At 34.0% G+C, this 57,671-nt stretch carries 53 protein-coding genes (2 of these 53 cut by a window edge); 31 read left to right on the forward strand and 22 right to left on the reverse strand.

Going from position 1 to position 57,671, the window contains the following annotated elements; genetic code table 11:
- A protein-coding gene (locus tag AACZ49_RS00520) for a Dabb family protein (protein ID WP_339650509.1) crosses the window boundary here: on the forward strand, positions 1-281 show its 3' portion. Its footprint begins 43 nt before the window's first position; 281 of the gene's 324 nt are visible here — the last part of the coding sequence; the start codon falls outside the window, past its left edge; it ends in the stop codon at positions 279-281.
- Positions 282-383: 102 nt separating this feature from the next.
- Positions 384-2,009: a SulP family inorganic anion transporter gene (locus AACZ49_RS00525; protein ID WP_339650511.1), complete on the forward strand. Its 1,626-nt coding sequence runs from the start codon at positions 384-386 to the stop codon at positions 2,007-2,009.
- Positions 2,010-2,029: 20 nt separating this feature from the next.
- On the opposite strand, the gene AACZ49_RS00530 is transcribed toward AACZ49_RS00525, so the two are convergent.
- A complete protein-coding gene (locus AACZ49_RS00530; RefSeq protein ID WP_339650512.1) occupies positions 2,030-2,278 on the reverse strand; it encodes a hypothetical protein in 249 nt (82 codons plus the stop codon).
- A gap of 247 nt (positions 2,279-2,525) precedes the next feature.
- Between AACZ49_RS00530 and AACZ49_RS00535 the strand changes: the two genes are divergently transcribed.
- Positions 2,526-3,566, forward strand: coding sequence for a lactonase family protein (locus AACZ49_RS00535; RefSeq protein WP_339650514.1), 1,041 nt, complete (start codon positions 2,526-2,528; stop codon positions 3,564-3,566).
- Here the strand turns inward: AACZ49_RS00535 and trxA are convergent.
- The 4 genes from trxA to AACZ49_RS00555 all read right to left on the reverse strand — a co-directional run bounded on the left by trxA (position 3,563) and on the right by AACZ49_RS00555 (position 6,850).
- Positions 3,563-3,859: a thioredoxin gene (gene trxA / locus AACZ49_RS00540; RefSeq protein ID WP_339650515.1), complete on the reverse strand. Its 297-nt coding sequence runs from the start codon at positions 3,857-3,859 to the stop codon at positions 3,563-3,565. The genes AACZ49_RS00535 and trxA overlap by 4 nt on opposite strands.
- A gap of 328 nt (positions 3,860-4,187) precedes the next feature.
- Positions 4,188-4,667 (reverse strand): cytochrome c, encoded by a 480-nt coding sequence (locus AACZ49_RS00545; protein ID WP_339650516.1) that lies wholly within the window; start codon positions 4,665-4,667, stop codon positions 4,188-4,190.
- 155 nt (positions 4,668-4,822) lie between these two features.
- Positions 4,823-5,731 (reverse strand): alpha/beta fold hydrolase, encoded by a 909-nt coding sequence (locus tag AACZ49_RS00550; RefSeq protein ID WP_339650517.1) that lies wholly within the window; start codon positions 5,729-5,731, stop codon positions 4,823-4,825.
- 144 nt (positions 5,732-5,875) lie between these two features.
- Entirely contained in the window at positions 5,876-6,850 is a 975-nt protein-coding gene (locus tag AACZ49_RS00555) for a nitronate monooxygenase (RefSeq protein WP_339650518.1), read from the reverse strand.
- A gap of 162 nt (positions 6,851-7,012) precedes the next feature.
- On the opposite strand from AACZ49_RS00555, the gene AACZ49_RS00560 reads away from it, so the two are divergent.
- Together AACZ49_RS00560 and AACZ49_RS00565 are read left to right on the forward strand one after the other, a co-directional pair.
- Complete coding sequence (locus AACZ49_RS00560) at positions 7,013-7,153, forward strand: hypothetical protein (RefSeq protein WP_339650520.1); 141 nt, start codon at positions 7,013-7,015, stop codon at positions 7,151-7,153.
- 93 nt (positions 7,154-7,246) lie between these two features.
- Complete coding sequence (locus AACZ49_RS00565) at positions 7,247-7,864, forward strand: GntR family transcriptional regulator (protein WP_339650521.1); 618 nt, start codon at positions 7,247-7,249, stop codon at positions 7,862-7,864.
- A gap of 29 nt (positions 7,865-7,893) precedes the next feature.
- On the opposite strand, the gene AACZ49_RS00570 is transcribed toward AACZ49_RS00565, so the two are convergent.
- Together AACZ49_RS00570 and AACZ49_RS00575 are read right to left on the reverse strand one after the other, a co-directional pair.
- The gene (locus AACZ49_RS00570) at positions 7,894-8,799 is read right to left on the reverse strand and encodes a DMT family transporter (RefSeq protein WP_339650522.1); all 906 of its coding nucleotides are present in this window, start codon (positions 8,797-8,799) and stop codon (positions 7,894-7,896) included.
- Positions 8,796-9,149 (reverse strand): ArsC/Spx/MgsR family protein, encoded by a 354-nt coding sequence (locus AACZ49_RS00575; protein WP_339650524.1) that lies wholly within the window; start codon positions 9,147-9,149, stop codon positions 8,796-8,798. The genes AACZ49_RS00570 and AACZ49_RS00575 overlap by 4 nt, the downstream gene beginning before the upstream one ends.
- A gap of 138 nt (positions 9,150-9,287) precedes the next feature.
- Here AACZ49_RS00575 and AACZ49_RS00580 point away from each other — a divergent pair, with 138 nt between their 5' ends.
- A complete protein-coding gene (locus AACZ49_RS00580; protein ID WP_339650526.1) occupies positions 9,288-9,749 on the forward strand; it encodes a DinB family protein in 462 nt (153 codons plus the stop codon).
- On the opposite strand, the gene AACZ49_RS00585 is transcribed toward AACZ49_RS00580, so the two are convergent.
- Positions 9,746-10,489 carry a DUF3298 and DUF4163 domain-containing protein gene (locus tag AACZ49_RS00585; RefSeq protein WP_339650528.1) on the reverse strand — a complete coding sequence of 248 codons (744 nt, stop codon included), beginning with the start codon at positions 10,487-10,489 and terminating at the stop codon, positions 9,746-9,748. The genes AACZ49_RS00580 and AACZ49_RS00585 overlap by 4 nt on opposite strands.
- 85 nt (positions 10,490-10,574) lie before the next feature.
- Here AACZ49_RS00585 and AACZ49_RS00590 point away from each other — a divergent pair, with 85 nt between their 5' ends.
- The 4 genes from AACZ49_RS00590 (at position 10,575) to AACZ49_RS00605 (ending at position 16,500) form a co-directional block, all read left to right on the forward strand.
- Entirely contained in the window at positions 10,575-11,729 is a 1,155-nt protein-coding gene (locus tag AACZ49_RS00590; protein ID WP_339650529.1) for a cystathionine gamma-synthase, read from the forward strand.
- A gap of 161 nt (positions 11,730-11,890) precedes the next feature.
- Positions 11,891-13,234: an NADP-specific glutamate dehydrogenase gene (gene gdhA, locus AACZ49_RS00595; protein WP_339650530.1), complete on the forward strand. Its 1,344-nt coding sequence runs from the start codon at positions 11,891-11,893 to the stop codon at positions 13,232-13,234.
- Positions 13,235-13,367: 133 nt separating this feature from the next.
- Positions 13,368-14,096, forward strand: a complete 729-nt coding sequence (gene recO / locus AACZ49_RS00600) for a DNA repair protein RecO (RefSeq protein ID WP_339650532.1) — start codon at positions 13,368-13,370, stop codon at positions 14,094-14,096.
- Positions 14,089-16,500, forward strand: a complete 2,412-nt coding sequence (locus tag AACZ49_RS00605) for a TonB-dependent receptor (protein ID WP_339650533.1) — start codon at positions 14,089-14,091, stop codon at positions 16,498-16,500. The genes recO and AACZ49_RS00605 overlap by 8 nt, the downstream gene beginning before the upstream one ends.
- Before the next feature lie 128 nt (positions 16,501-16,628).
- On the opposite strand, the gene AACZ49_RS00610 is transcribed toward AACZ49_RS00605, so the two are convergent.
- Positions 16,629-16,784 carry a hypothetical protein gene (locus AACZ49_RS00610; protein ID WP_339650534.1) on the reverse strand — a complete coding sequence of 52 codons (156 nt, stop codon included), beginning with the start codon at positions 16,782-16,784 and terminating at the stop codon, positions 16,629-16,631.
- Positions 16,785-17,015: 231 nt separating this feature from the next.
- Here AACZ49_RS00610 and ileS point away from each other — a divergent pair, with 231 nt between their 5' ends.
- The 4 genes from ileS to AACZ49_RS00630 are packed head-to-tail and all read left to right on the forward strand — an operon-like array spanning position 17,016 to position 22,150.
- On the forward strand, positions 17,016-20,414 hold the full coding sequence (ileS, locus tag AACZ49_RS00615) for an isoleucine--tRNA ligase (RefSeq protein ID WP_339650535.1): 3,399 nt from the start codon (positions 17,016-17,018) through the stop codon (positions 20,412-20,414).
- A gap of 3 nt (positions 20,415-20,417) precedes the next feature.
- The gene (locus AACZ49_RS00620) at positions 20,418-20,801 is read left to right on the forward strand and encodes a TraR/DksA C4-type zinc finger protein (protein WP_339650536.1); all 384 of its coding nucleotides are present in this window, start codon (positions 20,418-20,420) and stop codon (positions 20,799-20,801) included.
- A 38-nt stretch (positions 20,802-20,839) separates the two neighbouring features.
- Positions 20,840-21,460: a DUF4097 family beta strand repeat-containing protein gene (locus AACZ49_RS00625; RefSeq protein WP_339650537.1), complete on the forward strand. Its 621-nt coding sequence runs from the start codon at positions 20,840-20,842 to the stop codon at positions 21,458-21,460.
- A gap of 33 nt (positions 21,461-21,493) precedes the next feature.
- Positions 21,494-22,150 carry a lipoprotein signal peptidase gene (locus AACZ49_RS00630; RefSeq protein WP_339650539.1) on the forward strand — a complete coding sequence of 219 codons (657 nt, stop codon included), beginning with the start codon at positions 21,494-21,496 and terminating at the stop codon, positions 22,148-22,150.
- Between the two features lie 5 nt (positions 22,151-22,155).
- On the opposite strand, the gene AACZ49_RS00635 is transcribed toward AACZ49_RS00630, so the two are convergent.
- Positions 22,156-22,716: a 5-formyltetrahydrofolate cyclo-ligase gene (locus AACZ49_RS00635; RefSeq protein WP_339650541.1), complete on the reverse strand. Its 561-nt coding sequence runs from the start codon at positions 22,714-22,716 to the stop codon at positions 22,156-22,158.
- 503 nt (positions 22,717-23,219) lie between these two features.
- Here AACZ49_RS00635 and uvrC point away from each other — a divergent pair.
- The 9 genes from uvrC (at position 23,220) to AACZ49_RS00680 (ending at position 36,338) form a co-directional block, all read left to right on the forward strand.
- Positions 23,220-25,013, forward strand: a complete 1,794-nt coding sequence (gene uvrC, locus AACZ49_RS00640) for an excinuclease ABC subunit UvrC (RefSeq protein WP_339650543.1) — start codon at positions 23,220-23,222, stop codon at positions 25,011-25,013.
- Complete coding sequence (locus AACZ49_RS00645; RefSeq protein ID WP_339650545.1) at positions 24,991-27,291, forward strand: patatin-like phospholipase family protein; 2,301 nt, start codon at positions 24,991-24,993, stop codon at positions 27,289-27,291. The genes uvrC and AACZ49_RS00645 overlap by 23 nt, the downstream gene beginning before the upstream one ends.
- A 353-nt stretch (positions 27,292-27,644) precedes the next feature.
- Entirely contained in the window at positions 27,645-28,424 is a 780-nt protein-coding gene (locus tag AACZ49_RS00650) for a DUF3108 domain-containing protein (RefSeq protein WP_339650546.1), read from the forward strand.
- A gap of 7 nt (positions 28,425-28,431) precedes the next feature.
- The gene (locus tag AACZ49_RS00655; RefSeq protein WP_339650547.1) at positions 28,432-29,403 is read left to right on the forward strand and encodes a tryptophan 2,3-dioxygenase family protein; all 972 of its coding nucleotides are present in this window, start codon (positions 28,432-28,434) and stop codon (positions 29,401-29,403) included.
- The gene (locus AACZ49_RS00660; RefSeq protein ID WP_339650548.1) at positions 29,403-30,704 is read left to right on the forward strand and encodes a peptidoglycan DD-metalloendopeptidase family protein; all 1,302 of its coding nucleotides are present in this window, start codon (positions 29,403-29,405) and stop codon (positions 30,702-30,704) included. Before AACZ49_RS00655 ends, AACZ49_RS00660 begins: the two co-directional genes overlap by 1 nt.
- Entirely contained in the window at positions 30,685-32,322 is a 1,638-nt protein-coding gene (pgi, locus tag AACZ49_RS00665) for a glucose-6-phosphate isomerase (protein ID WP_339650549.1), read from the forward strand. Before AACZ49_RS00660 ends, pgi begins: the two co-directional genes overlap by 20 nt.
- 171 nt (positions 32,323-32,493) lie before the next feature.
- Positions 32,494-35,175 carry a TonB-dependent receptor gene (locus AACZ49_RS00670; RefSeq protein WP_339650550.1) on the forward strand — a complete coding sequence of 894 codons (2,682 nt, stop codon included), beginning with the start codon at positions 32,494-32,496 and terminating at the stop codon, positions 35,173-35,175.
- A 90-nt stretch (positions 35,176-35,265) separates the two neighbouring features.
- Entirely contained in the window at positions 35,266-35,724 is a 459-nt protein-coding gene (locus AACZ49_RS00675; RefSeq protein WP_339650552.1) for a hypothetical protein, read from the forward strand.
- Between the two features lie 17 nt (positions 35,725-35,741).
- Positions 35,742-36,338, forward strand: a complete 597-nt coding sequence (locus AACZ49_RS00680; protein WP_339650554.1) for a DUF1080 domain-containing protein — start codon at positions 35,742-35,744, stop codon at positions 36,336-36,338.
- Here the strand turns inward: AACZ49_RS00680 and AACZ49_RS00685 are convergent.
- Positions 36,335-37,375 carry an endonuclease/exonuclease/phosphatase family protein gene (locus tag AACZ49_RS00685; RefSeq protein WP_339650555.1) on the reverse strand — a complete coding sequence of 347 codons (1,041 nt, stop codon included), beginning with the start codon at positions 37,373-37,375 and terminating at the stop codon, positions 36,335-36,337. The genes AACZ49_RS00680 and AACZ49_RS00685 overlap by 4 nt on opposite strands.
- Positions 37,376-37,480: 105 nt before the next feature.
- Here AACZ49_RS00685 and AACZ49_RS00690 point away from each other — a divergent pair, with 105 nt between their 5' ends.
- Both AACZ49_RS00690 and AACZ49_RS00695 read left to right on the forward strand, forming a co-directional pair.
- Positions 37,481-40,222, forward strand: a complete 2,742-nt coding sequence (locus AACZ49_RS00690) for a TonB-dependent receptor (protein WP_339650556.1) — start codon at positions 37,481-37,483, stop codon at positions 40,220-40,222.
- 16 nt (positions 40,223-40,238) lie between these two features.
- On the forward strand, positions 40,239-41,609 hold the full coding sequence (locus AACZ49_RS00695) for a DUF5689 domain-containing protein (protein WP_339650558.1): 1,371 nt from the start codon (positions 40,239-40,241) through the stop codon (positions 41,607-41,609).
- 2 nt (positions 41,610-41,611) lie between these two features.
- On the opposite strand, the gene AACZ49_RS00700 is transcribed toward AACZ49_RS00695, so the two are convergent.
- From AACZ49_RS00700 to AACZ49_RS00710, 3 genes are all read right to left on the reverse strand, one after another.
- The gene (locus tag AACZ49_RS00700; protein ID WP_339650561.1) at positions 41,612-42,019 is read right to left on the reverse strand and encodes a response regulator; all 408 of its coding nucleotides are present in this window, start codon (positions 42,017-42,019) and stop codon (positions 41,612-41,614) included.
- A gap of 212 nt (positions 42,020-42,231) precedes the next feature.
- Positions 42,232-42,567 carry a response regulator gene (locus AACZ49_RS00705; protein WP_339650564.1) on the reverse strand — a complete coding sequence of 112 codons (336 nt, stop codon included), beginning with the start codon at positions 42,565-42,567 and terminating at the stop codon, positions 42,232-42,234.
- 81 nt (positions 42,568-42,648) lie between these two features.
- Complete coding sequence (locus tag AACZ49_RS00710) at positions 42,649-44,844, reverse strand: PAS domain-containing protein (RefSeq protein ID WP_339650566.1); 2,196 nt, start codon at positions 44,842-44,844, stop codon at positions 42,649-42,651.
- A 135-nt stretch (positions 44,845-44,979) separates the two neighbouring features.
- On the opposite strand from AACZ49_RS00710, the gene AACZ49_RS00715 reads away from it, so the two are divergent.
- Both AACZ49_RS00715 and AACZ49_RS00720 read left to right on the forward strand, forming a co-directional pair.
- The gene (locus tag AACZ49_RS00715; protein WP_339650568.1) at positions 44,980-45,444 is read left to right on the forward strand and encodes an ankyrin repeat domain-containing protein; all 465 of its coding nucleotides are present in this window, start codon (positions 44,980-44,982) and stop codon (positions 45,442-45,444) included.
- Positions 45,445-45,452: 8 nt separating this feature from the next.
- Positions 45,453-46,238 (forward strand): nitrilase family protein, encoded by a 786-nt coding sequence (locus AACZ49_RS00720; protein ID WP_339650570.1) that lies wholly within the window; start codon positions 45,453-45,455, stop codon positions 46,236-46,238.
- On the opposite strand, the gene AACZ49_RS00725 is transcribed toward AACZ49_RS00720, so the two are convergent.
- On the reverse strand, positions 46,222-47,838 hold the full coding sequence (locus AACZ49_RS00725; protein WP_339650572.1) for an Ig-like domain-containing protein: 1,617 nt from the start codon (positions 47,836-47,838) through the stop codon (positions 46,222-46,224). The genes AACZ49_RS00720 and AACZ49_RS00725 overlap by 17 nt on opposite strands.
- Positions 47,839-47,883: 45 nt before the next feature.
- Positions 47,884-48,594, reverse strand: coding sequence for a phosphoribosyltransferase family protein (locus AACZ49_RS00730; RefSeq protein WP_339650574.1), 711 nt, complete (start codon positions 48,592-48,594; stop codon positions 47,884-47,886).
- A gap of 38 nt (positions 48,595-48,632) precedes the next feature.
- Between AACZ49_RS00730 and AACZ49_RS00735 the strand changes: the two genes are divergently transcribed.
- Together AACZ49_RS00735 and AACZ49_RS00740 are read left to right on the forward strand one after the other, a co-directional pair.
- Positions 48,633-49,532, forward strand: a complete 900-nt coding sequence (locus tag AACZ49_RS00735) for a hypothetical protein (protein WP_339650577.1) — start codon at positions 48,633-48,635, stop codon at positions 49,530-49,532.
- A gap of 37 nt (positions 49,533-49,569) precedes the next feature.
- Positions 49,570-51,114, forward strand: coding sequence for a glycine--tRNA ligase (locus tag AACZ49_RS00740; protein ID WP_339650579.1), 1,545 nt, complete (start codon positions 49,570-49,572; stop codon positions 51,112-51,114).
- A 1-nt stretch (position 51,115) separates the two neighbouring features.
- On the opposite strand, the gene AACZ49_RS00745 is transcribed toward AACZ49_RS00740, so the two are convergent.
- The 3 genes from AACZ49_RS00745 to AACZ49_RS00755 all read right to left on the reverse strand — a co-directional run bounded on the left by AACZ49_RS00745 (position 51,116) and on the right by AACZ49_RS00755 (position 53,752).
- A complete protein-coding gene (locus AACZ49_RS00745) occupies positions 51,116-53,203 on the reverse strand; it encodes a TonB-dependent receptor (protein ID WP_339650581.1) in 2,088 nt (695 codons plus the stop codon).
- Between the two features lie 27 nt (positions 53,204-53,230).
- On the reverse strand, positions 53,231-53,416 hold the full coding sequence (locus AACZ49_RS00750; protein ID WP_339650583.1) for a hypothetical protein: 186 nt from the start codon (positions 53,414-53,416) through the stop codon (positions 53,231-53,233).
- A 189-nt stretch (positions 53,417-53,605) separates the two neighbouring features.
- Positions 53,606-53,752, reverse strand: coding sequence for a hypothetical protein (locus AACZ49_RS00755; RefSeq protein WP_339650585.1), 147 nt, complete (start codon positions 53,750-53,752; stop codon positions 53,606-53,608).
- 124 nt (positions 53,753-53,876) lie between these two features.
- Between AACZ49_RS00755 and AACZ49_RS00760 the strand changes: the two genes are divergently transcribed.
- Positions 53,877-54,641, forward strand: a complete 765-nt coding sequence (locus tag AACZ49_RS00760) for an exodeoxyribonuclease III (RefSeq protein WP_339650587.1) — start codon at positions 53,877-53,879, stop codon at positions 54,639-54,641.
- Positions 54,642-54,715: 74 nt separating this feature from the next.
- Positions 54,716-55,756 (forward strand): aldo/keto reductase, encoded by a 1,041-nt coding sequence (locus tag AACZ49_RS00765; protein ID WP_339650589.1) that lies wholly within the window; start codon positions 54,716-54,718, stop codon positions 55,754-55,756.
- 109 nt (positions 55,757-55,865) lie between these two features.
- On the opposite strand, the gene radA is transcribed toward AACZ49_RS00765, so the two are convergent.
- The 3 genes from radA to AACZ49_RS00780 all read right to left on the reverse strand — a co-directional run.
- Positions 55,866-57,230 (reverse strand): DNA repair protein RadA, encoded by a 1,365-nt coding sequence (radA, locus tag AACZ49_RS00770; RefSeq protein ID WP_339650591.1) that lies wholly within the window; start codon positions 57,228-57,230, stop codon positions 55,866-55,868.
- A 73-nt stretch (positions 57,231-57,303) separates the two neighbouring features.
- On the reverse strand, positions 57,304-57,474 hold the full coding sequence (locus tag AACZ49_RS00775) for a hypothetical protein (RefSeq protein WP_339650593.1): 171 nt from the start codon (positions 57,472-57,474) through the stop codon (positions 57,304-57,306).
- A gap of 44 nt (positions 57,475-57,518) precedes the next feature.
- A protein-coding gene (locus AACZ49_RS00780) for an alpha/beta hydrolase-fold protein (protein WP_339650594.1) crosses the window boundary here: on the reverse strand, positions 57,519-57,671 show its 3' end. The gene runs 990 nt beyond the window's last position; 153 of the gene's 1,143 nt are visible here — the last part of the coding sequence; the start codon falls outside the window, past its right edge; the stop codon is at positions 57,519-57,521.

Here is a 57,671-nt window from a genome sequence, read left to right on the forward strand (position 1 = left end):
TTAAATTCAACGATGACGCTAGTGAAGCAGATGTACAAAAGTTAAATGACAATTTTAATGAACTACCAGATCATATTTCAGTAATTAAAGATTTTGAATGGGGCTTAAATGATAGTCCTGAAAATTTTCATCAAGATTTTACCCATTGTTATATGATTACGTTTAATTCAAAAAAAGATAGGGATACCATATATACTCCACATCTAAAACATCAAGAGTTTGTAGCTAGTCTAAAGCCCCATTTAGAAAAGGTATTTGTAGTGGACTATTGGGCAAATTGAGTTTTTGACTAATTGAGATTGTATTTAATGGGGTTTTTCTAGTAATTGATTCTTTTGCAGAACAATAAGCATTAAATTTGCGCCCTTTAAAAGCAAAGGTACATGGCGAAGATTTTTAATTTATTCGATTTCAAACAAAAAGTAGATTATAAGACAGAAATACTTTCTGGACTTACAGTAGCATTGGCTTTAGTGCCCGAAGCTATTGCATTTGCCCTTATACCTGGTTTTTCGCCATTAACAGGACTATATGCTGCCTTTGTACTTGCCTTGATCACTTCAATTTTTGGAGGTAGACCAGGAATGATTTCTGGGGCAACAGGTGCTGTTGCCGTAATTTTTATAGGGTTGATATTAGAATTGAAACGCAATTTTCCAGGTATTGAACCTGAAACTATATTGAATTATGTTTTTGCTACAGTTATAATAGCCGGTGTATTGCAAATATTAGCGGGAGTTTTAAAGCTTGGAAAATTTATACGTTTAGTACCGCATCCGGTAATGTTCGGTTTTGTAAATGGTTTGGCGATTATCATATTTATGGCACAATTTCCTAACTTCTATCAGAAAGGCACCGACAGTTTATTGACGGGTATGAATATGGCCATGATGTTAGGTCTTACCCTACTTACAATGCTTATTATTTGGGGGTTACCTAAATTAACTAAAGCTATACCATCCTCATTGGTAGCTATCATTGTAGTTTCGGCGATTGTAATTGGGTTTGGAATTGATACCTTAACCGTTGCTGATACAATGAGAGAAGGTGAATCGATAAAAGGTGGGTTTCCACCATTATCCATTCCACAGGTACCATTAGCATTTGAAACTTTTAAAATCATATTTCCGTTTGCAGCCATAGTTGCCGGTGTTGGTTTAATTGAAAGTTTGCTGACATTGAACATAATAGACGAGATTACCGAAACAAGAGGTAATAGTAATAGGGAATGTATAGCACAGGGTTCGGCGAATATACTTTCCGGATTTTTATCAGGAATGGGCGGTTGCGCAATGATCGGTCAAAGTTTAATTAATACATCTTCAGGGGCTAGAGCAAGATTGTCTGGTATAACTGCAGCAGTAATGTTGTTGGTGTTTATTATGTTTGGTTCTAGTGTAATTGAACGTTTGCCTATGGCTGCATTGGTCGGATTAATGTTTATGGTTGCCATTGGTACGTTTGAGTGGGCTAGTTTTAAAACTTTTCGAAAAATGCCAAATTCAGATGTTGTTGTAATGATTTTGGTAACCTTAATTACTGCAGTAACACACAATTTAGCCGTTGCAGTACTTTTAGGTGTTGTTATATCTGCACTAGCCTATTCTTGGGAAAATGCGAAGAGGATACGGGCAAGAAAACATATCGACGAAAATGGAGTAAAACATTACGAGATCTACGGGCCTTTATTTTTTGGATCTACAACACTTTTTAGTGAAAAGTTCGACGTTGTAAATGATCCAAATGAAATTATAATAGATTTTCAAGAGAGTAGGGTTGCCGATATGAGTGGTATTGAGGCCTTAAATAAGATTACGGAAAGGTATGCCAAGGTTGGCAAGAAAGTTCATTTGCGCCATTTAAGTAAAGATTGTATTCGTTTACTGGAGAACGCAGAAGAAATAATTGATGTAAACGTCATGGAAGATCCTACCTACAAGGTAATGGTTGATAAACCTAAATCTGGAAATAAGGATACCAAAAATCCGTTTAAGCTATGGGGGCTTTAGGGTTATAGCTCTTTATTGTTTTAGAATAAATAATAATAAAGAAAATAAAAAATACCAAAAACTAAAGAAATTAAGTAAAGACCAATTTCTTCAATCCTATCTTTTTTTGCTTGTGCAATTATTTTAGCTCGTACTTTTTTACGCTCAACTTCCGTAAGTTTTTTAAACTGTAACTTGGTTGTTTGTGAATAGTTGATATAATCTTTTCGTAAGTCTTTAAAACTTTTGCTTTTTTTGAGCAAAGCTCTATTCGCTTTAATCACTTTCATTGGTTGTCCTCCGTATCCCATCTTCTTTCTTATAGTATAGGTAGTGATTAAGACACTTTTGTTACATAAATTGAATTCAACCTAATATACCAGCAATTCTTTCATATTTTTATTGAACAAAAAACTATAGGTTTTTTGTAACTCCTATAAATAGGTTTTACATACTAGTGTAATGAATTAAAATATGAAAAATAGAACTTGTTTATTAATTGTGATTTTTGGTTTAGTTTTCTTAAACAGCTGTAAGATGAAAGAGGTGAAAAATGAAGAGGTTCTATTTGTTGGCACCTATACCAATAATGGGAGTGAAGGTATTTATCGTTTTAATTTAAATCTTGAAACCGGAAAATTAGAGAACAGAACATTAGCTGCAACTATAAAAAACCCTTCGTATTTATGTTTGTCTCCTGATAAGAATACCATGTATGCAGTTAGCGAGATTGATGATTATATAGAAAATGATGGCTCAATTACCACGTTTAGGGTTAAAGATACAGTTCTTATAGAAGTAGATGTAAAGTCTACTTACGGAGCTAACCCTTGTTATGTTGGCGTTAATGAAAGCGGTGATTTGGTATCAGTGGCGAATTATACAGGAGGAAATGTTGCAGTGTATAGTACTTCGGAGAATGGCAACCTTAATTCTTCGCCTCAAATTATAGACCATAAGATATTAGATACAACCAAGACTGCTCATGCTCATATGGCTGAATTTATAAATGGTGAATTATTTGTGTCTGATTTAGGATTAGATAGAATTGAAAAGTACAGTAAAACAGATGGGCAATACTTTTCAAGCGAGCAGAAAGAATTAGTTGTTGCAGAGGGTGCAGGTCCTAGACATTTTGTCTCCACTCAAAATGGTGAATTTCTTTATATTATTAATGAATTGAATTCAACCATTACCGTTTTTGGATTGGATAATGAAAAGTACCATGCTATTGAAACTCAAAAGACCACAGACTACGATTTTAAGGGTGAGAGTTTTTGTGCCGATATGCATTTATCTCTAGATGGGAAGTTTCTTTATGGTACAAATAGGGGGGAAAACACCATAGTTATCTTTGAGGTTGATCAAGAAACTGGTAAACTTAATCTAATAGGTAGAGAATTTGTTAAAGGAGACTGGCCTAGAAATTTTACCATTGACCCAACAGGTAAATACGTACTGGTAGCAAATCAACGAAGCAACAATATTGTTGTTTTTAATAGGAATCCAGAGAATGGAACCCTAAGTTTTGTGAGCCAGGTTGATTTGCCTAGTCCTGTTTGTTTGAAATTTTATTAAGAGGTTTTAATAATCTGTAAAAGATCATGTTTTGGCACTACCCCCGATTGTCGCCAAACTTGTTTGCCATTTTTAAACAAAATCATTGTGGGCACACCTCTAACCTGATATTTCGCAGCTAATGCTTGATTCTTATCAACGTCTATTTTAATGACTTTTATCGAATTGCCTAAATCACTTTTTACGTCTTTAAGAATAGGTGCCAATGATTTACATGGCCCACACCAATCAGCAAAAAAATCAACTATTATAGGTGTTTCTCCTTTTATTATTTCAGAAAATGATGCTTTCATAAGTACTATATTATTTTAAATGAAGTTGCATTGTTTTAACAACAAAATACTGTAAGCAAGACAACGTAAGAAATAATCTGAGTTTTTATCTATTCTCAATAAAACGTTGCCCATAATTGGTCGTAAAAAATACCAAAACCTACATTGTACTTTTAAGGTAGATTCTGCTATATAATGGCTAATTGGAATTCAATGATTTGTAAATTCTATAATTGTAGATTTCTATGAATCAATGAATTGAAAGATATAAAGTTTTAAATACTTTCTAAAAAAATAAAAAACCCTTTCAAGTAATTGAAAGGGTTTTTTTATAAAAAAAATAATTAGCTTATAGCGTTCGTAAGTATTCTGCTAAATTACGCGCATCTTCTTCTTTTAAATTCTGATTTAGCATAAATGCATTATTATATTCTTTCAACAATGCTTTTGCAATTGGATCTTCCTTCAACATTTTATCTGGATTGATAATCATGTTCATTACCCATTCTGGGCTTCTACGCTCGAACACACCTTTTAAGGCTGGTCCGATCATACGTTGCTCGGCCATATGACAAGCAGTACATATTGCCTGAAATTTTTCTTTACCAGCAGCAGCCATTTCTTCGTTAATAGTGTCTGAAAATGTGACATCTGTTATTGGACCAACACCTTTATTATCAAGGTCAACAGGTACACCTTCACTAGCTGTCTCAGCTTTAACTTCTTTTTTGGCTCTGTTCATTTCAAAACCTTCTTTTTTCTCTTCTTTTTTCTCGCCACAGCTGATAATCATTGTGCTAAGAGCTAATAAAGTAAATAATTTACGCATACGTTTATTATAATTTAAATGTTGTGAGTCAATCGAAGGACTAAGATAGGAATTTTTACGTGTAGCACTATCTTTAAATAAAGTACAATTTAACTTTAAAGAGATTTTTAACAATAGTATTGCAATAAACTATTTTTATAAACGATGAACTGAGATTAATTAAAATTCGATATAAACTCAATAGTACGACGCTCGGTATAGGTAAAGTTGTCGGGGCCATAAAAACCTACATGCCCTCCATATTTTGGAACTTCTAAAAACAGGGTTTTGTGTAGTTTGGCTATATCATTAGGGTAGCATGCTTCTCCTAAAAACGAATCGTTTTCAGCGTTAATTAATAAGGTGGGTATTTCAATAGTGTTCAAAAATTGAAGACTACTACATTGGGCATAATAATCCATCGCGTCTTTAAAACCATGTGCTTTGCTTGTATAGATATCATCAAAATCTTTTAGTGTTTTAATTTTTTCAATATCTACATCTGATATCAGGTTTGGAAAGGATTGTTGTTTTAGTTTGAGTTTTTCGATTAGGTTTCCCTTAAATCTTTTAGCGTAAAGTATGTTTTTGAATCGTAATAATTGATGAAGTGAATCTGCTAATTGACAGGGTACAGAAATAGCTAGCGCACCTTTAATTTCTTTAGCCAGTATTCGTTTTTCCCCTAAATACTTTAATAAAAGATTGCCGCCGAGACTAAAGCCTTGTAAAAAAATTGAGGAGTATTTGTCTAATTGAAGAACATGATTTACTACAGATTGTAAATCTTCAGTAGCGCCAGAATGGTATGATCGATATAAATTATTCATTGTACCACTGCAACCTCTAAGATTAATAGCGCAAACATCGAAACCAGAATCGGTTAAAGTTTTGGCGCTACCTTGTATGTAAGCGCGTCTAGAGCTTCCTTCTAGACCATGTATTATAAGTACTATTTTTTTAGAAGGAGTTTTTGAATAACTCCAATCCAGATCTAAAAAATCAGTATCGGGTAACGTTAGCCGTATTCTTATTTGTTCTAGATGCTCAACTTTTCGAAGTAATCCAGAATATATCGTCGACAAATGTCCGTTTTTAAAAAAAAGTGGTGGATTGTATGTCGATTTAAGTATGGGCATTGGAAATACTAAGTGATTTTTTTGAATTAGTGAATAATGAATCTACATTTTAAAGTAAACCAAAATACACTAAAACAGGATTACAAAATTTTATTTTGGATAGTTTTCAAGAACCTTAATTTGTTCTTTTACGGCCTGTATAAATTCTGACTTCAAATTGGAGACCAAATCGGCTACAGGTAAACTATCTTTTATAAGGGCAGAACCTTGGCCTGCAGACCAGATAGTTTTCCATGCTTTTGCCTCGGTGTCCAATTCTTTGCCAAAGTCAATTTTCCGGTCTTGTTTAAGGTCTTCTTCGGTTATGCCGGCAGCTTTTAAACTTGCTCCTAGAAAATTTGCATGAACTCCAGAAATGGCTGCAGTATAAACAACATCACTAGCGCCAGCATCAATAATCATTTGGCGATATTCTGGTGTAGCCTTGCTTTCATTAGTATTAATGAAACGAGTGCCCATGTAGGCTAAATCGGCACCCATTTGTAAAGCTGATGCAATATCTCTACCAGTACTGATACATCCAGATAGTAAAATAGTTTTATGAAAGAATTTCTTTATTTCAGCAACTAAAGGCATTGGGTTTATTGTTCCCGCATGACCACCAGCTCCCGCAGCTACTAGAATTAATCCATCTACACCGGCCTCAGCAGCTTTTTCTGCATGTCGTTTTATAATAATATCGTGAAAAACTAGTCCGCCATAACTATGAATGGCATCGACAACTTCAGATACTGCACCTAATGAGGTAATTATTAAAGGAACTTTATGTTTTACGCACAATTTAATATCTGACTCTAGCCTCGGGTTTGTAGAATGAACAATTAAATTAACACCAAATGGTGCCGCTTTTTTACCGGTCTGCTCTTCAAATACCTTTAATGCAGATTTTATTTCAATCAGCCATTCTTCAAAACCCTCACTTGTACGTTGGTTTAAAGCGGGAAAAGTGCCAACAATACCATTTTTACAACATTCTATTACTAATTGCGGTCCCGATATTAAGAACATGGGTGCGGCAACAACGGGTAATGATAATTGTTTAATGAAGGTAGGTTTATTTGACATACTGAAATAAATTTTTTCAACTCGAATTAAAAATAAGTATAAAAAAGCATGTTCTTAATTACTTATGATTCAAAACTATATTATTTTCATTAAGAATTATGCATGCATAACAAAAAAACAGAAGATGTACTTGAAAGAATTTGAAATTAGATGGGTGCCTGGATGGATTTAAAAGTCCGAAAGCTAACTGGCTTAACAAATGAGTTATTGGTTGCGTTTAGTGGTGTAGAAAAAGCGGAAGGTTTTAGGGTTCTTACCAAAGAAGATTCACGCAAATTTGCTAGACTTCCTAAAAATCTATAAGTCTACTATGGTGATTTTCTTACAGAATTGTAATCCATTCCTTAATAGTGTTTTAATTATTTTTTGATAACGCTATTTTAGTATATTTACGATATGCTCAGCTTACCAGAAGAACTATTTCAAGAGACATACGGGAAAGTGAAGAAATTGATTGTTACCAAGAAATTGGCGCCAGGTCAATTAATTACTCAGCATAGGTTATCACATACACTTAATATTAAAGATGATACCATACCTGTGGTATTGCTTCAATTGCAGGAAGAATCTTTATTGGTTGGTACGTTAACTAATGGTCTAATGGTTCGTGAACTTGGTGAACAAGATATTTCTGAAATGTTCGATTGTAGAATCGCTATAGAGACAATGACCGTAAAATTATTTACACGAAATGCTCCGCAGTCGAAAATTGACGATTTGCGAAATCTTTTGGTTCCGTTCGAGAATGGACCACAGAGCGCATATGTTTTTCATAAAATAGATAGATATTTTCATGAGTATATTGCCAAAAATTGTGGAAATAGAATGTTGTATGAATTGTTTAAGAATGCCAAAATATTACCGTTCATGGATCTTGTAGGTCTAGCGAGGCCATTGAAAATAATAATGCAAGAGCATTTAGATTTGATCTCAGCCATGCATCATAGAGATGAAGAAATGGCTGTTAAGGCCATACAAACACATCTTGAGAACGCTAGAAAATCACATTTTTAAATTATTAGGATATAACCTTTAAGGTGGTACTATTTTGATTTTGTATAAAATCTTTTTGGTTGTCTGCTAGCGAGATATACGCCTACTAGCACGAAGCATGCAGCAACGATTTTCACTAAAGTAAGGCTATCTTGACCGCTAAATATGGCATACCCAATACCAACCAAAGGTTGAACATAAACAAAAGCACTTAAAGTCGAAGCCTTTAATTGGGTTAATGCAAAAATGTTAAAAAGATAGGTGCAGAATGTGGTTCCTAAAATCACAAAAGCGATTCCCCAATATGCTTCATAAGGAAATGTAGTCCATTCAATCTGCATAAATTCTTCTAACCCGAAAGGTAAACAGATAAGGACACCTAATGAGAATAACCACTTCATAAATGTAAATGGGTGATATTTGGTAATTAGAGCTTTTACGACTACTAAGTATGAGCCATAAAACATAGAATTAAGAAAAATAAGGAAATTCCCCATCGGTATATTAGGCGCATCTTGGCGCACTTCGGATCCATACAGAATTAGGCCTAAAGCACCTAAAAGACCTATTCCGATGCCCAATATTTTTCTGCTTGAAATTTTTTCTTTTAAAATTACTGCAGATAAAATAAGAACGATAATTGGTGTAGTGGTAATTAAAACAGCACTATTTATAGGTGTAGATAATGACAGTCCTTTAAAGAAAACGAGCATATTTAAACCCATGCCTAAAAAGGCGCAAACAATCATTCTTAAATAATCTTTGCGATCAATTTTTTCTTTTGGGCCAAAAGGAGATATAAGCCAAAATAAAATGGCAGCACCTAGAACCCTTAAAATAATAAAACCAAAAGGTTGCACGTAATGTGGCATTATACCTTTTGCAATGGTATGGTTTATACCATAAATAGTGGTAGCCCCAATTGCAGCGATAATTGCTAGTAGACGCTTGTTCACGAATGAATGGCCTTTTGTGCGGCCTCAACAACTTTTTTACTGTTGCCAATAAATATTTGGTCACCGACCGTTATAACCGGACGTTTTAAAAAGGTATACTGTTCTAATATTAAATTCTTAAAATCATCTTCGGTGAGATTTTGCTCTTTTAAATTTCGTTCACGATATAAAATAGCTCTTTTGCTAAACAATGCCTCGTAGCTATTAGATAAAGCATGCATTTGTTTTAGCTGAGATTCCGTAATGGGCTCAGATTTTATATCTTGTAATTTAAAATCATTAAGTGGTTGTAATTCCTTAATAATTCGTTGGCATGTAGAACAAGTACTTAAGTGATATATTTTATTCATGTTTTACGATGTTGCTTAAATTGTGTTTTTGAACCTAAAAATGGTGTAAATCACAAATTTCATATAGGCCTTATAACTTACAAAGAAACTTATTTCCCATTAATTGTACTATTTTTATGCTCCTTTAAATATGAAATAATGCCTAAGAATTTATTTGAAATCACCTTGCAGAATCGAAGAAACTTACACTCGATACTAACAAAAACTCCAAAAGAAAAACTTCTTAAGATACCAGAAGGCTTCAATAATAATATATTTTGGAATATTGCGCATACTGTTGTTACCCAGCAAATTTTACAATATAAATTCAGCGGACTTCAAATGCGTGTGCCAGATGATTTGGTGGCCAAGTTTATGAAAGGTACAACCCCTGATGGTACAGCGACCGATGAGGAGATTATGATGGTGGCAGATTTTTTAATCTCTACAGTAGAATGGTTGAAAGAAGATTATGATACAAAACTATTTCAAAATTATAAAGAGTATACCACAAGTGCTCGGGTAACGCTTAAAAATATTGATGATGCGATTGCATTTAATTTATTTCATGAAGGGTTGCATTTAGGGGCAATCATTCTTTTGTTAAGAAAGGTCAGTTAAGGCTTTGTCGAAATTTTCAAAAAGTTATTAGCGTCATTATAAGGTATGGTCAATATAATGGGGCCATCGGCAAAGGAGGCGATTTCATAAGGTTCGTAAAATAGTAATAGGCCCTTATGGGTATAACCAATATTTTCGGGTAAATAGAAACTTTCCGTTTCAAACATAAAGCCGGTACTATTTATGGATGCATCTGCAGGTACATTTTCTTGTTTTCGAAATATTGTTTCAGCAAATGCTTTGAATTTTTCTTCATTTTTAAATAATTCTACGCGGTCTAATTCTACTTCCTTGATTTTGTCAAAGTTTAAAAATCTATTGGTGTCATAACCATGCGCACCGCCTGTGTACATATATGATTCGAGTAAAATGGTTAATACTTCCTTATTTTCAAAAATTATGGTGCCATTTATTTTAGCTTTCCAAGGCATAGATTCCTCCGGAAATTTACCATTCAGTTCTTCATAATCTTTCACAAATGCAGCAGTTGCTCCTTCAATAGTCTGTGCATCACTTTCTTCGTCAAAATTCAGCAATGCAATTATCTCTTCTTGTAAGGCGATGTTAATGGTCTTACTTAATTTTATACGACCTAAAGCTTTTGGAATTTCAATAGATACTGAAGTGCAATTCTCACAAGTATCATTAGATATAATTGATGTCTCAAAAGTGAGTATTTCCTCAGTATTACAGGCAATAAGAGAAAAACACATCATTAGGTAAAGTAGCTTCGATTTCATTAAATGATTAGATTTAATGTAAAAATACACCTTCATTGTATTCTCCAAAAGATAACGATACATTTGTGGGCTAAATACTTTTAAAATGGCTGCTAAAAATTATAAGTTTAACACAAAAACCATTCATGGTGGTCAACAACCAGATGAGGCATATGGGGCCGTAATGCCACCTATTTATCAAACATCGACTTATGCGCAAACAACTCCTGGTGGCCATAAAGGATATGAATATTCGAGAAGTGCGAACCCAACACGTACTGCTTTAGAAAATGCTTTGGCAAGTATCGAAGATGGTGAATTTGGTTTAGCGTTTGGTAGTGGTCTTGCAGCGATAGATGCGGTCATAAAGTTATTAGAACCAGGCGATGAGGTAATTTCTACAAATGACCTTTATGGAGGTTCATATAGAATATTTAAAAAGATATTTGAGAAATTTGGTATTGTTTTTCATTTTGTAGGTATGCAAGGTACCGATGCTATACGCGACAAAATGAATTCAAACACCAAATTGGTTTGGGTTGAAACGCCAACAAATCCTATGATGAACATCATAGATATAAAAGCAGTTGCAGAGTTAATAAAGAATAAGAAGATTCTTTTAGCGGTCGATAATACATTTGCAACGCCATATTTACAAATGCCTTTGCAATTAGGGGCGGATATTGTAATGCATTCAGCGACCAAATACCTTGGTGGTCATAGTGATACTGTAGTGGGAGCTTTAGTGGTGAGAGATAAGGTCTTAGCAGACAAGCTTTATTTTATACAGAATGCAAGTGGTGCAGTTTGTGGACCTATGGATAGCTTTTTGGTTTTAAGAGGAATAAAAACGCTGCATGTAAGAATGCAACGACATTGTGAAAATGGAAGAGCAGTAGCTGAATATCTTAAGAATAATTCTAAAGTTGAAAAAGTATTTTGGCCTGGTTTCAATGATCATCCTAATCATTCAATAGCAAAAGAACAGATGAAAGATTTTGGCGGAATGATCTCATTCGTACCAAAAGGGAGTAACTACGAAGATGCTATTAAGATTGTTGAGCGTTTAAAAGTTTTTACGCTAGCGGAGTCATTAGGTGGTGTTGAAAGTTTAGCTGGTCATCCAGCGAGTATGACTCATGCGAGTATACCAAAAATAGAACGTGAAAAAAGTGGAGTAGTCGATGCACTGATAAGACTTAGTGTAGGTATAGAAGATTCGGAAGATTTAATTGCAGATTTAGAACAAGCAATAGGATAATCCGTATTTCGTTAAATTTTAAACACTAAGGTTGGGTAATTTGTTGCTAAAACAACAAATTTTATCGATTTTAAAAAAAAATAGGCAATCAGATTACATAAATAGCATAATTTTGACGTTATATTTTGAAATCAATAATTTAACTAAGTGTAAATAGCTTTATGGACGATAAAATAAAGGCATTTATGGATGAGGTTACCGCCAGAAATGGTCACGAACCAGAATTCATACAAGCAGTACAGGAAGTAGCAGAAACGGTAATACCATATATTGCAAAACAAGAAATATATAATGGTAAGAATATTCTTTTAAGAATGGTTGAACCAGAACGTTTACTTTCTTTTAGGGTGGCATGGGTAGACGATGATGGGGAAATTCACGTAAACCGTGGGTATAGAATACAAATGAACTCTGCTATAGGACCTTATAAAGGTGGTTTGCGTTTTCACCCAACAGTAAATGCGAGTATTCTTAAATTTTTAGCTTTCGAACAAGTTTTTAAAAATAGCCTTACGACACTGCCAATGGGTGGTGGTAAAGGGGGTTCTGATTTTGACCCTAAAGGTAAATCAGATGATGAGGTAATGCGTTTTTGCCATGCCTTTATGTTAGAGCTGAATAGGCATATTGGTCCGAATACAGATGTGCCTGCAGGAGATATAGGTGTTGGTGCTCGTGAAATAGGCTTCCTTTTTGGCATGTACAAAAAGATTCGTAACGAGTTTACCGGTGTTCTCACAGGTAAAGGTTTGTCATGGGGTGGTTCTAAAATTAGGCCAGAAGCAACGGGTTATGGTACTGTATACTTTGCTGAAAGTATGTTAAAAACTAAGAATGAAATTTTCGATGGTAAAACGGTTGTAATTTCTGGTTCTGGAAACGTTGCACAATATGCAGCAGAAAAAGCGATTTTATTAGGAGCTAAAGTTGTGACACTCTCAGATTCTAGCGGATATATTTATGACAAAGATGGCTTAGATAATGATAAGTTGGCTTTTGTTATGAATCTTAAGAACAATAAAAGAGGTCGTATATCGGAATATGTAGATAAATATACATCTGCAGAGTTTCACGAAGGAAAAACTCCGTGGAACGTTAAATGTGATATTGCATTGCCTTGTGCAACCCAAAATGAGTTGAATAAAGAAGATGCTAAAAATCTATTGAAAAACGGATGTATTTGTGTTGCAGAAGGTGCGAATATGCCTTGTAATGCAGATGCTGTTCATGAATTCAATAACGCAAAAATATTGTTTGCACCAGGTAAAGCATCTAATGCTGGTGGTGTTGCAACATCAGGTTTAGAAATGTCACAGAATTCATTACGAATTAGCTGGACACGTGAAGAGGTTGATGAGAGACTTAAAGATATTATGGAAGACATACATGCCTCATGTATCGAATACGGTAAAGAAGAGGATGGTTTCTGTAACTATGTTAAAGGAGCAAATATTGCTGGTTTCGTAAAAGTTGCCGATGCAATGCTTGCACAAGGGGTTATTTAATTCCTAGACACCAATTTAACTTAGTAGTTTATAAATTGTATTGCGAGGTTCTATTTTAGGGCCTCGCATTTTTTATACACAATATCGTCACCATTATGCAAACTATTATATTTGTTGAAATAGATGGTTCATTATGCAGGTAACAACAAAAGCGATAGTATTTTCTGCAATAAAATATGGCGACACTAGTCTTATCGTTAAAGCATTTACAGCCTCAGATGGTATAAAATCATATTTATTACGAGGTGTTTTATCATCTAAAAAGGGGAAATTAAAGACGGCTTATTTTCAACCTTTGACACAATTGGAAATTGTCGCCAACCATAGAAATAAAGGAACATTAGAAACACTTTCCGAAGCAAAGGTGTATTATCATTATCAATCACTTTATGCAGATATGGCTAAAAATGCTATAACCTTATTTCTTGCGGAGCTATTGGTTAATAGTATTCGGGAAGAAGAACGAAACGAAGAATTATTCGAATTTTTAGAAGCTTCATTACAGTGGTTGGATATCCATAAAGACATAGCGAATTTTCATCTATTTTTTATGTTATCAATAACAAAATTTTTAGGGTTTTATCCTGATGTGTATCAGATAGATAAGCCATATTTTGATCTGTTAGAAGGTGAGTTTGTTTCGGTTGAATCATTAAATCCGATGCTTAGGGGTGAGAATATTTATTATTTCAAGACCTTCTTGGGCATAAATTTTGATGCTATACACAACGTAAAGATGAAAAAAACCAACCGCCAAGAATTATTGAAATCCTTGATACTTTATTTTGAATTGCACTTACAGGGATTCAGGAAACCAAAATCACTTGTCGTGTTAAATGAAGTTTTCAACACATATGTATAAGTTTCTGCTTATTGTATTTTTTTTGATGGCCATGTTTGGTCATGCCCAAGAAATAACTGTCTTAGATGCGGATAGTGGAGAGGTGATCCCAAATGTCGCCGTTTTTAATAAAGAGAAGTCGAAAATAGCATTGTCAAATTTTGACGGTGTAATCGAAGGTTCAATATTTACTGATAAAGAGCGACTTATTCTTAGGCACTTAGGCTATGAGGAGTATAAATCAACCAAACAGCAAATTCGAAGACAAGGTCAAAAGGTGTATTTGATTATGAAGGCGCAGCAATTAGATGAAGTTGTAATGTCAGTTTCTAAATGGGAGCAACAAAAAAGAGATATTCCTAATAGAATTATTTCTTTAGATGCTAGGTCAATTGCCTTTTCATCGCCACAAACCTCTGCTGATTTACTTCAAAATAGCGGTAAAGTTTTTGTGCAAAAAAGTCAATTAGGAGGTGGAAGTCCAATGATTAGGGGTTTTGCAACCAATAGGCTATTACTTTCTGTTGATGGTGTTCGAATGAATAATGCAATTTTTAGAGGGGGAAATATTCAAAATGTAATATCTATAGATCCTTTTACTATAAAAAATACTGAGGTGATATTTGGCCCTGGTTCGGTTATTTATGGTAGTGATGCCATTGGTGGAGTAATGAATTTTTATACCAAGAAGCCTATTTTAAATCAGAACGATAGTCTTTTGGTACACGGTAATGGAAATTATAGATTTGCGTCGGCAAACCTGGAAAACACAATACACGCCGATATAAATATTGGAAAAAAGTATTGGTCTTCTTTGACAAGTATAACCTACAATAATTTTCAAGATTTAAGAATGGGTTCACATGGCCCTTATTCATATTTGCGAAATACATATGTTCGAACAGTGAACGGCTTAGACGAGTTGATGAATAATGACACGCCTAAAAAACAATTTCCTACCGGCTACGACCAAATTAACCTAATGCAAAAGATTTTATATAAACCCAATTCGAAATGGGATTTAAACCTTGGCGCATACTATGCAGAAACTTCAGATTATTCTAGATATGATAGATTAATTAGGCCCACAAGTGACGGTTTGGGTTTGCGCTCTGCAGAATGGTATTACGGACCTCAAAAATGGTTTATGGGCAATGCTCAACTTCAAAAAAAAGGGAATGGAAAGTTTTATGATGGATTAAAATTAGGACTTGCCTACCAACATTTTGAAGAAAGTAGAAGTAATCGTGATTTTCAAGATGCGGTCTTAAATACGACCAAGGAAAAAGTAGATGCTTTGAATATGAATATTGATCTTGAAAATAAGAAGAAGGGTGATTTTAGATTTTATTATGGTACAGAGTATATTTATAACAACGTAAGGTCTAATGGATTCGAGTTAAATATCAATACTGATGAAAAAACTAATGCTGCATCCAGATATCCAGATGGTTCTACTTGGAAAAGCTTGGCAGGTTATGTAAATGGCGAATATAAAGCAAAACCAAATTTCACGATTATGTCCGGTTTGCGTTACAGCCACGTCTGGATCGATGCTGTTTTTGAGGATACCTTTTATGACTTTCCTTTTGTAACTGCAGATTTAAGCACTGGAGCATTAACCGGTAGTCTTGGTTTCAGTTGGTTCCCAAGAGCAAATCTTCAAATTACTTTAAATGGGTCTACAGGTTTTAGAGCCCCAAATATTGATGATGTCGGTAAGGTTTTTGATTCGGAGCCAGGGTCGGTAGTAGTTCCTAATCCAGATTTAGAGCCTGAATATGCGTATAATGTCGAAATTGGTATCCAACGAAATATTAACGATAAGTTTATTTTGAAAGGAACGGCTTACTACACGTATTTGGTAGATGCTTTAGTGCGTCGAGATTTTAGTTACAATGGTGTTTCTGAAATTGAATATGGAGGCGAGCTTAGTAAAGTGCAAGCAATGCAGAATGCAGCTAAGGCTTATGTGTATGGCTTTGAATTTGGTTTAGAGGCGTACATTTCTGAACAATGGTCTTTAACGTCTAACCTTACAATGACCGAAGGAGTGGAAGAGGAAGATAATGGCATTGAAACACCTGCTCGTCATGCTGCACCGACTTTTGGAGATTTTCATATTATATGGAAAAACCAAAGACTACGAACAGATTTATTTTTGAATTATAATGGTAAAATTGGGTATCAGGATCTCGCAATGTCAGAACAATCTAAAGAATATATATATGCTTTAGATGAAAAGGGTGACCCCTATGCTCCTTCTTGGTACACCTTAAATTTTCGGTCGCAATATGATATTACCAATCGCTTAAAAGCTACTGCTAGTTTAGAGAATATAACAGACCAACGGTATAGAACATACTCCTCTGGAATTGTAGCACCAGGACAAAATTTAATATTAGGAATAGGGTATCGTTTTTAAACAAAAAAAAGTCCCGTTTTCTGCGGGTCTTTTAAAATTACAGTTTAGTTAAATCTAGTTTTTAATTGCTTCTTCTATTTCGTTAGCTTTTTTAGCGACTTTATCAGCGGCATCGCTAGCTTCCTTTTTTACATCGTTACCAGCTTTTTAGTTGCGTCCACTGTATTTTTATCAGCTTCTTTTACTGATTCTACAGCGCCTTCAGCAGCATCCATTGCACTTTCACCAGCTTCTTCAGTTTTAGATTTAGCTTTGTCAATAGTATCTCTACAAGAAAATGACATACTTAATGCTAAAATTGTTAATAATCCTAAAATTACTTTTTTTATCTTGTTATGTTAAAATGGTTTTTGTTTAAAGTTATGTACGGTTCATTTAGCATTTTACACCTTAAACCTGCCATTATTTATTCTAATCAGTTAGTTAGGTGCATATCAGTAGGGTGAATTCACTCAATTTAAATCTAAATTTTATAATTTTGCAGCCTTAAAAATCCGGTATCATAAGCATTTCGTATGAAGTTCGCAGAATATAAAGGTTTGAATTTACCAAAGGTCGCAGAAGAGATACTTGACTACTGGTCAACGCATGCCATTTTTGAAAAAAGTATTTCTACCCGTGAGGGTAAGGATAGTTATGTATTTTATGAGGGTCCACCATCAGCAAACGGTATGCCTGGTATACATCACGTAATGGCGCGTACCATAAAGGATATTTTTCCTAGGTACAAAACAATGAAAGGCTTTCAAGTAAAACGAAAAGCCGGTTGGGATACACACGGACTACCAATTGAGTTAGGGGTTGAAAAAGAGTTGGGTATTACAAAAGAAGATATTGGAGTTAAGATATCGGTTGAGGAGTATAATGCTGCCTGTAAGAAAGCGGTAATGAGATACACCGATGTTTGGAATTCCATGACTGAAAAAGTGGGTTATTGGGTAGATATGGAAGATCCTTACATCACCTACAAATCCAAATACATGGAAACCGTTTGGTGGTTGCTAAAACAAATTTATTCAAAAGGATTAATTTATAAGGGTTATACCATACAACCATACTCACCAAAAGCGGGTACAGGACTTAGTTCGCATGAGTTAAACCAGCCAGGTACCTATCAAGATGTAACGGATACAACGGTAACGGCACAATTTAAAGCGATAGAAGAAACATTGCCAGAATTTTTACAGAATGAAGGCACCATTTATTTTTTAGCATGGACGACTACACCTTGGACTTTGCCATCGAATACGGCATTAACTGTTGGTCCTAAAATAGACTATGTATTGGTTGAATCATATAACCAATATACCTTTGAGCCAATGAACGTCATCCTTGCCAAAAATTTGGTAGGAAAGCAATTCGAAGGAAAGTTTAGGCAAGTTTCTGTAAAGTCAGAATTATTAGATTATAACGATGGTGATAAGAAAATTCCTTTTTATGTCGTAAAAGAATTTAAGGGGAAAGATTTATTGGGAATTAGATACGAGCAGTTGTTAGATTATGTGCTTCCGTATGAAAATGCGGAAAATGCGTTTAGAATAATTGCTGGTGATTTTGTTACTACTGAAGATGGTACGGGTATTGTGCATACGGCGCCGACCTTTGGTGCTGATGATGCTTTTGTGGCCAAACAAGCCGTGCCAGAAATTCCACCAATGTTAGTATTGGATGAAAATGGAAACTTGGTACCTCTTGTTGATTTACAAGGTAAATTCAGACCTGAATTAAAAGAGTTGGGGGGCAAATACGTAAAGAGTGAATATTATGAGGATGGTGAAGCACCAGAACGTTCTGTAGATGTAGAGATAGCGATACGTTTAAAAGAAGAGAATAAAGCCTTTAAGGTTGAAAAGTATGTGCATAGTTATCCTAATTGCTGGCGAACTGATAAACCAATTTTATATTATCCATTAGATTCTTGGTTCATAAAAGTAACCGATGTAAAAGATCGTATGTTTGAGTTAAACCAAACGATCAACTGGAAACCTAAAGCCACCGGCGAAGGTAGATTTGGTAATTGGTTGGCAAACGCAAATGATTGGAATTTATCTCGATCTAGATATTGGGGTATTCCATTGCCAATTTGGCGAACAGAAGATGGTAAGGAAGAAATAATCATAGGTTCTGTAGCAGAGCTGAAATCTGAAATGACAAAAGCTGTAGCAGCGGGAGTTTTGGAAAAGGATATCTATGCAGATTTTATAGTTGACGATATGTCAGAAGACAACTATAATAAAATAGACTTACATAAAAATATAGTAGATCAGATTACGTTAGTTTCTGCTTCAGGTAAGCCAATGAAGCGAGAAAGCGATTTAATAGATGTTTGGTTCGATAGTGGTTCTATGCCCTATGCGCAATGGCATTATCCATTTGAAAACAAAGAGTTAATAGACGAAGGAAAGACATTTCCGGCAGATTTTATAGCTGAAGGTGTTGATCAAACTCGCGGTTGGTTCTATACTTTACATGCTATTGCAACCATGGTATTTGACTCTGTTGCTTATAAAAATGTAGTTTCTAATGGGCTAGTTTTAGACAAAGAAGGCAAAAAGATGTCTAAAAGATTAGGCAATGCTGTAGATCCTTTTGAGACTATGGACGAGCATGGCGCAGACGCTACAAGGTGGTATATGATAAGCAATGCCAACCCTTGGGATAATTTGAAGTTTGATACTGAAGGTATAGCAGAAGTTAAGCGTAAATTTTTTGGCACATTATATAATACGTATTCCTTTTTTGGCTTATATGCTAATTTAGATAATTTCACATATTCAGAAGACGATATACCTATGACTGATCGTACTGAGATAGATCGTTGGATATTATCTGAATTGAATTCGTTAATAAAAGTGGTGGACACTGCATATGATGAGTATGAGCCAACACGTGCAGCGAGAGCAATATCAGATTTTGTTCAAGAGAACTTAAGTAACTGGTATGTTCGTTTATGCAGAAGACGCTTTTGGAAAGGCGAATATGCTCAAGATAAAATTGCTGCATATCAAACCTTGTATACATGTTTAGATGTTGTGGCCAAATTATCGGCTCCAATCGCGCCTTTTTTCATGGATCGTTTATATTTGGATTTAAATAAAGCTACCGTAAAGAAAGGTTTTGAAAGTGTACATTTGGCAGATTTTCCAGTTGCTGACGAAGCACTTATCGATAAAAGCTTAGAGGTGAAAATGCAGAAAGCGCAGATTATATCTTCTTTGGTGTTATCTATCCGTCAGAAAGAGAAAATAAAAGTGCGTCAACCTTTACAGAAAATAATGATTCCTGTATTGGACAAGAAGGATAGAGAAGAAATAGAAGCAGTTTCAGAATTAATTAAATCTGAAGTAAATGTAAAGGAGATTCAATTACTTGATGATGCTTCTGGTATTCTTGTGAAACGTATAAAGCCGAATTTCAAGGCCTTAGGCCCTAAATTTGGTAAAGAAATGAAAGAGATCGCTCAGAAAGTAGGTATTTTTACTCAGAATGATATCCAAAAAATTGAACAGGATGGCGAATTAACAATACAATTAGGAAATAAAAGTATTAATTTACAGTTACAGGATGTAGAAATCTCTTCTCAAGATATTGAAGGGTGGATGGTGGCAACTTCTGGTAAATTGACAGTTGCGTTGGATGTGACTATTAATGAAGAATTAAGAAACGAAGGTGTCGCTAGAGAGTTGGTCAACAGAATTCAAAATTTGAGAAAAGACTCAGGTTTTGAAGTAACTGATAAAATTGCGATTAAAATATTAAAAGACGGTTTTGTTGAAGTAGCTGTTAAGGATAATCTAGATTATATTAAAACAGAGACTTTAACCGCTGAATTAATTTTTGAAGAAGAATTGAACAAAGGTGCCGAAATTGCTTTTGACGAGGTGAACACTAAATTATATATTGAAAAATATTAAAAGATGGCAGAAGATTTAAAAGTAAGGTATTCTGACAAAGATTTGGCAGAATTTAAAGAATTGATCGAGGATAAAATAGTAAAGGCTAAAAGTCATTTAGAACTTTTAAAAAGTGCCTATATGAATGATGGTAATAATGGTACGGATGATACTTCACCTACTTTTAAAGCCTTCGAAGAAGGGTCGGAAACGATGAGTAAGGAAGCGAATACGCAATTGGCTATTAGACAAGAGAAATTTATTCGTGATTTAAAAAATGCATTGTTGCGTATAGAAAACAAAACGTACGGTATATGCCGTGTAACTGGGAAACTTATAAATAAAGAGCGGTTAAAGCTGGTGCCGCACGCTACACTAAGCATTGAAGCTAAAAACATGCAATCATAATTAAAACGCCTTTAGGGGCGTTTTTTAATAGTTATACTTTGAAGACTTTTTTTGTTTGTTGTTTACTCTTGCTTTCCTTTAGTTTAAAGGGACAGAAGAACTTATATAGAACGATAATAGCAAATGATATAAGTTTTGTTCAGGTAAATGCGGCTAATTTTTTTAAGGTTGAATTTCATACAGTTGAAGGCAATGAAATTACTATCGAAGCTGAAATGGAAGGTGAGTATAGTCAAGATTTAGATATAGAAGTTAACACGAACGGTAACACCCTTTTAATTGCGGCTGGGTTTGCACCAAGTTTTGAAAACCCTAACGATAAATTAAGCGCTCATAAAGTTGTTTCAATTCTTTTGAAGCTAACTATTCCCAACTTCAAGAAGGTAGAAGTGTACGGTACTAATTCAAGAGTTGTATTAGAAGGAAAATATAAGGAATTGGATGTATCCTTATCCGATGGGGAATGTGAGTTACATAATATTGTGGGTAATGCCAATGTAAAGACGCAAAGTGGATCTATTAGTGTATTCGCAAAATCAGTACAAATAAATGCGAATAGCAAATATGGGAAAGTCTCATTTAATCCAATTCCTGAAGGATTGTTTATTTATAAACTACAAACGATGACTGGAAATATAGAATTGAGTAAAACCGAATAATATTTATATTTTTGCCCCCATTGATTTATGCCCATGAATATTAAAAAATCTGTACTATTTATTTTATTGATACTTATAATTGATCAATGGAGTAAAATATATATAAAGACCCATTTTGTTTTGGGCGAATCGGTAGATGTATTTAACTGGTTCAAAATCCTTTTCATTGAGAATGAAGGAGCTGCTTGGGGAGCTAAGTTGAGTGACATTTTACCAATTTCCGATAATATCGGAAAATTGGTGCTTACAATTTTTAGATTGTTTGCAATTTTTGGAATAGGGTATTGGCTTTTTGATGTAATTAAGAAAAAAGCTTCTTCCACATTAATTTGGGCCGTGTCTATGATTTTTGCTGGTGCATTAGGTAATATTTTAGATTCTTTATTTTATGGTATTATTTTTAATGATAGCTACAACCAGGTCGCCACTCTTTTTTCTCAAGAACCTTATGGTGAATTATTTTATGGTAAGGTGGTAGATATGTTATATTTTCCTATGGTAGATACCACATGGCCTAGTTGGGTGCCAGGAGTTGGAGGACAAAATTTTAGATTTTTCGAGCCAGTATTCAATATAGCGGATACTGCAATAAGTACTGGGGTTGGTATGCTACTAGTTTTTAATAAAAAGGCCTTTCACAAAGAAGAGGAAGCTTCAATTGAAGTTGAAGATGATTCATTAAGGAATTAAGAATATTAAAAGGTGTAGGTTTTTTTCGGGGTAACGCAGTAATCTAGTGGAATATCAGTAGGTGCCATATCTTCGATAAAATCTTCTGGCTCAAAAAGAGATAAGCCTATCTTTATTACATTAGCCTTACACTGACTAAGAAAACGGTCATAGTATCCTTTGCCATATCCAATTCTATTGCCCAGTTTATCGAATGCCAATAGCGGTATAAAAACAACGTCAATTTTATTGGGAGGTACTGTAATACCATCAACAGGTTCCGGTATATTTAAGGAATTAGTTTTAAACTTTGTATTATCGGTAAGTAAGTAATGTTCTAATTCAGTATTCGAAATAACTTTTGGTACAATGATATTTTTATCAAAACCAAGAAGGATAGAAATAATACCTTCTGTATCAATTTCTATGTTTTTTTCAATCGGTAGAAATATGTGAAAATATTGATTTTCCCATATGGGTAATTGCAAAACAGAGTTTGCAATAGCTATACTTTGCTGGCCTAAATGGGTGGGGGTAATTAAATTACGTAATCTTGAATATTTTAAGCGTAAATCTTTCTTCAGCATAGTGAAGTAATTCTAGCACTAGTATTTTGTAATTTAATCTTTACCTGCAACAGCAAAAAATACTTTAAAGAATAACATTAATATAAGATATGTTCCTAAAGTGATGATATAGCTTTCCATGTTATTCTCGAGTTTAATTGAACTAATCTGCGTTGTTATTGAGTTAAAAATAAGTAAAATAATTAATATCAATCTATGAAAAGTACTTTTTTATCGTTTAAGTGCATATATTTTGGTAAAAATTAACATACTAGTAAATGTTAGAATAATAATATTTATAATAAATCATTGATAATCAGGTGATTATAATTTTTAATGCATATGTGAATGCGTAATAAAATGAATTAAGGCTTGATAATTTTAAGATATAGCAGTATTTATTTAAAATAAAGTCATGTTCATAATTTTCATGACAAGTGTGGTTTAAAGAATTTTGTTGTTGATTATAGTACTGTAGTGTAATTTAAACTGATTTTTATAGACTAAATTAGTAGTATAGAATTATGTCTGGAATCCCCTTAAATATACAATTGAGCTCATTGCCCTCTAGCCCAGGGGTATATCAATTCTACGATAGTAATGAGGGTATTTTATATGTTGGAAAGGCAAAGAATTTAAAGAAAAGGGTTTCCTCTTATTTTAATAAAAACCATGAGTATGGTAAAACTCGGGTATTGGTTAAAAAAATAAGGTCTATAAAGCATATTGTTGTTCCAACAGAGTCAGATGCCCTATTGCTAGAGAATAATTTAATAAAAGAATTAAGGCCTCGTTATAATGTCTTGCTAAAGGATGACAAATCTTATCCGTGGCTTTGTTTAAAGAATGAACGTTTCCCAAGATTTTTTCCTACTAGACGCGTTATAAAAGATGGGTCAGAATATTACGGTCCGTATACTAGCATGAAAACGGTTAGAATTCTTTTAGACTTAATAAAGAGTGTTTACCCTTTGCGAACGTGTAATTATGATTTGTCTGCGGAAAAAATAAATATAGGTAAGTATAAAGTTTGCTTAGAATATCATTTAGGTAATTGTAAAGGCCCATGTGAGGGACATCAAACTATTGCGGAATATGACAGACAAATAGAAGACATACGCCAAATTGTAAAAGGAAATTTTAAGTCTTCAATTACCTATTTTAAAGCACAGATGAAAATGTTAGCCGCTGAAATGAAATTTGAGGAGGCTCAAAAAATCAAGGAGAAAATAGATGTATTAGAAAACTATCAGGTAAAGTCAACTATAGTTAATCCTAAGATTAGTAATGTTGATGTATTCAGTATAATTTCAGACAACTCTTTCGCTTATGTAAATTTTTTACAATTGGCTCATGGCTCTATTATTCGTTCGCACACTATGGAAATCAAAAAGAAGCTTGAAGAGCAGGATGAAGATTTGTTAGAACTTGCTATAGTAGAAATACGAGAACGTTTTAAGTCGGATTCTAAAGAATTATATGTTCCTTTTAAAATAGCGGTGTCCCCAGGGTTGAAAGTTACTGTGCCGAAATTGGGCGATAAAAAGCGTATTTTAGACTTGTCTGAACGTAATGCTAAATTCTTTAGGCAAGATCGTTTTAATCAGATTAAGATAATTGATCCTGATCGTCATACAAATAGGATTATGGCTCAAATGATGAAGGATTTAAGGTTATCTGCAGAACCAAGGCATATAGAATGTTTCGACAACAGTAATATTCAAGGGAGCAATCCGGTAGCGGCATGTGTTGTTTTTAAAGATGGTAAGCCTTCTAAAAAAGAGTACAGACATTATAATATAAAAACGGTAACTGGGCCAGACGATTTTGCTTCAATGGAAGAGGTTGTTTACCGTAGGTATAAGAGGTTGCAAGAAGAAATGCAGCCATTTCCTCAGCTTATCGTCATTGATGGCGGAAAAGGGCAATTGTCTTCTGCGTTAAAAAGTCTTGATATTTTAGGGTTAAGAGGAAAAATTGCTATAATAGGAATTGCGAAACGTTTAGAGGAAATCTATTTTCCAGAAGATTCGATTCCGCTTTATTTAGATAAAAAGTCAGAAAGTTTAAAAATTATACAATTTTTAAGAAATGAAGCGCATAGGTTTGGTATAACCTTTCATAGAAATAAAAGAAGTAAGGGTGCAATTAATTCTGAGTTAGAGGGTATAGGTGGGATAGGTGAAAAAACAGTGCAACAATTATTGAAAAAATTTAAATCTGTTAAACGCATAAAAGAAGCTACAATTGAAAGCTTAAGCCAAGAAGTTGGAGTGTCAAAAGCAAAGAAGATATATGAGTCTTTTCGTAAAGAATAGTTTCAATTTGATTAGAATAGTAATGTTAGGGACAGTATTGTTGCTTAACTTTTTATGCTTATTTGCGCAGACAGATTTTGATACAAAAAGACCAAAGATAGGTTTGGTGCTAAGCGGAGGTGGAGCAAAAGGAATGGCGCACATTGGAGCGTTGAAAGTAATTGAGGAGGCGGGTATAGAATTAGATTATATTGGAGGGTCAAGTATGGGGGCAATAGTTGGTGCTTTATATGCTTCGGGGTATACGGCTGCCGAGTTAGACTCCATGTTTAATGCAACAAATTTCGGAACCCTTATTCAAGATAACCTTCCAAGAAGTGCTAAAACATTTTATGAAAAAGAGGACTCTGAGCGGTATTCCTTAACCTTGCCTTTCAATAATTTTAAGGTTTCCGTTCCACCTGCATACTCAGGTGGGCAAAATATCTATAATGAATTGGTTAGACTTTTGTATCACGTGAAAGATATTGAAGACTTTGATAAATTACCCACTCCGTTTGTTTGCGTGGCTACCGATATAGAAACGGGTAAACAGGTTGTTTTAGATTCTGGTTATTTGCCAGAGGCAATTTTGGCCAGTGGTACATTGCCGTCACTATTTGAGCCTTCAGTAATAAACGATAAGGTTTTAATAGATGGTGGCGTGGTAAATAATTATCCAATTGATGAGGTTCTGGCTATGGGTGCAGATATTATAATTGGTGTAGATGTACAGCATGATTTATCTGAAAGGGAGGCGCTTTTGTCTGCTACAGAAATCTTATTGCAGATTAATAACTATAGAACGGTGGCAGATATGAAGATAAAATCTGCAAAAACCGACGTCTATATAAAGCCACAAATAGAAAAATATTCTGTTATTGAATTCAATAAATTAAATGCAATTATACAAACAGGGGAAGATGCTGCAAATTTAAAAATAGATGAGCTTAGAGAATTGATGACAAAATCTAAGAAGTATAAAACCTCAATACCTGCCGTCGATTCTGATCAGCAGCTAACGGTAAACAGATTGTTGATTGATGGCAACACAAGTTATACTAGAGGATATGTAAAAGGGAAACTAAGGTTTAATTTAGATGAACCTATAAGTTTTAAGAGATTACAGCAAGGCATTGGTAATTTGGCCGCTACCGGTAACTTTAAAACTATTAGATATAAATTATTAAATAATACCAATGGTGGTGAGGATTTAATTTTACCCTTAGATGAAACTCCTAACACTTCTTTTTTAAGATTAGGAGCTCATTTTGATGATTTGTATAAAAGTGCAGTCATAATTAATCTTACCAAACGTAGAATATTATCTAAGGATGATGTAGCGTCTTTTGATTTAATTTTAGGTGATAATATTAGGTACAATTTTGAATATTATGTAGATAAAGGTTCGTATTGGAGTTTTGGAGTTAATTCTAGGTTCAATGATTTTGAACAGGAGATTGATTTTGACCTTATAGGAGACAATTTCGATGTTACTCCAAGTTCAAGAATTAATACGATTAACCTTGCTGTATCCGATTTTACTAATCAGTTATATATTCAAACTGTTATAAAAGAGGAGTTTGCTTTTGCTTTAGGTGCTGAGTTTAAATATTTGCAATACAGTACTAGAACTTTTAGTGATATCCCCGATGCTAACCTGACCATAAATACTACCACAGATAATGGACGAACATATTTTGAAAAAAGTAATTATGTAAGTGCATATGGGGCTTTAAAGTTAGATACGTATGATGATAAGTATTTTCCATCAAGAGGCTTGTATTTTAACGGTGATATGCATTATTATGTTTTATCCTCCGATTTCAATAATAACTTTAAAGATTTTTCTATTTCCAAAGCTAGAATTGGTTTGGCCTTTCCTTTAGTTAAAAGTCTATCCTTAAATCTAGAAACTGAAGGGGGTTTTAAATTGGGTACCTCTAATGTTACAACATATGATTTCGTTCTAGGCGGTTATGGCACTGATTTTATAAATAATTTCAAACCCTTCGTTGGCTATGATTTTCTAAGCCTACCAGGTAATAGTTTTGTTAAGGCATATGCAAGATTGGATTTTGAGTTCGTTAAAAAAAATCATGTAATGTTCACCGCTAATTTTGCCAATGTAGATGATGACCTTTTTAGAACAGGAGATTGGTTCAAAGCACCAACATATTCGGGTTATGGAGTTGGCTATGGTTGGGAATCATTTTTAGGTCCGGTTAATCTTTTGTACTCTTGGTCACCAGAAACTGAAAGATCACAGTTTTTCGTAAGTGTAGGTTATTGGTTCTAGGGTCTAAATTAGATTTGAGACTCATTATAAGTCGTCTTAACTTCCTTTATTCTTAATAATTTCCTAAATATTAGAGTGAAGTGTGAATAACTGTTAAGGTTATCATTAAAGTAAGTTAAACCGTAGGTTAGGTATAATATTGTGTCTTAAATTTACATCAGCTAAGGGGTGGTTCCCTTACAACTTTAAGTAGTGGTTTTTCATAATTTAAAGTTTGGTTGGTTATTTAGGAAAAGCCCAGTTTTTACACTGGGCTTTTTTTATGCAATACTTTGGAATAAATTTTGTTTAAGATATAGTAAAAGTAGTAATAGAAAACTATCAATTATTACTTTTACTATAATTTGAAGACTATGCGAAAATCTATAATACTAGTATTTCTTTTTTCTTTTTTCGTTGCTCAAAGTCAAAATGAAAATTCTGCTTTTAATGTGGGGGAGTGGTTAAAATATAGAATGCATTATGGTTTTTTGAATGCTAGCTACGCCACGTTGCAAGTTAATTCAGCTACCATGAATGAAAAGCCAGTTTATCATGTTGTTGGGCATGGTGAAACTACTGGTATCGCCAGTTGGTTTTTTAAGGTAGATGACACTTACGAAAGCTACTTTGATAAAAATGACGGAAAACCATATCGATTTGTTCGAAAAATTGATGAAGGCGGCTATACAAAAGACATTGAAATAAACTTTGACTATAAGCAGTCGAAAGCTGAACTTAATGATAAAAAAAACAAGAAAAAGCTTAATTTTACATTACAGGACAATATACAAGATTTAATATCTGCTTTTTACTTCTTGAGGAATAACTATAAAACGGAAGACCTTGAAGTGGGGAAAGCAATTACCCTGAAAATGCTTTATGACGATGATGGTGTTTTTAACTTTAAACTTAAGTATCTAGGTAAGGAAGTTATCAATACAAAATATGGAAAGGTAGAATGTTTGAAATTTAGGCCTTTAGTTCAATCTGGGCGTGTATTCAAAGAGCAGGAAAGTTTGTCGTTATGGGTTTCTAATGACGAAAATAGAATACCGATAAGGATTAAGGCAGATTTAGCAGTAGGGGCAATAAAAGCTGATATAGATGGGTATAATGGACTAAAGCATCAGTTTAAAATTATAATGGATTAGCCGATAAATGGAAGATAAGGAGAAGATTCAATCCCAAATATCTAAACTTGAAGAAAAATATAAGGATTCTGGGCAAGATCTTAGCTCTTATTTAGACGGCTTATTACATCAGCGTTATTTAACATATTGGGATTATATTCATTTAGATACCCTTTTAAGCTTACAAGTACCCCGAACACATTTTCCCGATGAAGAGATCTTTATCATGTATCACCAAATTACCGAACTCTATTTTAAATTGATTCTACATGAGCAAAAGCAATTGGTAGATGATAAAAGTGGTAATCTTGATTTTTTTATTGAGAAAGTAAGAAGAATTAATAGTTATTATACCGTGCTAATATCCTCCTTTGGTGTTATGATTAAGGGAATGGAGCGTGAGCAGTTTTTGCAATATCGTATGGCTTTGCTTCCTTCAAGCGGTTTTCAATCTGCACAGTTTAGAATGATTGAAATTTACGCTACACCTTTAGAAAATTTGGTTCATGTGTCTGAACGAAATCAATACTCTTCAGAAAGTACAGTTGAAGAGTTGTATGAGCATATATATTGGAAAAAAGGAGCTACCGATATTAGTACTGGCGAAAAGACACTCACCTTAAAGCAGTTTGAGTATAGGTATACACCTAGATTGATTAGAATAGCAAAGCAAGTAAAAAATACAACTATCTATCACAAATATTTAAGTTTACCTAGTAACTTAAAACAAAATGAGTCATTGGTTGAAGGATTAAAAACCTTAGATATAAATGCAAATATCAATTGGCAATTAATGCACATGGGTTCTGCTCATAGATACTTAAGAAGAGAGTCTGGTGATATAGAAGCAACTGGAGGCACAAACTGGAAAGAATATTTGCCACCTAGTTTTCAGAAAATTGTATTCTTTCCAGTATTGCATACAGAAAAAGAATTAAATAATTGGGGTAAGCAGTGGGTTGACCATATGTTAAATCCAGATAAATCAAAAATGAAGTAATGCAGAAATATTGGGGCATAATATTGGCATTAACTGTTTTGGCATCTTGTAAAGATGATGTAAAGCAGAAAAATGACATTGCACAAGAAATTAGTGTGTCAGAAGTTGAGGTAATTAATGAACAATTTGGCTTTAATCTTAATGAATTTAATGTTCAATTAGATACTATAAAATATGGAGATAGTTTTGGGGAATTAATGATGCAAAACAAAGTTGCTTACCCAAAAATAGCAGCTATATCAGAGAATTATAGAGACACGTTCGACGTTCGTAAAATTCGAGTGGGTAAGCCATATGCCATTTTAAAATCTAAGGATACAATTGCGCAAGCTCAAATATTCATCTATGAAAACGACCCTATTAATTATACGGTCATTGATATGAGAGATAGCGTAAAAGTTTATACGGATAAACGAAAGGTGAAATACGTACGCCGAGAAGTGTCTGGTGTTATTGAAACCAGTTTATCGGAAGCGATTTTAGATCAGGGAATAGATTATAACGTAACCCATAATTTAGCGAATGTATATGCCTGGACGATAGATTTTTCAAGGTTACAAAAGAAAGATAAATTCAAGGTAATCTATAATGAAAAGTATATTAACGATACAATTTATGCCGGAGCAGAACCAATAGAAGCGGCTTTTTTTGAGCATAATGGAAAGCCGATTTATGCATTTGCATATGAGAATGATTCGTTAAAAAGTATTGTAGATTATTTTGATGAAGATGCGAATAATTTAAGAAGAACATTTTTAAGAATGCCGGTAGAATATGGTAGATTATCTTCTAGATATAATCTTAAAAGAAGAATAAAGCATTACGGTTTCAAAATAAGGCCACATAAAGGAACAGATTATGCAGCACCCATTGGTACACCTATAATGGCTACCGCAGACGGAACGGTTATAGAATCAACTCGACGAGGGGGTAATGGTAAGTACGTTAAGATTAGGCATAATGGTACATATGCGACACAATACTTGCACATGAAAGCTCAAAAGGTTAAAAAAGGTGAGTTTGTTCGCCAAGGTGATGTTATTGGTTGGATTGGAATGACTGGCAGTACGGCAGGCCCTCATGTTTGTTATCGTTTTTGGAAAAATGGAAAACAAGTTGATCCTTTAAGAGAAGAACTACCACAAGCAGAACCTTTGCATGAAACATTAAGAGAAGAATATTTTGCTTATATATCCCCTTTAAAAGAACAGTTAGATTGTATTATATACCCTAAGGTTTTGTTAGAAGAGGAAGAAGATTTACTAACACTTAATCAAGAAGATGGCATTAAACAAAACTAATCCAACGCAAACTGAGGTTTGGAAAAAACTGACTACTCATTATAAAGAAACAAAAGAAATACATTTAAGAGATCTTTTTTCTTCGGATGCAAAAAGAGCGGAAAAGTTTACCTTGCAATGGAACGATTTTCTTTTTGATTATTCCAAGAATAGAATTTCCACAGAAACTATGCAGTTGTTGTTTCAATTGGCAGAAGAGGTTAATTTAAAAGGCGCTATTGATGCTTATTATGATGGTGACATCATAAATGAAACCGAAGGTAGGGCTGTTTTACATACGGCATTACGGGCTAAAATATCTGACAAAGTTTTGGTAGATGGAGTCAATGTTATGCCAGAGGTATATGAGGTTAAGAAACATATTGAAGAATTCACCGATAAGGTTATTCATGGCGAACTGAAAGGATACACGGGTAAAACATTTACCGATGTCGTAAATATCGGTATTGGCGGTTCGGATCTTGGGCCGGCTATGGTGACAGAAGCTTTAAAGTTTTATAAAAATCATTTATCAATTCATTTTGTAAGTAATGTAGATGGTGATCATGTTCATGAAGTTTTAAAAACCTTAGATCCAGAAACAACGTTATTTATTGTAGTGTCTAAAACGTTCACTACGCAAGAAACTTTAAGTAATGCTACCACTATTAAAAAGTGGTTTTTAAAGTACGCGACGCAAGATGATATTGCCAAACATTTTGCGGCGGTATCAACGAATAGTGAAAAAATAGCTGAATTTGGAATAGATGCAGCAAACGTTTTTCCTATGTGGGATTGGGTTGGAGGTAGATTTTCATTATGGAGTGCTGTGGGTCTGACAATTGCTTTGTCGATTGGTTATGATAATTTTGATGATTTATTGAGGGGTGCGAATGAGGCTGATGTACATTTCAAAGAAGAGATATTTTCAGAAAATATTCCTGTTGTTATGGCATTGTTAAGTGTATGGTATAATAATTTTTATGGCGCAGAGACCGAAGCAATAATTCCTTACGCACAATACTTAAGTAGATTTTCTGCTTATTTACAACAAGGTATTATGGAAAGTAATGGTAAAAGTGTTGACCGCGCGGGTAATGTTGTCGGTTATGAAACTGGTACCATAATATGGGGTGAGCCAGGTACAAATTCGCAACATGCATTTTTTCAACTAATACACCAAGGCACTAAATTAATACCTACCGACTTTATTGGGTTTAAACACTCACTGCATGGAGATAAGGACCATCATAATAAATTGATGGCAAATTATTTTGCGCAATCGGAAGCTCTTATGAATGGGAAAACTATGGCAGAAGTAATTTCCGAACTAGAAGCTAAAAATGTGGAGCAAAAAGAAATTGATAACCTTGCACCATTTAAGGCTTTTGCTGGGAATAAGCCCACCAATACAATGCTAATAAATAAATTGACACCACGAAGTTTAGGTTCATTAATTGCCTTTTATGAACATAAAATATTTGTGCAAGGCGTAATTTGGAACATTTTTAGTTATGATCAATGGGGGGTAGAGTTAGGTAAACAACTAGCGGGCACTATTCTCAATGATATTGAAAATTCAGAAATCTCAGCACATGACAACTCAACGTTAAGACTTCTGCAATATTTTAAGAAATAATTTAGACAATTCATAAGTTCTTTGAAAAATTTATAACTGATTCATTTACAGTTCTTTTTGATCATTTTTTCAAGTATTTTTGCAGTGCTGATTTAACGTTGTCTTAACGTTAAAGGTTAAAATTTAAATGACTTTTGCGGCAAGTTAAAAAACTAACAAATACTTAAAAAAATGAAAAAAATGTACTTTGCAATTGCGGTATTTTTTATGACCGTAACTGCTTTTTCGCAAGGGACTATTACTGGGACTGTGTTGGATGGTGATACTAACTCACCTTTACCTGGTGCAACGGTAATGGTAAAAGGTACCACAAATGGTACTTCATCTGATTTTGATGGAAATTTCACAATAAATGTAAGTTCAGCAAATGGAACTTTGGTAGTGTCTTACATTGGCTTTGATTCTAAACAAATTTCTTTTACTGCTTCAGGTAATATTGGTTCAATTGTTTTAGAGCCTAACGCTGAAGAGTTAGAGGGTGTTGTTGTTGTTGGTAGGGGTATTATTGACCTTGCTAGTGATAGACAAACACCTATAGCTGTTTCATCAATTCCTGTTGAAATTATTCAAGAGAAAATCGGTACACAAGATATTACGATGACTATGGTGAACACACCATCGGTTTATGTATCTGGCCAAGCTGGTGGTTATGGTGATTCAGACATTAGAGTGCGCGGTTTTGAACAAGATAACACCGCTTTCCTTTTAAATGGTCAGCCGATTAACGGTATGGAAGACGGTAAAATGTACTGGTCTAACTGGTCTGGTTTAAATGATATTGCTAGTGGAGTTCAGATTCAACGTGGTCTTGGTTCTTCTAAATTAGCCATTTCATCTGTTGGTGGTACAGTTAACTTCGTTACCAAAGCAACTGAAATGAATGAAGGTGGTTTTGGTTATGCGACAATTGCTAATAACAATTACATAAAAACTACTGCTGGTTATAACACTGGTGTTTCTGAAAAAGGGTTTGGATTAAGTGTGATGCTTTCACACTGGCAAGGAGATGGTTATAATGAAGGTAACTACGGTGAAGGTCAAACATACTTTATTTCTGCAGGTTACCGACCTAATGATAATCACGGTTTTAACTTTTTGCTGACTGGAGCGCCACAGTTTCACGATCAAAACTTTACTAAATCTATTGCCGATTATCAGCAATATGGTTTACGTTACAACAATAACTGGGGTACTTACAATGGTCAGTACAAAACAGAGAGAAGAAACTTTTACCACAAACCGGTTGCAAACTTGAACTGGGATTGGACTATTAGCGAAAAATCTAACCTTTCTACAGTATTATATGCATCTTGGGGTAACGGGGGTGGTACTGGTGATCGTGGTAACAGAATCAGAACTGCTGAGGGTCGTATAGATTACGATGCTATTTATGCGGCGAATGGTGCAATTGAAAATGGAGCAGGTGGTTATTTTACAGCAGGTGGCGGTTATGTTACTCGTTCTTCAATGAATTTACACAACTGGTACGGTTTAATTTCAAACTTCGAAACAAAACTTACGGATGATCTTTCTTGGAATGTTGGTTTCGATTTAAGAACGTATTACGGTAAACACTTCAGAGTGGTTTCAGATTTTCATGGTCTTGATTCTTGGGCAGAAACGGTTCGTTTAAGAGATCAAAATAATAATCACGAGAGATACGGTACTTTTGGTACGTACAAGAATGTATTGGCAACAGAAAGCTTTAGACCTTCTGGTTGGGCTGCAGCTTTTAATACATATCCTGAAGATCAAAAAATAGCCTATAGTAATGATGAGCGTATTTCTTATGGTGGCTTATTTACTCAATTAGAATATGCAAAAGATAACTTTTCTGCATTCTTTCAAGGATCGGTTTCTAATCAATACCACCAGAGGTTTGATTTCTTTCAATATGCTGACCAAGCATTAATTGATGGTACATCTAGTCAAGGTACCGATGAACCTATTCCTGCAGGTATTACTCCTGGTACTGATTCAGAAAAAGTAAATAATATAGGATATAATGTAAAAACTGGTTTAAGCTATAAGGCATCAGATGCCCATAGATTTTATGCCAATGCAGGTTACTATAGCCGTCAACCATATCATGATAATATTTACTTGAACTTTACAAACCAAGTAAATCCTTTAACTGAAAATGAAAAAATTTTAGGTTTAGAAGCGGGTTATGGATTTACAAGCTCAGTTTTCTCTGCTAACATTAACTTATACAGAACTTCTTGGAAAGATAGAGTTGTGTCTAGTTCTAATGTTGTTGATGATGTATTAACATTTACTACAAATTTTGGTACTGAGCAATTGCATTCAGGGGTAGAATTAGACTTTAAACTTAGACCAACTAATGAGTTGTCATTTAATGGATTTCTTTCTGTAGGAGATTGGGTATACCAAGGCGAAGCGGTAACTCAGATATCTGATGATGACCGTAATGTATCTAGCTTAGAAACTGTTGATTACGACGGTGGAAAAGTTGGTGGTGCCGCACAATTATCTGGTGGTTTAGGTTTTGCATATAAAATAAGTAAAAACTTTTCATTGGATTCTGATTGGAGATACTATGACAATCTGTATTCTGATGTTGGTGCAATTAAAGAAAATTTAAAATTACCTTCATACAATTTATTAGATGCTGGTCTTACTTTTAAAGTTCCTTTAGGAGTTGATAAATTAAAACAATTGAAAATAAGAGGTAACATTAACAATCTTTTTGATACTGAATATTTATCAAGTTTAACTACTTCAAATTTTGCAGAAGCTGGTGATACGTTATATGATGGAATCGCAGTTTCTAACCAAGGTTACTTTGGTTGGGGTAGAACTTGGAACGTTACTTTACGTTACGAATTTTAAAAAAAAAGTGTAGCATAAAAAAGCCCTGCCAATTGGCAGGGCTTTTTTATGCTCAAAATTCACTATTTTTAAATCTAAATAAATGAAATTATGGAAGAAACAGGATTAGCATATACTTGGGTACACTCTTTACACTCTTATTTGGCCTATATCGTATTAGCGGTATTGATTTTAGCTGTTGCAAATGCAATAACTGGTTTAATGAGTAAACGAATTTTTAATATGGGTAAAGATTTAAGATTAAGTCTTTTTGCTTTGATTTTGTGCCATATTCAATTATTAGTTGGTTTGTTGCTTTATTTTGTTTCGCCTAGTGGTTTAAGCGCTATCCAAGAATTCGGAATGGGAGGTTTAACATCGGTAGCTCGCTTACTTGCCGTAGAGCATCCATTCATTAATATTTTAGCAATCGTTTCAATAACTATAGGTTGGTCTAGACACAAGAAGTTTGTGGAAGGAGATAAAAAATTTAAAAGTATCGCTATTTTCTACGGAATTGGCTTGGTGCTTATATTAAGTAGAATACCTTGGGGACAATGGTTTAATTAATCAATTAAAATTTATCAATGAATAAAATTACATCTACATTATTGGTGCTATTATTTAGTTCCTCATTATTAGCTCAAAAACAAGAATTGTTTAATGGTGAAAATTTGGAAGGTTGGACGGTTTATGGCACTGAAAAGTGGTATGTAGAAGATGGGCTTTTAATTTGTGAAAGCGGTCCTGACGCAGAATATGGATATTTGGGTACAGACAAGCAGTATAAAAACTTCATTCTTGACCTAGATTTTAAACAAGAAGCAGATGGTAATAGCGGTGTTTTTATTAGGTCAACAGTAGATGGCACGACAGTTAGTGGTTGGCAGGTAGAGGTTGCTCCTCCTGGCGCGTTTACCGGCGGTATTTACGAATCTTATGGGAGACAATGGTTGATTAAACCTACACTAGATAAAGACAAGGCATTAAAGTTTGGTGAATGGAACCATATGAAAATTAAAGTGGAAGGCAAAGTAGTCACCTCTTGGGTAAATGGTGTCGAAATGGTTTCTTTAAAGGATAGGCTTATTGGGAAAGGAGAAGGAGCTATTTTATTACAAATACATTCTGGTGGTGGTATAAAAGTAAAGTGGAAAAATATCCAAATAGAAGAATTAGATTAATCTACTTTTTTAATTAAATGAAGAAAGACGGGAAAATGGTCGCTATATCCACCAATATAGCTACCTCCTGCATAGGTGCGTAATGGGTAGCCTTTATATTTTCCTTTTGGGTCCATTAAATAACTAGGTGTAAATATGCCTGCTTTCCAATAATTATATCTTTGTTTTTCTTTATCTAAAAGGCTAGATGTCAAATACAATTGGTCAAAAAGATTCCACTTATCGCGATATGCCAAAGAACCTTTTCCTTTTCTAAAAAGCTTTTCCATCGGCCCGTAAAGACTTAGAGAATCTAGATTTTTATAGTTTTTCTGTACGTTTAATATTTTTTTAAAACTTGGGTCTACAGGGTCATCATTAAAATCACCCATGCTAATGATCTTAGCATAGATATCTTGCCTTCTTACGGAGTCTATAATACGTTTGTTAAGTTTAGCGGCTTCTAACCTATAAGGTCTGCTTCTGGCCTCTCCGCCACTTCTAGAAGGCCAGTGGTTGACTAGAAAATAAATTTTTTCGTTATCTAATAATCCTTCAACGATAAGTTGGTCTCTAGTGTAATTGCGTTTTCCATCTAAATCGAAAAGCAAAAGCCGATGACTATTAAAATTTATCGGAATAAAAGCATCCTTTTTATACAATAACGCCACATCAATGCCTCGTTCATCGGGCGAATCGAAATGAATAATTCCATAATTGGTTTGTGCTAGATTACTATGGTGGACCAAGTCTTGTAGGACACTTAAGTTTTCAACTTCACAAACACCAATAATATCAGGAGCTGTATTGTTTTCTATAGAACCAATTTCAGAAATAACTTTGGACATCTGTTCAATTTTTTCTGTATAGCGTTCTTCCGTCCAGTGATCTTTACCTGTTGGTGTACGGTCATCGTCAAAAATTAATGTGTCATTTTTCGTGTCAAAAAGATTTTCCAAATTGTAAAAAGCAACGGTTCTGATTTGATAACTGGCTGCCTCTTGTGCAATTAAACCGATTTGAGAAAAAAGTAGAAAATAGAACAGATATAGCTTCATCGAGGACATTATGTCTTAATTATTAGCTAGTATACGGAATTTTCACGTTAATTATTTCTTAAAAATGTATCTTAATGGCTTAGTAACAATACGTTGAGTTTTTAAATGATAAAACATTTACTGTTTTTATTAGTAGTGTTTAAAATTTGCACCCTACAATCTCAGGCCACTTCTACTATTATAGGAGTTGTTGAAGAGATGACCAATGGGGAAAAAATTACGAATGCCGAAGTAATGGTTGAGGGGAGTGACTTTTCAATTGACACCAATGATATGGGAGAATTTAGTATTACTACTTCGAAGAAAGGGCAATTTATTTTAAATATTACTGCACAAGATTATGTTACTAAACGAATACCTATTTTTCTTGATGGTGTCGATTTGGACTTAGGAACAATACATTTAGAGCGTGATATAACTTTTGAGAAAACTATTAATCTGGTAAACATTACTGATGATGAGTTGCTTGATGATGAAGTTAACTCTAATGCATTGGCATTGCTTCAATCTACTAAGGATATTTTTCTTAATAGGGCAGCTTTTGATTTCGGGCAAGCATTTTTTAGGGTAAGAGGATATGATTCACAATATGGAGAGGTACATCTAAACGGTATATCCATGAACAAAATGTATGACGGCAGACCTCAATGGAATAATTGGGGCGGATTAAATGATGTAATTAGAAATCAACAATACGCTAATGGTTTAAGTGCTTCAGATTTCACTTTTGGTGGTATTCTAGGAAATACAAATATAGATTTACGGCCATCAGGGTTACGATCTGGCACTAGGCTATCATCATCTGTATCGAACAGAACATATGGTGGTAGGCTTATGGCAACTTATAATTCTGGAGTTAAAAAGGAAAAATATGCTTATATACTTTCGGCTTCTAGAAGATGGGCTAAGGAAGGTTATATAGCTGGAACTCTATATGATTCATATTCTGTATACGGCTCTTTTGAATATCTACTAAATGAACAAAACACGTTATCTGCAACTGCTATTGTAGCTTCGAATAGAAGAGGTCGTTCTTCAGCAATCACGGAAGAAGTGTATCAAATTCAAGGAAATAAGTACAATCCGTATTGGGGTTTTCAGAACAACAAAATTCGAAATTCTAGAGAGCGAAATATAAATGAGCCACTATTTTTATTGAATTATAATCATGAATCTAATAGATTGGTAATAAATGTAGGTTTAGCTTACCAAACCGGTATTTACAAAAGAAGTAGGTTGGGTTATTTTAATGCTCCAAATCCTGATCCTACCTACTATAGATATTTGCCAAGTTTTTATTTAAATAGTCCAATTGGGGCAAATTTTGAAAGTGCAGTTTTAGCTGAAGAAGGTTTTATTCAAAATCCGCAAATGAATTGGAATAATATATTTAAGGCTAATACCAGTTTAGGCCAAGAAGGTGAAGCCGCTTATGTTTTGTATGATGATACGACAAAAGACAATCAGCTTACGGCTAGGGTAAATAGTAACATAGATATTAATAGCCATTTAAGAGTTGATTTTGGAATAACCTACAAACATTTAATGTCTAAAAATTATGCTCTAATCGACGATTTGATAGGCGCTGAATTTCATCGAGATATCGACACATTTTCTGAAACGCTTAACGATATCGATGGAGATGTCAATAAAAAGAAAGGTGACATTTTTAATTATAAATATGATTTTGAAGGGAATATGACAGACATGTATACCCAACTAAATTTAAACTATAATAAAATAAATGCATTTATTTCTGGTAAATACGGTTATGTAAATTATCAAAGAAATGGATTGTTTATGAATGAACGCTTTTTAGACAATTCATACGGTGAAAGTGAACGAATACGATTTTCGAATTGGTCATTTAAATCAGGAATCACATATAATATAACGGGAAGACACTGGGTTACTGCTAATGCAGCATATATTAATAGGGCTCCGGCACTTCAAAATGTTTTTATAAATCCTAGGGAAAATAATGCTATTGTGCCTAATCTGCAAAGTGAAAAGATTACAAGTGTAGATACTAATTATTTTTTGAGAATGCCAAAACTTACAGGAAGGCTAACAGGTTTTTATACCCGATTTCAAGATGTTACTGATGTAAATTTCTTTTTCGTTGATTCTGGTATAGGTTCAGATTTTGTGCAAGAGGTATTGACCGATTTAGATAAATTGCATTTAGGTATTGAACTAGGCTTAGAATATCAATTATCGAGCGCTGTAAAATTATCATTGGTTACTTCGGTTGCAAAGTATCTTTATGCTAGCGACCCTTTCGTAACAATTAACTTTGATACTGCAGGGGCGACCGAAGATTTAATTGATGTTTCTGGTTCAAAGTTTTTAGGTCAATCTGCTATTAAAGGATATAAATTGGCTCAAGGGCCGCAAAAAGCAATTGCTGTAGGTATTGAATATAGGGATCCAAAATATTGGTGGGTAAGCATGACCGCGAATTACTTAGCCAATAATTATGCAAACATTTCTACAATAACCAGAACCAAAAGTTTTTTAATAAATCCAGAAACGGGACAAAGATTTCCAGATGCTACTGATGAAAATGTTCAAAAGCTTTTAAAACAAAATCGGTTAGATAATTTCTATTTATTAAATCTAGTTGGAGGTAAGTCTTGGTTAAAGAAGGGGAAATATTTTAGTGTCTTTGCAAGTGTCAACAATGTCTTTGATACAGCCTTTAGAACTGGTGGGTATGAACAAAGCAGAAATGGCAATTATGGACAATTGAAGCAAGATAATTTTAGCGGTAACCCATCCTTTGCTCCAAAATATTGGTACGGATTTGGTAGGACCTATTTTTTAAATATGGCATTTAGTTTCTAAATATGATGTGATCAAGATGATTTTTAAAAGCAATAATTTATTTAATATCAATTTTTTATGCATTCTGCTATTGACTAGTGCATGTGTAAAAAATAAGGACTTTGAAGAGCCTGAATTAGTTTGTTCTGATGAGGATTTTAGTGTCGTAAGTGTTTCAGAGCTTAAAAGATTGTATAATGGCCAAACTGTTCAGATACAAGAAGATTGGGTTATAAAAGGGTATGTTGTTTCTTCTGATAAATCTGGTAATTTTTTCAATATACTTCATTTTCAAGACGCATCGAGAGGTGCTACCGAAGGTTTGCAGATAGAATTGGAATTAAGAGATTCGCATTTATTTTTTGATATTGGCCAGTCTGTTTTTATAAAATTAAAAGGCCTGTATATAGGTCAAACAAACGGTTTGTTTAAAATAGGAGGTGTATTTACTTCTTTCGGAAATCGTAGTGTAGGTAGGTTGCCTAACAGTGTAGTTTTTAATCATATTTTATTGTCCTGTGATCCAATTGAGAAAATATCACCAAGGTCGGTTTCTATTTTGGAGTTAAATGAAAGTATGGTCAATACATTGGTGCGTATAGATAATGTTGAGCTAAAAGGAGATGAAATAGGTCAAAGTTTTTCAGTTGAAAAAGAAGAGACGCAAAGAACTTTAGTTGATTGTGATGATAATGAGTTAAAACTAATGAATAGTGGCTATTCTGATTTTCAAGCTCAAATTATTCCAGATAAAATGGGTGCGGCAACCGGTGTGTTAACGATGGATAAAAATGAGTTTCAATTAATCATTAGAACTGTAGATGATTTAGATTTTAAACTAGAACGCTGTGAAGAGTTGATAGATGAGTTTACATCGACCTCTATTCTTATCTCTGAAATTGCTGATCCTGATAATAATTCCGGTGCTAGGTTTTTAGAATTATATAATTCTTCTAATGAATCTATATCGTTAAAAGGATGGAACTTAGTTCGATATACGAATGCAAGTCTTGAGGTTAGCTCAACAGTCGATTTATCTGACTATAGCATTGACGGAAACGGACTAATAGTAATATCACCAAATGCTTTAGAATTTGAAAATGTATTTGGATTTTTACCAACAATTGCGGCGGGTACAAATTCACCTGCAGATTCTAATGGCGATGATAATATTGCTTTAATAGACCCTTTCGGTACTGTAATAGATATGTTTGGTGTTATTGGGGAAGATGGTAGTAATACAAACCATGAATTTGAAGATGGGAAAGCAGAAAGAATAATAGGGGTGATGTCAGGAAACACGGTTTTCACAGAAAGTGAATGGATTATATATAATGACACGGGTAATAATGGTACTGTAAATCTACCACAAAATGCACCTCTAGATTTTACACCTGGGGTAAGATAGGACTACTCCGATTCTTGTGAATCAATTATTTTTTTTATAGCTTTTTCAGTTAAGGGCTTAACGATGTAATCTTTTACCAAACTGTAATTTTTTGATTTTTCCATGAGCTCTGGGCTTATGAAAGAACTGGTAATATAAATTTGAACATGTGCTATTTTATCTTCAGGCAGTTTTTGAAACTCCTCAAGAAAAGACCATCCATCTCTTCGGGGCATATTTAAATCAAGAAAAATTATACAAGGTAATGGTATGTTTTCAACTACAAGGCCAATTAAACCATCTAGCGCTTCTTGACCACCTGTATAATATAGGATGTTGTCAGAAAAGTCATATTCTTTTAAAATTCTTTTACTGCTAATAGAAAAAAACTCGTCATCATCAATGATACAACAGCTATGAAATTTGCTCATTTGTGATAAATTTTTAATTAAATCTTATTTTGATTTAGGTTTGTAAATTGGGCAAATAATATAGGGCGAAGATAGGGAAATAGTAAGGTGTGGAGTGAATTAATAGTATTATTTGCAATGGCTTTTTTTAACTAAAATAAGATGATTCTATTTAATTATGGGGTGTGACACATACATTAATAGATGCTAGATTGCAACAATAGCGAAATAAGTTATTTTGTTTTCGAGCCAAAAATTTTACCTAGGTCATCTGGGGTAATAGGTTTTAATATGTAACTATCAACTTTGTTATATTGCTTTACACGCTCTAAATCTCTAGGGTCAACTGAAGAACTAATAATATATATGTTGGTCTTTTTTGATATATCATAGCTGCAATTTTCATATTCCTCTAAAAATTCCCATCCGTTCATAATGGGCATATTCAAATCTAAAAATATCACATCAGGTAAAGTTCCTTTTTCCTTAATAATTTCTTTAAGTCCGTCAACTGCTTCTTGGCCGTTATTATAAACTATGATATTTTCAGCAAACTCAACTTCTTTCATGATTTTTTTGGTACCATATATATAGGATCGTCATCTATTATACAGCAGACTGGTACATTCTTCTTCATAATAAATTTGTTTTTAGCTTTTTTTTAATTCTATGAAAATAGTGGTGCCTTGGTCTACAGCACTTTCTATTTTAATGCTTCCACCCATAGCTTCTATTTGATTTTTTGTGATGAATAAACCGATACCTTTAGCATCTTTATGTTTATGAAATGTTTTATACATACCGAATATTTTATCGCCATGCCTATTTAAATCGATTCCTTGCCCATTATCTTTAAAGGTTATTAGTACAGTTTCCTTTTGAATCTTCGATTTTATTTCAATAACTGGGATACGGTCTGGCGAACTATATTTTATTGCATTTGTAAGAATATTTAAAAATATACTTTCTAAGTAGGAAGGTATGGCATTTACGAAATGGGATTTTTCAATATTAATTTTTACAATTGCATCTTGCTCCTCTAATAAGCCACCAATACTTTTTTTAATATGTTCAATAGTATTTAATACACTTGAACTTTGAAGATTTTCTAAAGTTCCTGTTTTTACCTGAACAACATCATTTAAATGAAGAATGGTTTCAGATAGGCTTTCGGCAGCATCTGAAATCATTCGATTAATATTTTTCAGTTCTTCTTCGTCTTCTTCTTGTAACAAAAATTTTGCAAGCATTGTCATGTTTGTTGAATGCGAACGTAGATTATGTGAAACGATATGGGCGAAGTTCATAAGACTCTCATTTTGATTTTTTGTTACTTCCACTAACGTTTCAAGTTTCTTTTCACCTTCAATTCTTTCGGTAATATCTAATACTTGTGATACAAAATGTGAAATATCACCATTAATTTCTCTAACAACTGTTACGGTTAATATAGCATAGACCAATTGACTGTTTTTATGAATATATCTTTTCTCTAATTGGTAACTTTCTCTTTTGCCTTCGATTACCTCGCTTAGAAGCTTTAAATCGGCATTAATATCTTCTGGATGGGTTATATCTTGAAAGGTTAACTTAAAAAATTCTTTTTCCGTATATCCCAAACTTTTGCATAAGCTGCTATTAACTTTTATCCAATTACCTTTCAATGACACCAAAGCCATGCCAATTGCAGCGTTATTGAAAGTTTCAGTAAATGAATCTTTACTTTTTTCTAATTGGAGTTCGGTACTTCTTAATTCGGTAATATCCCAATTAGTTCCTATTAGTTTTACGGTTTTTCCTTTACTATCTTTAATCGTTTTAGCAAAAGCCTTTAAATGTTTTATTTCCCCGTTTGGCCACATGACACGAAACTCTGTGTCAAATTCTTTTTCTCCTGAAATGGCTTGTTGGATTTCCAAACTCCCTCTTTCCATATCATATGGGTGAACACCAGCCTGCCATGCTTCGTACACTCCAGTAAATTCGTTTTCTTGAATACCGTAGAGAAGATACATATTGTCATCCCATATCAGTTGATTATTTTCAATATCATATTCCCATATACCTATTTGGGCGGTTTGTGTGGCGATTTTTAGGCGTTCAGAGATTTCTTCATGTGCCAACTCCAATTTTTTCCGCACATCAATATCTTGGAATGTTCCTATTATTCGAATTACCTTATTGTCGAGCATTTCTACCTCACCTATGGCCCTAACCCAAACTTCATTCCCTTTAGCTGTGATAATTACTAATTCGATATCCCAAGGTGTGCCTTCTTCTATCGCTGAACCGACTAATTTCGTAATCTTTTCTCTATGAATTCCTTCTTTATAGAAATTGATACCTTGTGCTAAATCGGGCTCAAAATCTTCATCTACTTCATGAATTTCCCTCGTTGTTTTGGTCCAATAAACCGTATTGGTCTGAAGGTTAACCTCCCATCCACCAGTTCGAGCGACAGATCCTGTTTTATTGTGTAGTTCTATTTCCTTTTGATGGGTAGTTATATCTTCTAAGAAAATCACTAATCCACCGAAAACATTTTCATCAATTTTCAATGGCAAAACTTTCCATTTTAACCATTGTACTCGGCCAGAAGATGATATAAACTTTTGCCCATCATTGATATTTTCTTTGCCTTTCAACGCTAATTCGACAGCAGTTATAAAAACTTTTGGCATTTCTGGGATAGCATCGAAGAGATGCTTTCCTTCTATATCGACTTTGTTGTCTGTAAAATCGCTCAACCACTGGTTAGAGTAACTAATAAAGTTTAACTTAGTATCCACTATAGCGATGGATGTGGGGGTCTCTTTTAGGAGAAAGTCAACAATTAATGTATTCAATAGGATGCTGTTTAAAATTTAAAGGTGCATATTCCTCATGAAGTAGGAAAAATAGTTAGTATGTAAGAAAATACTTTAACTAAAATTTCTATAGGAATTCTAACAAATGTATGAGGTTTAAAAATAATTACAACTATGAACGAATTCTTTTTTAAAGCGATTAGAGAAGGTAATTTAAACGAGGTTAAACCTATGTTGGAAAAGAACCCGGTACTTATTAATAGTAAAGATGCTCGAGGGTCTACACCATTGATTTTAGCTACTTATTATGATGAAATGGAGATAGCGACTTTGCTGTTGGATAATGGAGCTAAAATTGATGCAGTAGATGCCTCTGGAAATACGGCATTAATGGGTGTTTGTTTTAAAGGGTTTACCGATATAGCTAAACTTTTAATTGAGAAGAAAGCTAAATTAAATGAGCGTAATGCAATGGGTGCAACATGTCTTATCTATGCCGCGCAATTTAATCGTTTTGAGATAGCCAAATTATTAATAGCCAATGGCGCAGATAAAACTATTAAAGACAATAGAGGTAATACAGCCTTAGATCATGCCAAAACCCAAGGTTTAAATGCTTTTATTGATTTGCTTGAATAAGAACTATAATGAAAAATGAGAATAATACGCTAAGAATAGCCCTCGTTCAATCTATTTTACATTGGGAAAAACCGATTACCAATAGAGCGATGTTCGGTAAAAAAATTGAACAAATTGATGAGGATATTGATGTTATTGTTTTGCCAGAAATGTTTACTACTGGTTTTACGATGTCACCGCAAAATATTGCCAATGAAGAAGGTTCTAAAACCTTAAGTTGGATGAAAGAGATAGCTGCTAGAAAAAAAAGCGCAATTATTGGTAGTATAGTTTATAATGAAAAGCAGACTTATTTTAATCGACTTTTTTTTGTAAAACCTGACGGCGAAACCTTTACATACGATAAGAGACATACGTTTACATTGGCAGGGGAACATAAAAAATACCAGTCTGGTAAACAAAGATTAGTGGTAACGTATAAGGGATTTAATTTTTGTCCATTGATATGTTATGATCTTCGATTTCCTGTTTGGAGTAGAAATACCGAGAATATTGACATTTTACTTTATTCAGCTAATTGGCCAGCTCCTAGAATAAATGCTTGGGATGTTCTTTTGAAAGCACGAGCCATTGAGAATATGGTATTTTGTATTGGAGTAAATAGAATAGGTGAGGATAATGAAGGGCACATATATCCTGGCCATACAAGTATGTATTCTCCTCTTGGTAATGAAATGGCACTCTCCAAAAAAGAAGAAATTTTAATCGTTGAGGTAACCAAAAATGAGATTGAAAAACTGCGTATTAAACTTCCTTTTTTAGAAGACCGAGACCAGTTTAATCTATTAGATTAAAGGTTTCAATTTTTTCCCAATTGGCACGCATCTCTATTAGAATAGGGTAATAACTCACTTTTTCAGGCTGTATTTTCTTTAAAAAATTACCAGTATCCCATTTTTGATTTCCATTTGAATCAAATATGACTCTAGCCATATACTTGCCAGGGTTTATATTATTGAACGTGTAGGTCTGCTGTTGGGAGGCATAAATTTCCCTTTGTAAGTCACCCTTTTCATTGGTAAGTTGAACAATGATAGGGTATTTGATGTTATTGCCATTTAGTTCTAAGCTAAGATTACCATAATCTGCAATGCTTTTTGTTCTTAGATTATATGCTAAGGTATCATTGGTGTTTTCGAAAAAATCGGTAATCGCCCCTGGTAAAAGCTCAATTTTATAGCTTTGATTAGGCAGAATTTTAAAATCGAAATTTAATTGATTTTCGAGAGTGTCTAGCTTTAAATTATTGGTTACAATTAGCGTGTCTTTGTCGGTAAGTTTAATTTTGGTAGTATCAAAACTAACCAATGGCGTGTTAGATAAAATATTAATTGGTTTATCAAATTCAATATTACCCTGCTGGCTTAATGATATTTTCAATGAATCTAAAGCAACTTTTCGGCTTTTTACATTAAAAGTGTCAGAAATCTTTAAATTTTCATTGGTGATAGCGAAAAGGATAGAATCCATTTTATAAGGGGTAAACCAGAAATTTAAGGTGTCCTTTTCCCTTTCTTTAGTGATTATGGATCTTACGGTATCGGGTAATTTAGTTATAGTTTCAATGGCTATTGCTGAGCCATCGCCATAATATCCAAAACTAATTTTATTACTTGCTTCCATGCTAGGAACAGCAACGCCATAGTCAGGTATTTCTTTAAAAAGATTTAATAAATAAATAGAATCTGTTGGTAAATTTATTGTGTCTTTTACAAAGCCAATTTTATCGGTCTTCTGATCAAATATATTATTACCGGCAATATCTTTAAGGGCGAACAAGGCATATTTACCTTCTTTTAAATTTTTAAGCTTGAATATTACCGCACTGTCAAGTGTATTGGTTATATAGTTTGGTGGTTTTTGATAAAGAGTAGAATCGGTGTAGCTCGAGTCTATTTTATAAAGCATTACACTTACAAATTCATCAGCTTTTTTATTAAATGCATCGGTTATAACTCCTGTTAGTTCTAAAGAATCTATATAATTACCAGTTGAAAACACGTAGGTGAAGAATGAAAGCGGATTTTCTTCATTGTTGTCCACAATACCCTGACCAAAATTTAAAGTGTAAGTAGTATTAGCGGCTAAAGTATCCTTAATTGTAATTTCAACATATTTATTGGCGTTGCCCTGTGGGGAAAGAACCGGTGTATATTTTAAAGGTGGAGATACAATAAGTTGCTTTTGAATATCCTTTAATTTCACCAATTCATTAAAATAAAGCCTAATTTTTTGGTCCTTAAAATTAATGGACATGTTGGGTGGTTCTGCCCGTACTAATTCTGGTGGTGCTATATCTTTTGGACCACCAGTAGGGGTACCTCTTTGAGCACATTGGTATGATACCAATGCGATGATAAAAACAAATATAAATCCAAGAATCTTTCTACTCATAAGTGCGATTATCAATCACAAAGAAACAACATATTTTATAGAAAACTATGTGTTTGGTACAACGGCCATACTCGAAATATAGATAGTGATATCTTCAATGTCTTTGAAGGTATTTGCACAAATCTCCATTGTAGCTCCTGTGGTAATTACATCATCAACTAATAATATGCTTTTATTTTTAAGTATTTGCTTATTATTTATCTCATACAGAGAACGGTTATCATACCATCTGTTTAGTCTGTTCTTTTTGGTCTGAGTTTTCGTATTAGCTGTTTTTATAAGTATATCATCGGCATAACTGGCGCCAATGTGTAATGCAAGTTGTTTAGCAAAAAGTGCCACTTGGTTATAGCCGCGTTGCCTCAATTTTTTTCTATGTAAAGGAACAGGAATTACAAAATCGATGGTTTTTAAATGGCCTTGTTCCTTTAAAATTTGTCCATGAAAGTCACCCAAAAATTGCCCAATACTTTCTTGATTCTTATATTTTAAGAAATGAATCAGGTTTTTTACTATTCCAATTTCGGTAAAGAATAAGAATGAATTTGCCTTTTTAATGTTAATTCGACCATAAAAAATACGGTCAACGGCATTTTCTTCGTTAAAGTTATACTCGGTAAGAGGTAATTGATGTCGACAAGATGTGCATAGAAAGACCTCTCCTCTATATAATCGAGCATTACATCCAAAACATGATATGGGCAACAGTATGTTGGAAACATCCTTTAGTATATTTGAAATTCTGTTTTGTGTCAAATCTTACAGATTAAATTAACCTACAGCCCACGTATTAAATGGACCGTCAAGATAACAAATTCAATTATAAAATAATACTCGCAGCATTTGTAGCGGTTATTATAGCACTTTTGATTGCATTCTACTACAGTTACGCTCAATCAAACGCTCAAATAAGTTTTTTAGAAGACGAAAAAGCGATTTTGATAAAGGACCTTACCATTATGAAAGCTGATGTAGATCGTTTGGCTGCTAAAAGCGAAATGAATGAAATTGAACTTCAAGATTCCAAATATAGGGTTCAAGAGCTTTTAGATTCAGTAGGAAGATTGAATTTTACTGTTCAGAAACTGCGAGAATTTAAAACTGAACTTCGCAGATTAGAATCTAAGAATGATAGTTTAATATTGAAAAATAATTTTCTTCGATATAATAATATGCTTCTTACCGATAAATACGATGAGTCGCGTAAGCAAATAGAGCAATTAAGGGCTAACTCAAATTCTTTGGCCGAGGCGGAAGCTTTACAAAGAAGAAAAATCCTTGAGTTGAACCAAAAATTAAAAACGAAGAGCTACTTAAAGATGGACAATGCAGAAGGTAGTGGTTTTAGACTTATTAGAAACACAAAGCCTACGAAGACCAACAAGGCTTCTATCATTGAAAAATTAAGAGGCTGTGTCACTATTTTGGCCGATAAAAGCGAGGTAAATAATGAGAAAATTATATATCTACAGTTTTTAGACCCTAACAAACAAATTATAGAGGATAATGCAAATACAATTACCGTAAACGGAAATGTTTATAGTAAAAGGGTGGAGTTCGTTTTCACAGGTTTGGATACCTATGTATGCGAGTCTATTACCATACCAGGAGGCTCATTAATGGAAGGTAGCTACACCTTAAATGTCTTTGAGGACGAACGATTGATTACTTCTTCAGAATTTCAATTGAAATAATTATTCTTTTTTTGGGCTAATATTCTATTTTTGTCGCATGGCAAAGCAAGAAGATGATTTTAAGCGTGTAATATCTCACGCAAAGGAATATGGTTACGTATTTCAATCAAGTGAAATTTACGATGGTTTAAGTGCTGTGTATGACTATGGTCAGAATGGTGTTGAGCTAAAAAAGAATATTCGCGAATATTGGTGGAAAGCCATGGTGCAGCTCAATGACAATATTGTTGGGTTAGATGCAGCGATTTTCATGCATCCAACTACATGGCAAGCCTCGGGTCATATTGATGCATTCAATGATCCATTAATAGACAATAAGGATTCCAAAAAAAGATATAGAGCAGATGTTTTGGTAGAAGATTACGTAGCCAAAATAGATGCTAAAATTGAAAAAGAGGTTAGTAAAGCTCAAAAACGTTTTGGTGATGCTTTTGACAAGAAGACTTTTTTGGAAACGAATCAACGAGTAGTTGAATATCAAGAACAAGGGAAAACCATATTAACAAGATTAGGCAAATCTTTGCAGAAAGAAGATTTGGCAGATGTAAAAGCACTAATTGAAGAATTGGATATTGCTTGCCCAATGTCGGGTTCTAAAAATTGGACAGACGTTAAGCAATTCAACTTAATGTTTGGTACGAAATTGGGTGCGAATGCAGAAAGTGCGATGGACTTATTTCTTAGGCCAGAAACTGCCCAGGGTATTTTCGTTAACTTTTTAAATGTTCAAAAATCTGGTCGCATGAAGATTCCTTTCGGTATCGCACAGACCGGTAAGGCTTTTAGGAATGAAATTGTAGCTAGACAATTTATTTTTAGAATGCGTGAATTTGAACAAATGGAAATGCAATTCTTTATACAGCCTGGAACACAAAAGGAATGGTATGAAATCTGGAAAGAGAAGCGTATGAAATGGCATTTATCTTTAGGTTTGGGACAAGATAATTATCGTTTTCATGATCATGAAAAATTGGCGCATTATGCTGACGCAGCTGCAGATATAGAATTTCGTTTTCCTTTTGGATTTAAAGAATTGGAAGGAATACATTCCCGTACCGATTTTGACTTAAGTAGTCACGAGAAATTTTCAGGTAAAAAATTACAATACTTCGATCATGAAGTAAATAGAAATTATGTGCCATACGTACTTGAAACTTCAATAGGTTTGGATAGAATGTTTTTGGCGGTATTCTCAAATTCTCTAAAAGAGGAGGAATTAGAGAATAATACGACCAGAACCGTTCTTAAGTTACCAGCCGTTTTAGCGCCAGTTAAAGCAGCCATTTTACCATTACTTAAGAAAGATGGTTTGCCAGAGGTAGCGCAGAGCATCGTAGATGATCTTAAATGGGATTTTAACGTAGCGTACGATGAAAAGGATGCCGTGGGTAGACGTTATAGGAGACAAGATGCCAATGGCACACCATTTTGTATAACTGTAGATCATCAAACATTAGAGGATCAAACAGTAACCATTAGACATAGAGATTCTATGGAACAAGAGCGTGTAGCAATTTCAGCGTTAAACGGCATTATACATGCTGCAGCAGACATGAAGACTTGGTTGAAAAAAATGGAATAAGCTAAAGAGTATAGCTTAGTTTTAAACTTCCATAATAATTTATATTGTTCCCAGGGTAGAAATACCTTGGGGCATTTCCACCAAAGCCACTTGCATTTATTAGTACGGATTGTGCGTACTTAGTATCTGTTAGATTATTAATACCAAAATCTAAACCGAATAATAGTTTTTCAAGAACCTGTTTCTTATACCCTAATTTTACATTGAGTAAATTAAAAGATTTACTATAAAGGGTATTACCATCTGTTAATGGAATCTCATCTATAAATTGATGAGTAACGTGACTATAAATGCCATTACCGAATGTAGTCTGTAGCCCTGTGTTTAATTTATGTTTAGGAACACCTGTCAATGAATTACCACTATAATCTTCATTTACTTCCTCATCAATAAATTCAACAAAAGAATGATTGTTGAATGTATAGCTTACGAATGGGGTAAGTATAATTTTATTTGAAATATTGAATTTATAATTCCAATCTAAATCAATTCCTTGATGCTTTGTTTTACCGGCATTTCGCCCAATATACTGGTCATCACCAACCCTTTTAGCAACAAGTAGATTGTTTATTGGCATTAAATAGAAAGCGATATCTAGTTTCATTCTATCATCTTTGCTTTTATGTTCAATACCGAGTTCATAATTTGTTCCAGTTTCTTGATCTATATCAGGGTTTATAATTCCATCGGGAGTTAAGGTTTCTTCTAAACTAGGGTTTGAAAAACCTCGACTAATATTCGCATACAATTGATTTGTTGCCGAAATTGAATAGTTAACATCTATACTAGGTAAGAAAAGTGTTTTGAAATCTCTATTTGCACTGGTATTCGTATTTCCTGAATTAAACAAGTCTCTAAAGTTATACTGTGTTTTATTGACATTTAAACCCAACTGCGCTGTCAGTTTGGTAGTAAAGGCATATGAGATGGTAGCGAAACTATTTACTTGACTTCGAAATTCTTTATTTTTAGATAACCTTTCTCCTGCTAAACTACCCTTCTCATTGTTTTCTTCATAAAGATTTTGAAAGGTTCCCCATGCATATTCATCTTTATATAATTCACCACCGATAGTATAGGAAAGTAAGTTTTTAGAAACATCTAAATTTCCTGAAAATAAGGTGCGTAGACCATATCCATTAGTGTATTCATCTAAAATATTAAATGGACGAGGTTCATAATGGTCTAAATAGGTGTAGAATAAACTAGTAGTATTTTTTAGTTTAGAACTAGCTTTATAGGTGTGTGATAGCCCAATAAGGCTATAGTTGTTGTCTTCGTAACCTTTTGATGCTTTCCATGTGAATGCTGCTTGTGTCGGGTCTTCATCAAAATCTGCCTGACTAATAGAACTGGCTATTTGGGCTGAGTAGTCAATATGGTTTACTAAAAGGCCTAACTCACTTTTTTTGGATAGTTTAAAAATTGAGTTTAAAAGAAATCCGTCGCGTTCAAATCTATTGTTTTCGCGGTATCCATCAATTTCCATATGTCCGTATTGCAAAGTCATATAAAAATTATCTTGCGAATGTGTAAATCCTAAGCTATTTTTAAATAAGCCATAAGATCCATAAGTAGTGCTATTCGTAAGTTTTGTAGGTTGATTGCTGAGCTGTTTGGTGTTTAAAATGATAGCGCCTCCTATATTTGTGCCGAAACCAGTTCCCTTGGGGCCTTTAATTACTTCCACTGAGGTTAAGTTTTCTAAATCATAAGCTTCAATAGTAGAAAAACCGGTTCCATTTGTTACCGGTATGTTATTGTAATAAAGCCTTAGTTTGTCGGTGCCGAATGCAGTTCTTGATCCTACTCCTCTAATGGTAATTCTATTGGTGTTCAAAGCTCCAGATAATGCATACACTCCAGAGATTTGATTAATTGAGCTTATAAAATCAACAGGGCTGTAGTTTTTAAAAACGCTTGCTCCAATTATTTGTGATGGAATAATACCAATGGCATTTTTTGCTGTAAGTGTATCAATTAAAATAACTTCATCTAAAAGGGTGACACTATCTTTTTCAGATTTAGTTTGCGCACCTACACTGAAAGAGAAAACTAATAAAAGAATGACTAAAATAGAATTTTTCATAGGGAATTAAAATCCCAAAAATACCGATTAAAATCGGAAACCTATAGAAAGACCGGCCCTGAACATAAAGTCTTTTTGAAAATCTTCAGGATTAATATTCCTTCCTAGACCACCATTTATCTCAAGTATAAAACGCTGACTTCTAGTTGTCCATTTTGAATCCGCACCTAGACCAATAGCTGTTGTTGAGTAATCATAATTTCTGCTACCCAATTCTTGTGAAATTTCATTGTTCTCACCAGTAAAGTATAGCCCAAATACCTCGGCAAAGAAACCACTACGAGACTCAAAGCCGAAATAAGCTCTACAATTAGGTCCAATTCCAAAGTTTCCATTATAATCTGTTGCGTCTCCGTTAACATATAGTGTTCCACCTATACTGGTATGTTCATTGATATAATACTAATAACCGAATTCTAATGAAGTTTTTACCAGAAATTGACCAATGTTCAACTTTACCTCATGACTATTTTTATCATTATAATAGGACTGTGTAAATGAAGAAGTAGTTATAAATACTAAAAGAACGGAAAATATGAACGTGTTCATGTAATGTTATTTTGTAATAATAATTGGGGTGAAAAATAATTTAAAGCCGTGAAATAATGATTTTAATGGAAAGTATACACTTTTAATCTGCAAGTCTTTTCTATTTTTAACCTAAAAATAAAGGATGAAAATCATTTCCTACAATGTAAATGGAATTAGGGCAGCGCTTAGAAAAGGATTTTTAGATTGGTTGGGTGCCGTTTCACCCGACGTGGTTTGTTTACAAGAAATAAAAGCCAATGAGGAACAATTGGATCTTTCTTTGTTCGAAGAAGCTGGGTACAAGTATAATTATTGGTTTAGTGCTCAGAAGAAAGGATATAGTGGGGTTGCAATTCTTTCTAAATCAAAACCCGATACTATAGTTTTTGGTACTGGTATTGAATATATGGATTTTGAGGGTAGAAATATTAGGGCAGATTTTGGCGATATATCGATTATGAGCATGTATTTGCCTTCTGGTACTAATATTCAACGTCTAGACCATAAACTTATGTATATGTCAGATTTACAAGAGTATATAAATGAATTGCGCAAAACCAATCCGAACCTAGTAATTCTTGGTGATTATAATATTTGTCATGAGGAAATAGATATTCATAACCCGGTTGGTTTAAAAAATGTATCAGGATTTTTACCTGTAGAGCGTGAATGGATTGGTAATTTTATCGATAGTGGTTTTATAGATAGTTTTAGGGAATTTAATTCTGAGCCAGATAATTATACATGGTGGAGTTATAGGGCAAATGCTAGAAATAATAATAAAGGGTGGCGTTTAGATTATGGTATGGTATCGAAATCCTTAAAAAATCGATTAACTCGTTCGGTAATTTTATCTGGTGCAAAGCATAGTGACCATTGCCCTATTTTGATAGAGATAGATAGTTAGGCTTATGAGTCACTTTTGACCTTAATATATTTAGTAATTTTGCGTTTTATTTATGCAAAAAAAATTAAAGATTCATGATTTATACCAATTTACCACATACCGATATTGAAGTAAGTAAAATATGTTTGGGAACAATGACCTGGGGAAATCAGAATACAGAAGCCGAAGGTCATGAGCAAATCAATTTTGCAGTGGATAAGGGTATAAATTTTCTAGATACGGCAGAATTATATCCAATACCTGCTCATAAAGATAGATACGCTGTTACAGAGAAGATAATCGGTAGTTGGATAAAGAAGAATGGAAATAGGGAGGATATTGTTATTGCATCGAAAATAGCGGGCAAAGCAGAGATGACTAAATTCATACGTACAACTGGTTTTACACGTGAATCTATTATTGAGGCAGTTGAGGGTAGTTTAGAAAGATTGCAAACTGATTATATTGATTTGTACCAATTGCATTGGCCTGATCGTAGTACCAATTACTTCGGACAAAGAGGTTTTAAACATGATTTAACAGATTATTGGGAAGATAACATTCATCAGGTTTTAGAGACGCTACGAGATTTAATACGAGAGGGTAAAATTAGACATGTGGGTGTGTCGAATGAAACCCCTTGGGGGATGATGCGTTTTTTAGAGGAAAGTAAAGTTCATAGTACTTTACCAAGAACGATAACAGTTCAAAATCCATACAGTCTTTTGAATAGATTATTTGAAGTTGGTATGGCAGAAATATCAGCTAGGGAGCAAGTTGGCTTGTTGGCTTATTCTCCATTAGGCTTCGGTGCTTTAAGTGGTAAATATTTGGGTAATCGTATGCCAGAGGGTTCGCGTTTAGCTCTTTTTCCTAATTATATTAGGTACAATAGTACTACTGCCGTAGAGGCAACAAAAAAGTATTATGAACTCGCACAGGCGAATGGTCTTACCTTGGCACAAATGTCATTGGCCTTTGTGAATTCAAGATCTTTTGTGACAAGCACGATTATTGGAGCGACCACAATGCGTCAATTAGAAGAAAATATTGGGAGTATAGATGTTAACTTATCTGATGATATTCTAAAAGAAATTGAGGTAATTCAGAATTTAATACCTAACCCTGCACCGTAATATGGTAAGTCTTGTTTTTTTAAAGGTTGGTTTTTGGCAAATAGTAGTTATACTGGCCGTAGTAATAGTTATTATGGTATTTGCAAGGATAATGCGTGATAAGCGTTAATTAAATACTAAATAGATTGCGGGCAACTTCTTCAATTTTAGAGGCCAATAGAATTTTTATCTTTGTTGATTTGAGACCAATCTTATTGTTTTTGGATACTATAATTGTAGTGTAGCCTAATTTTTCTGCTTCTAAAATACGTTGCTCTATTCGTTGAACAGGTCTAATTTCGCCAGCTAGGCCAACCTCTGCGGCAAAACAGGTGCCTTTGTCTATCGGTATGTCTTCATTGCTAGACAGTATTGCAGCTACAACAGCTAGATCAATAGCAGGGTCATCAACAGATATCCCGCCGGTAATATTTAAGAATACATCTTTTGCACCTAATTTAAAACCTGCACGTTTTTCTAAAACAGCCAATAGCATGTTCAAACGTTTGGCATTATAACCGGTAGTGGATCGTTGAGGTGTGCCGTATACTGCAGTACTAACCAGTGCTTGAATCTCAATGAGTAGTGGGCGCATACCCTCAACGGTAGAGGCAATTGCCGTACCACTTAATCCATCATCATTTTTTGAAATCAGTACTTCAGACGGGTTATTAACTTCTCTTAAGCCACTTCCTTGCATTTCATATATACCAAGTTCTGCGGTAGAGCCAAATCTATTTTTTAAAGATCTAAGAATGCGATACACATAATTACGGTCACCTTCAAACTGTAAAACTGTATCGACCATGTGTTCCAAAATTTTAGGTCCTGCTATAGAGCCATCTTTGGTAATATGGCCAATGAGAATTACGGGTGTATTTGTTTCTTTGGCAAATTTAATAAGTTCAGCGGTGCACTCGCGTATTTGTGAAATACTACCTGCAGCAGATTCGATATAATCTGAATGTAGGGTTTGAATTGAATCTATAACTACAATGTCTGGCTCTGTGGCTTCAATCTGTTTAAAGATATTTTGAGTCTTTGTTTCCGTTAGGATAAGGCAGGTTTCACTATTCGGATAAATTCTATCGGCCCGCATTTTAATCTGTTTCTGACTTTCCTCTCCAGAAACGTATAAAGTTTTATAGGGCAATTTTAAGGCGATTTGAAGTAAAAGGGTGCTTTTCCCCACTCCAGGTTCTCCGCCTAATAACACTAAAGCGCCAGGAACTAGTCCACCACCTAAAACCCTATTGAACTCAAGGTCAAAGGTATTTAAGCGAATCTCTTTTTCAATGCTAATTTCATTGACAAAAAGAGGTTTAGATACTCTTTTTGAGGTTTGTGAGGGTAATTTCCAATTTACCTTTTCCTCCTTTTGTACTACTTCTTCTACAACAGTGTTCCATTGTTTACAGGCAGAGCATTGTCCAACCCATTTAGCATACTGTGTTCCGCAATTTTGACAAAAAAATGCAGTTTTTGTTTTGGCCATCTTTAGCTTTTACTGAAAGAGCTAAAGGTAGCAAGAAGTTTGAAATGAGCGGATATCGCTTAGAAATTAAGCGTTAATAATCTTGTGACTTTTCTTTTTTATGAGCGCTAAATGCTAAGAAAAAGGATGCCCAAGCCATGAATAGGGCAATACCACTGTAGGGAATAATAAAATCTCCTTTCAATCCAAAATAGGTAAAAAGTACTCCGGAAAACACGAAATACATTGCGTTAATTTTTATCATAACAAGTAGGTTAGGCTAATTTGGGAACTAGCTGTTTAAATAAATTAAAATCCGAAATCGGCTTTTAATACGTCCATTTTTTCAAGGGCCATTTCTTTAGTTAAAAAATCTATTTCTTTCATTTGAAAAGCTTTTTCAAATGTTTTAAGTGCTTTTTTAGGTTCTCCTAATTGCTCATAATATTCGGCTTCAAAATA

This window comes from uncultured Maribacter sp. (assembly GCF_963975365.1).
Lineage (GTDB): Bacteria > Bacteroidota > Bacteroidia > Flavobacteriales > Flavobacteriaceae > Maribacter.

Coding starts and splice junctions, on each gene's coding strand:
- AACZ49_RS00525 (WP_339650511.1), top strand. CDS start 384: ATGGCGAAGATTTTTAATTTATTCGATTTCAAACAAAAAGTAGATTAT.
- AACZ49_RS00530 (WP_339650512.1), bottom strand. CDS start 2,278: ATGAAAGTGATTAAAGCGAATAGAGCTTTGCTCAAAAAAAGCAAAAGT.
- AACZ49_RS00535 (WP_339650514.1), top strand. CDS start 2,526: ATGAAAGAGGTGAAAAATGAAGAGGTTCTATTTGTTGGCACCTATACC.
- trxA (WP_339650515.1), bottom strand. CDS start 3,859: ATGAAAGCATCATTTTCTGAAATAATAAAAGGAGAAACACCTATAATA.
- AACZ49_RS00545 (WP_339650516.1), bottom strand. CDS start 4,667: ATGCGTAAATTATTTACTTTATTAGCTCTTAGCACAATGATTATCAGC.
- AACZ49_RS00555 (WP_339650518.1), bottom strand. CDS start 6,850: ATGTCAAATAAACCTACCTTCATTAAACAATTATCATTACCCGTTGTT.
- AACZ49_RS00560 (WP_339650520.1), top strand. CDS start 7,013: ATGGATTTAAAAGTCCGAAAGCTAACTGGCTTAACAAATGAGTTATTG.
- AACZ49_RS00565 (WP_339650521.1), top strand. CDS start 7,247: ATGCTCAGCTTACCAGAAGAACTATTTCAAGAGACATACGGGAAAGTG.
- AACZ49_RS00575 (WP_339650524.1), bottom strand. CDS start 9,149: ATGAATAAAATATATCACTTAAGTACTTGTTCTACATGCCAACGAATT.
- AACZ49_RS00580 (WP_339650526.1), top strand. CDS start 9,288: ATGCCTAAGAATTTATTTGAAATCACCTTGCAGAATCGAAGAAACTTA.
- AACZ49_RS00585 (WP_339650528.1), bottom strand. CDS start 10,489: ATGAAATCGAAGCTACTTTACCTAATGATGTGTTTTTCTCTTATTGCC.
- AACZ49_RS00590 (WP_339650529.1), top strand. CDS start 10,575: ATGGCTGCTAAAAATTATAAGTTTAACACAAAAACCATTCATGGTGGT.
- gdhA (WP_339650530.1), top strand. CDS start 11,891: ATGGACGATAAAATAAAGGCATTTATGGATGAGGTTACCGCCAGAAAT.
- recO (WP_339650532.1), top strand. CDS start 13,368: ATGCAGGTAACAACAAAAGCGATAGTATTTTCTGCAATAAAATATGGC.
- AACZ49_RS00605 (WP_339650533.1), top strand. CDS start 14,089: ATGTATAAGTTTCTGCTTATTGTATTTTTTTTGATGGCCATGTTTGGT.
- AACZ49_RS00610 (WP_339650534.1), bottom strand. CDS start 16,784: ATGTCATTTTCTTGTAGAGATACTATTGACAAAGCTAAATCTAAAACT.
- ileS (WP_339650535.1), top strand. CDS start 17,016: ATGAAGTTCGCAGAATATAAAGGTTTGAATTTACCAAAGGTCGCAGAA.
- AACZ49_RS00620 (WP_339650536.1), top strand. CDS start 20,418: ATGGCAGAAGATTTAAAAGTAAGGTATTCTGACAAAGATTTGGCAGAA.
- AACZ49_RS00630 (WP_339650539.1), top strand. CDS start 21,494: ATGAATATTAAAAAATCTGTACTATTTATTTTATTGATACTTATAATT.
- AACZ49_RS00635 (WP_339650541.1), bottom strand. CDS start 22,716: ATGCTGAAGAAAGATTTACGCTTAAAATATTCAAGATTACGTAATTTA.
- uvrC (WP_339650543.1), top strand. CDS start 23,220: ATGTCTGGAATCCCCTTAAATATACAATTGAGCTCATTGCCCTCTAGC.
- AACZ49_RS00645 (WP_339650545.1), top strand. CDS start 24,991: ATGAGTCTTTTCGTAAAGAATAGTTTCAATTTGATTAGAATAGTAATG.
- AACZ49_RS00650 (WP_339650546.1), top strand. CDS start 27,645: ATGCGAAAATCTATAATACTAGTATTTCTTTTTTCTTTTTTCGTTGCT.
- AACZ49_RS00655 (WP_339650547.1), top strand. CDS start 28,432: ATGGAAGATAAGGAGAAGATTCAATCCCAAATATCTAAACTTGAAGAA.
- AACZ49_RS00660 (WP_339650548.1), top strand. CDS start 29,403: ATGCAGAAATATTGGGGCATAATATTGGCATTAACTGTTTTGGCATCT.
- pgi (WP_339650549.1), top strand. CDS start 30,685: ATGGCATTAAACAAAACTAATCCAACGCAAACTGAGGTTTGGAAAAAA.
- AACZ49_RS00670 (WP_339650550.1), top strand. CDS start 32,494: ATGAAAAAAATGTACTTTGCAATTGCGGTATTTTTTATGACCGTAACT.
- AACZ49_RS00675 (WP_339650552.1), top strand. CDS start 35,266: ATGGAAGAAACAGGATTAGCATATACTTGGGTACACTCTTTACACTCT.
- AACZ49_RS00680 (WP_339650554.1), top strand. CDS start 35,742: ATGAATAAAATTACATCTACATTATTGGTGCTATTATTTAGTTCCTCA.
- AACZ49_RS00685 (WP_339650555.1), bottom strand. CDS start 37,375: ATGAAGCTATATCTGTTCTATTTTCTACTTTTTTCTCAAATCGGTTTA.
- AACZ49_RS00690 (WP_339650556.1), top strand. CDS start 37,481: ATGATAAAACATTTACTGTTTTTATTAGTAGTGTTTAAAATTTGCACC.
- AACZ49_RS00695 (WP_339650558.1), top strand. CDS start 40,239: ATGATTTTTAAAAGCAATAATTTATTTAATATCAATTTTTTATGCATT.
- AACZ49_RS00700 (WP_339650561.1), bottom strand. CDS start 42,019: ATGAGCAAATTTCATAGCTGTTGTATCATTGATGATGACGAGTTTTTT.
- AACZ49_RS00705 (WP_339650564.1), bottom strand. CDS start 42,567: ATGAAAGAAGTTGAGTTTGCTGAAAATATCATAGTTTATAATAACGGC.
- AACZ49_RS00715 (WP_339650568.1), top strand. CDS start 44,980: ATGAACGAATTCTTTTTTAAAGCGATTAGAGAAGGTAATTTAAACGAG.
- AACZ49_RS00720 (WP_339650570.1), top strand. CDS start 45,453: ATGAAAAATGAGAATAATACGCTAAGAATAGCCCTCGTTCAATCTATT.
- AACZ49_RS00725 (WP_339650572.1), bottom strand. CDS start 47,838: ATGAGTAGAAAGATTCTTGGATTTATATTTGTTTTTATCATCGCATTG.
- AACZ49_RS00735 (WP_339650577.1), top strand. CDS start 48,633: ATGGACCGTCAAGATAACAAATTCAATTATAAAATAATACTCGCAGCA.
- AACZ49_RS00740 (WP_339650579.1), top strand. CDS start 49,570: ATGGCAAAGCAAGAAGATGATTTTAAGCGTGTAATATCTCACGCAAAG.
- AACZ49_RS00745 (WP_339650581.1), bottom strand. CDS start 53,203: ATGAAAAATTCTATTTTAGTCATTCTTTTATTAGTTTTCTCTTTCAGT.
- AACZ49_RS00755 (WP_339650585.1), bottom strand. CDS start 53,752: ATGAACACGTTCATATTTTCCGTTCTTTTAGTATTTATAACTACTTCT.
- AACZ49_RS00760 (WP_339650587.1), top strand. CDS start 53,877: ATGAAAATCATTTCCTACAATGTAAATGGAATTAGGGCAGCGCTTAGA.
- AACZ49_RS00765 (WP_339650589.1), top strand. CDS start 54,716: ATGATTTATACCAATTTACCACATACCGATATTGAAGTAAGTAAAATA.
- radA (WP_339650591.1), bottom strand. CDS start 57,230: ATGGCCAAAACAAAAACTGCATTTTTTTGTCAAAATTGCGGAACACAG.
- AACZ49_RS00775 (WP_339650593.1), bottom strand. CDS start 57,474: ATGATAAAAATTAACGCAATGTATTTCGTGTTTTCCGGAGTACTTTTT.